Here is a 41,309-nt window from a genome sequence, read left to right on the forward strand (position 1 = left end):
TGAGAACGGCGGAGCAATATTCGACCACGGTAGCGGCGGGATAGTCCTGCTGCGGGCGGCGTAAAAGTCGTCCACCTTGAAGCCTTTCTGCCGAGTCAGGGAGGTGTGGGGATCTACAGCGTGGAACTTTATCTTCAGGTCCGTCTGGCTTGCGCGGATGGCATGAGCCAACGGGCGGCGGCGAAGCGTTTCAATGTGTCGCGCGAAACGGTACGCAAGATGCTGTCGTTTTCATCGCCGCCGGGTTACCGGCGCCAGTCCGTACCGCAGCGCCCGAAGCTGGACGGGTTTGTGGCGATCATTGATGGATGGCTTGAGGGTGACCGCAGTGTCCCGCGCAAGCAACGCCATACGGCGAAGCGGGTATTCGACCGTTTGCGCACCGAGCATGGTTTCACCGGCGGCTATACGATCATCAAGGATTACATCCGGGAGCGCGAACAGCGCAGCCGGGAGATGTTCGTGCCGCTGGCGCACCCTGCGGGAGATGCGCAGGCCGATTTCGGGGAAGCGCTGGTGGAGATCGGCGGGGTGGAGCAGAAGGCCTACTTCTTCGCGCTCGATCTGCCGCACAGTGATGCCTGCTATGTGCGGGCCTATCCGGCGGCGGTGGCGGAGGCCTGGGTGGACGGACACGTGCATGCCTTCGCGTTTTTCGGCGCGGTACCGCGCTCGATCGTCTATGACAACGATCGCTGCCTTGTGACGAAGATCCTGCCCGACGGCACGCGGCAGCGTGCCACGCTGTTCAGCGCTTTCCTGTCACATTACGTGATCCGCGACCGCTATGCTCGCCCGGGCAAGGGGAACGAGAAAGGCAATGTGGAGGGGCTGGTAGGCTATTGCCGGCGCAACTTCATGGTGCCGATCCCGAAGTTCCCGACCTGGGAGGCGTTCAACCTGTGGCTGGAGGAGCAATGCCGCAAGCGCCAGCAGGACAAGGTGCGCGGGCAGAGCGAGACGATCGGTGAGCGGCTGCAGCGCGATCTCGCGGCCATGCAGCCTCTGCCCGCTACACCCTTCGAGGCCTGCGATCAGAAAGGCGGGAGGGTCTCCTCGCAATCCCTGGTGCGCTACAGGACCAACGATTATTCGGTTCCGGTGGCCTGGGGCCATCAGGAGGTCTGGATCAGGGCCTATGTCGATGAGGTGGTGATCGGCTGCCGCAGCGAAGTCATCGCCCGTCATCCTCGTTGCTATGCCCGCGAGGAGGTTGTCTTCGACCCGCTCCATTATCTCCCGCTGATCGAGCAGAAGATCAACGCATTCGACCAGGCTGCGCCTTTGCAGGGCTGGGACCTGCCCGAAGCGTTCACGACACTGCAGCGGTTGATGGAAGGGCGCATGCACAAACATGGCAGGCGCGAATATGTGCAGGTACTGCGCCTGCTGGAAACGTTCACCCTCGCCGATCTCCAGGCGGCGGTCGAACAGGCCATCGATCTTGGCGCCATCGGCTTCGATGCCGTCAAGCACCTCGTCCTGTGCCGGATCGAACGCGTACCGCCCAGGCTGGACCTGGACGTCTATCCCTTCCTGCCACGCACCACGGTCGAGAAGACCTTTGCCAGAGCCTATCTGAGCCTGCTCTCCGACCGGCAGGAGGCCGCATGAGCGATCAGGCCCCGGAGATCCTTCTCGCTCACCATCTCAAGGCGCTCAAGCTGCCTACGTGCCTGCGTGAGCATCACAAGCTCGCGCGGCAATGTGCCGCTGAAGGCGTCGATCATATCCGCTTCCTCGCCCGCCTCGTCGAGATGGAAATGATCGACAGGGAGCGTCGCATGGTCGAGCGGCGCATCAAGGCCGCGCGCTTCCCCGCCGTCAAAAGCCTCGACAGCTTCGACTTCGCCGCCATCCCCAGGCTCAACAAGATGCAGGTGCTCGAGATGGCGCGCTGCGAGTGGATCGAGCGGCGTGAGAACGCCATCGCTCTGGGGCCATCAGGCACCGGAAAGACGCACGTAGCGTTGGGGCTCGGACTGGCAGCATGCCAGAAAGGACTGTCGGTGGGCTTCACCACCGCGGCAGCGCTGGTCAGCGAAATGATGGAGGCCCGCGACGAGCGCCGTCTTCTGCGCTTCCAGAAGCAGATGGCCGGATACAAGCTGCTCATCATCGACGAACTGGGCTTTGTGCCGCTCTCCAAGACCGGCGCCGAACTGTTGTTCGAGCTGATCTCCCAGCGTTACGAACGCGGCTCCACCTTCATCACCAGCAACCTGCCCTTCGACGAATGGACCGAAACCTTCGGATCTGAGCGTCTCACAGGCGCGCTCCTCGATCGCCTGACCCATCACGTCAGCATCCTCGAGATGAACGGCGAAAGCTATCGCCTCGCGCACAGCCGGGCCCGCAAGGCCAAAACCAGACCCTGAAAATTACACCAATGCCGGGGGGAGTGGCCCTCGGGCTACGCCCTCACGCCACTCCCCCCGGCATGTAACACGATGGCCTGGTTTTACGCCGCCGAATGGCCGACTTTTGCTCCGCCGTTGACACGTCGGCTTTCACCTCGGAAAACGTCTTGTCGATAGTATAGCTGGCGCCCTCGTCAAGATCGCTATTGACTGTGCGAGCCTTGCCCGGTTCAAAACTGATCACGGTCACTTTGCCACCAGCGTCCTCGACAGCTTGCTTGGGCTTCGAGAATTCTGGTTCTTCCGTCCCTCGGGGTGCAATCAGAATGGCAACCGATTTGCCTTCCAAAGTCATAATTTATTTCCTATTCCGTCGAAGACTAAGGTCAGGTGCCCGGCTTGAGCACGACCTTCGTCCAGCCTGCATCGCGCTCGTCGAAATGCTTGTAGGCGTCTGGTGCCTGATCGAGCGGCAGTCGGTGCGAGATGATTTTGGCAGGATTGGCCCGGCCTTGCTCGATAAGCTTCATCAGTCGCCGGTTGTAGTGCTTTACATTGCACTGGCCGGTGCCAATCTTCTGGCCCTTGAACCAGAAGTTGCCGAAGTCGAACGCCATCTTGCCTTCCTTCTGGAGATCGTCGGGCGCGTTCGGGTCTTCCGGAATGAACACGCCGACGACGCCGATTCCGCCGGTGGCCTTCGTGCTTTTGACGAGGCAGTTCATCGTGTAATTGCTGCGCTCCTTGCCGTGGCGATCGCAACACTGATACCCGACCGCCTCGACCCCCCGGTCGGTCCCGAGGCCGCCAGTCGCGTCAAGGATCTGCTGGGCGGGATCGCCCTTGCGCATATCGATCGGAATAGCGCCCATCGCCTCGGCCAGTTTCAGACGGTCATCGTGAGAATCGACGACAAAGATCTGAGAGGCGCCGCGGATTTCGGCCGAGTGCGCGGCCATTAGACCGACCGGACCGGCGCCGTAGATCGCAATGCTTTCGCCAGGCAGGAAACCCGACAGTTCGACGCCATGCCAACCGGTGGGGAAGATGTCGGAGAGCATGACATAGTCATCCTCCTTCTCCTCAGCGTCCTCAGGCAGCTTCAGACAATTGAAGTCCGCATAAGGAACGCGCATCAACTCGGCCTGACCACCTTGCCACGGACCCATCTCGGCAAAGCCATACGCTGCGCCGGCGGTTCCAGGGTTGGTCGTGAGGCAAAAACCCGTCAAACCGCGTTCGCAATTTTCGCAGAAACCGCAACCGACGTTAAACGGCATGCACACGCGATCGCCCTTCTTGATACGATCTACGGCAGCGCCAACTTCGATGACCTCGCCAAGGTTTTCGTGACCGAAGACCCGGCCCTTTTCGAAGCTGGTACGGCCCTCATACATGTGAAGGTCCGACCCGCAGATATTGGTCGTGGTCAGCCGGATGATAACATCGGTCTGCTTTTCAATCTTGGGATCATCGATGGTACTGACAGAAACATCTTTGGGCCCGTTGTACACGACAGCTTTCACGGATCCTTTCCTTTCGCAGCTCTTCTCAACGCGTCATCAAATCGAGACCTTGCTGATGATCCGGTCCATCGCAGCGGCGGAGGACATCGCACCCTTCCAAGTGATCTCAGTTTCCTGAACCTTGTGCTACCTGAGAGGTTCCTTCCCGTGGGCTATCCTGGGATCGATTCACGGCGGTTTTCTGAATAACTGGGCCAGAATGGCCGAATAACGCTCTAAACGGAGGCGACCCGCGCCGCGCGGGAGGCGCGCCCGCCGCCGTCGACTGAACCGCCTTCGACTAAGCGGGCACCGCCGCGCCCAGCTCCGCGCTCCAAGGCTCAGCCGCGCGCGAACGCCTGCGCCGCTGCCTCGGCCACGCTCTCGTCCTCCTTGCCGGTGCCGCCCGACACGCCCACCGCGCCGATCACCGTCTCGCCCTCCTTGATCGGCACGCCCCCGGCGAAGATCATCACCTTGCCGTCGTTGGAGGCATGGATGCCGTAGAAGTCGGCGCCCGGCTGGGCGAGCTTCGCCAGCGCCTTGGTCTCGACGTCGAACGCGCGCGCCGCCCACGCCTTGCCGATCGCGATGTCGACGCTGCCGCGCCACGAATCGTCCATCCGCGCGAACGCTAGGAGGCAGCCGCCCGCGTCCACCACCGCGATGTTCATCGGGTTGCCTGTCCGCTCGGCCTCCGCGATCCCCAAATCGATGATCGTCCGCGCGTCGTTCAGGTCGAGCGTCTGGGTGGTGCGCATGGAGTATCTCCGTGGCCGGTTCGGGGAAAGCCGCTCAACGCACGCCGCCGCGCCCGGGCCCCCCACGCGGGCGATGAGAGCGACGCGCTAGGGTGCCGACCGCTCGGCTATTTCGCGGCCAGCAGGGTGAACTTGTGAATCTGCGGCGGTTCAGAAAACAGTTCTTCTGCCTTGTCCATCAGTGCGGCGGCAACCTTGCCGTCAAGATGGGCCTGCCGATCCTCCTCCGTGTCGAACGTATCGAAGATCGCGTACGCACCGGGACCTTCCTCGATCGCATACCAGGTCAGAGTGCCCGGCTCAGCTTGAACGAGCGGCAATGCCGAGGTCAGGAAATCGGCGACATCGCGCTCTTTTCCGGGCTTGGCCTTCAGTGGTACATACAGGGCAAGTTTGGGCATAAATCACTCCTCAAGTTGAACGCTCAGCTATTCTTCGGCAAAGTAACGGACGAGCGGGCCGGTACGTTCCCCACGAGGCGGAGCACACGCGGCCCCGCCTCCTCGTCGAAATCAGAACTCCTGTGCAGTCGGCCTGATGACGATCGCGTTGACATCGACGTCATCAGGTTGTTCGACAGCGAACGCGATAGCACGCGCCACCGATGCCGCCGGGATGGCCTGCTTGTAGAAGTCCAGCACCGTCTCGGCGGCCGCGCCAGAGGTCGTGAACTTCAAATCGCTTTCGACAGCTCCAGGCTCGATTGACGTGACCCGGACCTTTTCCCCCACCTCGTGGCGCAAGCCCTCGCTGATCGCGCTGACGGCGAACTTGGTGCCGGAATAGACCGTGCCGCCCGGTGCGAAGACCTTGATGCCCGCAACCGAGCTTAAGTTGATGATGTGACCGCTGCCCTGCTCGAGAAAACCGGGAAGGGCCGCCGCGATGCCGTAGAGCGTACCCTTCAGATTGACGTCGATCATCTGGTCCCACTCGTCGGTGTTGACCTCGGCCATCGGACGGATCGGCATCAGCCCGGCGTTGTTGATCAGCACGTCGAGGCGGCCGAAGTCGGCAATGATTGCGGCGACGACGGACTGGACCGCCGATTTGTCGGTGACGTCGAGCGCATAGGCGCGTGCCGTTCCGCCCGTTGCGGCAATGTCCGCGACGACCTCGTCGAGCCTGTCCTTGCGCCGCGCGGCGATGGCCACTTTGGCGCCGCGGTCAGCGAGAAGACGCGCAGTTTCCGCGCCGATGCCGCTGCTGCCGCCGGTAATGAGAATTACCTTGCCTTCGATACCTTTGGTCATGATTGTATTCCTTCAAGTCAGTTGTTGATTTTTCGCCGGATCGCGGTCCCGCGCGAGCCCGCCCGGCCTGATGGGTTCACCGCGAGCGCAACAGGACGGGAGCGGCGCCGACCTTGATGCGGAGCAGCTCGTAGGGCTTGCGGCGCAGGTCCCGCCCGCCGTGGAAGCCGGGCTGGCGGTGGAGCTGGTTGGCGGTGAAGTAGAGGTAGCCGTCGGTGCCGATCGATAGCGTGTCGGGCCAGCTGATGCGCGGGTCGCTGACCACCGTCGTCCAGCGGCCCTGGTCGAGCACGCGGATCGCGTTGTTCTCGTAATCGCCGGCGAACACGCGGTCCTTGTCGTCCTCGGCTATCCCGTCCGAGGCGCCTTTGCGCCCCAGGCTGCGGACCGCGCGGCCTAACGCCTCCTCGGACACCGCGGGATCGCGCAGCATCGCCGTGGGCACCGCGTGCAGCGTGCGGCCCGACAGTGGCCCGTAATACAGCAGGCTGCCGTCGGCGCTGAGCGCAATCGCGTCGCTTGCGATCGTGACCGGCGTCGCGGGGCCGTCGGCCGGGCGGTTCATGAGCACCGCGCCGTCGACGACCGGGGTGAAGCCGGGCTCGGGATTGGTCGTCGCATGGTTCGACAGGCGCCGGATCGCACGCCCGCTGGCGATATCGACGACGATGATGCCGCCGACGCCGTCGTTGCTGCTGTCGGTGATGTAGGCGACGCCCTCGGCGCCCTGACGCAGATCGAAGCGCACATCGTTGAGGTAGGTCGTGGGCAGCACCACGCTGGGCGGCAGGACGATCGTCTTCACCACCCGGTTGGTCGCAAGATCGATCGCCACCAGCTTTGCACCGCCGGCCCGTGGTTGAGAGAATTTGGGCGCCGCCGTGTCGAGCACCCACAGGCGATCGGCGCCGTCTGCCACCACGCTCTGCACCGAGATGAAATGCCCCGCCGGGTCGGCCGGATCGGGCCGGTTGGTCGCGGCGTCGGGATAAGGCACCGCCTTGCCGTCGACCAGCTCGGCAACCGTGAACGGCGCGTTGTCGCCCCATTGCGGGAAGTTGACGAAGATGCGCCCGTTGGGGGCGACGGTCACGCCAGTCGGCATCGCGCCATCGAAGGTCGCGACCTGTTCGATCCGGGGCGCGGATGCACCCTCCCGGGTCGTCGCGCAGGCGGCAAGCGAGAGGGCAGCGCCAGCGGCCAGAAGCAGTTTGACGGAGATTTTCATGGCGTCATTTCCTTGAGAATGCGGCCCACTTCGTGAGGCTCGGACCGGAAATATTGCGGGGGCGCCTTGACCGATGCACCAAGCGCGGCGGCGGCGTGCCAGGGCCAACGCGGATCCCACAGCGCAGCGCGGGCAATCGCTATGGCGTCGGCATGCCCGTCTTCTAGGATGCGCTCCGCCTGGTGCGGATCGGTGATCAAGCCGACAGCGATTACAGGCATAGCGACCGCGTCCTTGACCGTGCGGGCCAGCGGTACCTGATAGCCGGGGCCGACCGGGATCTGCTGGCGCGGGTCGAGCCCGCCGCCGGAGACGTGGATCGCCGCGCAACCGCGCCGCTTCAGTTCCTGCGCAAACCTTGCGGTTTCTTCCGCTGTCCAGCCGCCTTCAACCCAGTCAGTCCCGGAAACGCGAACGGTCACCGGGCGGTCGGCCGGAAACGATTCGCGCACGGCATCGAACACTTCCAGCGGGAACCGCATCCGGTTGTCGAGGCTGCCGCCGTATTCGTCGCCGCGCCGGTTGGAGATCGGCGAAAGAAACTCGTGAAGCAGATAGCCATGCGCGGCGTGGATCTGGACGGCTTCGATGCCGAGCCTGCCGGCGCGCCGGGCGGCATCCGCGAACGCCTCCCGGATGCGGGCAAGCCCTGACTTGTCCAGTTCGACAGGGGGATGGTCGTCCGGAGCGAAGGGAATGGCGCTGGGTGCCACGGTCTGCCAGCCATTCTCCGTATCGGGGGGAAGCTGCGCTCCGCCGTGCCACGGCTTGGCGCTGCTCGCCTTGCGGCCGGCATGGGCCAGCTGGATGACGAGCGGCATGTCCGACCACTGACGGACGCTTTCTAGCACGCTTCGCATCGCCGCTTCGGTACGGTCATCGTACAGGCCGACGTCACCGTAGGTGATGCGACCTTCGGGGCTGACAGCGGTCGCCTCTATCGTCAGCGCGCCCGCGCCCGACAGCGCCAACTGGCCGAGATGCATCCGGTGCCAATCGGTCATCGCGCCGTCCTCGGCAGAATACTGGCACATCGGCGCGATAACGATGCGGTTGGCAAGCCGCAGCCCCGCGACCTCGAGCGGTTCGAACAGGCGCGCCATCACCATGCGCCCGTGTTGGGCATGGAGGCCCAGGGTTCGGCCGGGGCCATGTGTTCGCCTTTTTGGAGCAGTTCGATCGAGATCCCGTCCGGCGAGCGGACGAACGCCATGTATCCGTCGCGCGGGGGGCGATTGATCGTCACGCCGCCCGCTTGCAGCCGCGCGCACGTCTCGTAGATGTCGTCGACCCCGTAGGCGAGATGGCCGAAGTTTCTGCCCCCCGTGTAAGTCTCGGTAGCGCTGCCGTCCTCGGGCGGCCAGTTGTACGTCAGTTCGACCTCGGCATCGCCCTGCTCGCCGTCGCCGCGGAAATCCTCGTCGGCGGCAAGGTAGATCAGCGTGTAACGCCCGGCCTGGTTCTCCATGCGCCGGGTCTCCTTAAGACCCAGCAGCGTGAAGAACCGGATCGCTGCCTCGGGATCGGCGACGCGCAGCATGGTGTGGAGATAGCGCATGATCAGGCGACCTTGTCCTTGAGGGCTTCCATCACGAGCTCTGCGGTGAGGGTAGCGCTGGCGGGGTTCTGGCCGGTCACCAGATTGCCGTCGCGCAGGGCGAAGGGGGCAAAATCGGGGCCGCCCTCGTGCTTGCCGCCGAGTTCCTTGAGACGCGTTTCGAGGAGGAACGGCACCGCCTGATCGAGACCGACCGCGCGTTCCTCGCTGTCCGTGAAGCCCGCGACACGGCGGCCGGCGACGAAGGGCGTGCCATCGGCCTTCTTCGCCGAGACCAGCCCTGCCGGTCCATGGCAGACGGCGGCGACGATCTTGCCTTCGCGGTCGAAGCGTTCGACCAGGCGGGCCAGTTCGTCACTGACGGGGTAATCGAACATGGTGCCGTGGCCGCCCGGCAGGAACAGCGCGTCGTAGCCGGCGGGATCGATGCTTGTGAATACAAGGGTGCTGGCAACCTCGCCCTTCAGGGCCTCGTCCTTCAGATAGCGCTCGACCGAAGCGTCGTTCTCGCCGTCGGCGTTGACGCTACGCTGGTCGACGGGGATGGCGCCACCCTTGATCGAGGCCAGCGTAACCTCGGCGCCCGCATCGCGGAACGCGTAGTACGGGGTGGTAAGTTCCTCGAGCCAGACGCCCGTCGGTTCGGTGCCGGGAGTCATGCGGTCGGCGGAGGTGGCCACCATGAGAATGCGGGTCATCGTCAGTTGTCCTTTTCTAGTGATGTCGGAAACACGAGCAAACGCACCCGCCGGCGCCGCGCCCGCCACCAGGACAGCGGTGAGGGCTTGGAGCAATTGGCGGCGATTTTGCTTCGATCGTTCCTTTCGGCGGCTTAGATACGCAGGGAACGGCATCATGAAATCCAGCGGGAATGGCGGACGGCCATAAATCCGGTTATGGAACCGGAATGTCCCTCCTGCAGTTGCGCACCTTCGTCGAAGTCTACCGCCGTCGTTCACTGAGCGAGGCGGCCCGGGCAATCGGCATCACCCAACCGGCTGCGTCGCAGCACATCGCATCGCTCGAGGCGCAATTGGGCCGTCCCTTGTTCGATCGCCATTCGCGGGGTGTTCGACCAACAGCGATTGCCGACGATCTCGCGGCTTCGATCGGAAGCAGCCTCGACACGGCGGAATCGGCACTGGCCAGCGCGCGGGCCCGATCGTCGCGCATCTCGGGCACGGTCCACATCGCCGCGCCGTCGGACCTACTGGGAGAGATGATCGCGCCCCGACTGGCGCCGCTGCTGGATGCGGGGCTAGACCTGCGCCTGCATATCGGCGGGCGCGAGGCGCTCTATGCCTTGCTGCTCGAAGACAAGGTGCACCTAGCCGTCACCGCCTCGCAGCCCGAAGATCCGCGGTTGGCCTTTCATCCGCTGGGCGAAGAGCACCTGCGCGCCGTAGCCTCGCCCGCCGTTGCCATGCGGATTGCCGAATTGCCGCTTGCCGACGGGCTCAACCGGACGGCCCACCTCGCGTACGACCTCGACCGACCGCTGCTGCGTACCTGGCTCCATGCAAACCAGATCGAGCTGACGAGCCAGCCCGCGTTGACCGCGCCCGATCTGAGGGTGCTACGGTCGGGATTGTGCGCGGGTCTCGGCTGGACGGTGATGCCTGGCTATCTCACCCGCAGCGAACGCGCTGCCTGCACGCTGATCGAGATACCTGCCCCGGTCACGGTGCCGCGCAACGCTTACTACCTCGTCTGGGCACGCTCATCGCTGCGACACCCGCGCGTGGCCATGGCTCGGGACGCCCTGATTGCTGCACTCCGAAAATAATGGTGGCCACGCCTGTTGGGCCGTGAGCGCAATGTCGGGTCTGAACCAGTTGAGCGCTGGCGAAACGAATGGCGGCTTTCGGGATCGTCGGCTACAAGGCCGAACGTCCGAATTTAGGGCGCATTGCTGCTAGACGGTTTCACGGCGACCGAGCGGCAGGTTTTGGCAGAAGCTGTCGTTGAAAGCGCGACCGGCGAACGACGCATCTTGGTCGACACCCGCCGGAATAGCGGACGGTCTGCTGCTGGGGAGCGAAAGCCCGGCGCTGAATGGCGACAAAGGGTCGACAGCGGAGATGGCCGCTTTTCACCCCAAGCCGGTTGTTTCACGCGAGTAAGACGGGACCTGTCATGCCGGGAAAGGGCGTTGAGTTATCCTTTGATCACTCGCCAGGGGACGAGCGCCATGGAAGGCGTCCAGCAAGGTTCCAAGCTCGCAACAAAATCATCAGCCCACTCGCCCGGACTGCCCGGTTTGAGCCAGCCTTCATAGCGCGATCGCGTCAGGTAGCCGCCAATCTCAAATGAAACTTTATCCGCGTGCAGCACTATCTGGGGCGCCTGGGCGGCCTCGCCGAGCACAGCTGAGAACCTGAGGTCTTGGCCGCTCCTGAGGTGCGCCATGGCAGTGGGGCATTTGCGAATGTCTGCTTCACGCCACTCTAGTCCCGCCTTATCGAGTAGAGGAAGAAGGGCGTCATCGCTTTGTGGCTTGGACTGTGCGATCATGGCAAATAGCCGCTGCCCCCGGGCCCGTGGTCTTGGTGGTTTCCCTTCGTAGGGTGAACGGACCATTCGGGCAGTTAAGCGCTCACCGCATGTTCGGCGTGCCTCGCCTCGGTCGTCAGCGGTGCAGCCTTTGTGAACGGCGACCGCGTAAACCGGATAACCGTAGTCGTCTCCCAGGTAACGAACTGACATCGCCAGTTCGAACCCTTCGGGAAAGAACCGCGCGGGATCGAATGCGAGTGTGCGAGTTCGTTCCTGAAAATCGTATGTCCGCGAAGCGTTCTGCGCGGCCAAGGGGGCTACAATCCCGAGGGTGAGCGCAGCGGCGATGCAGGCATATCGGATCATGCGCAAACTTTCATAGGGCGTGTCAGGCTGCGTAGCTACCTCTACTGCGGGTTCGAATATCGCCTCACTCCTCAAACCTGACAATTCGATTTTTGGCGTCATTCCGTTTCGGCCGGTCCGCTCCCGTCCTGCCGGGAAACAAAATTTTCTCGAACAGATCGAGCATTGAACCCGGAATGGGAAAGCGGACGGGCTGCTCCTGGGAAAGGCAAATCGGCGTCTGAACGGGAAGAATGGGTCGGAGAAGAACGAAGCGATAATGTTTCCCCCGTTTCAGAACGTCTTCCCGAGTGAAATGGGCTATCCGGCAATCGGATAGCGCATCGCAACATTGCATCGCTCGTATCGCGATCCATAACGGGCCATGATCTCTGCGTCGTGGCGAAAGCCCAATTTTTCGTAGAGATGGACCGCGGCCGAACAACGAGCATTGGTGAGCAGGTACAACGGATCGCCCTTCATCGATTGAGCCCGCTCGATCAGCGCCGCCAGCAGGAATTCACCAGCCTTCAGCCCACGCGCGCTTGACCGCACTCCCATCTTCGTCAACTCAAGCCCGCCATCATGGGACGGCTGCAACGCCCCCGCACCCACGATGCCAAGGCCCCGAGCCTCGACGAACAGTATCGTACCTCCGGCATCGATGATGTGTTTGCGGGGATTGTCTAAAACCAGTTGGTCCGCCGCCTCGAGATGGAACATTTCATTGATCCACTCGGCATTGATGTCGGCGAAATGATGGGCAAGCGAGTCGGTATATTCGCGGACCACCAGGATCGGCTGGCTGGACTGGGCCGCCAACACTTCGAGCGGGGTTTCCGCCAGCGCCGTTTCCAACATTGTGATCTGCGCCATGAAGGCATCGGCGTCCTTGCCGAGCAGCGCGCGAACCGCATCCTCGACTGGTGGCCAGACATGGACCCTAGCCCTTGCCAGAACCGCCGCGCCCTCCGGGGTCAGCGAAATAGTGCGCTGTCGCTGGTCTTCGCCCTGCTCGGAGCGAACCAGGCCCAGTTCTACCAATTGGCCGACTGAGCGGGTCACACCTGGCTGGCTGATTCCTACGGCCTGCACCAACTGGCCGATCGTCTGTGCGTCGCCGTCCAGCGCTGCCAGAAAGGCCATGTGGGCGGGCTGCACAGGTAGGCCGGCATCTGCCGTAACACGCGCCGCCCCAGCCTGCATTCGCTCACCGAGCCGCTTCAGCCGGCTGCCCAGAAAGCCGATGCCTCCCTCACGAATAACGTCCATACCCGATCTCCATAACGTGATATATATCCTGTTATGTAAAAGGATCTGTTTCGTCAACCGGCTGCGGCGAGCCTCATCACGTGCAACTCTGCTAGTGCGCGATGAAAAACCGGTCCGTCCGCATGCGGGTGCGTGAAATTCGCGGTTGAACGGCATTGAAGGGTCGGCTTTGCCAAGCGCCGGTCGTCGAAGTCCCTGCCCCGGTCCGATTTGCGTTTCCGTTCCCGGGATTAGAATATCGCTGTCGAACTGCAACGATGGGCGCAACGCTACCGTCGTGCATCACGGTTCGATTGTCGCTATCATTTCTTCAAACCGGGCCAAGTACAATTTTGCATTGGCTGAAATAATTAGCCGCTCTTGCTCGCCCGATAAAAAATGCGCGACGCACCCTGTATCGATTTCATGGATCGATCTTAAGGCAGCATCTAAAGCGCTGATTGAAATGTGCCAACGCTGCCCCCCTGATCTGCTCCAAGGAGGAAATGCACTAGAAGCGGATCTGCTGCCAGATACCGACATAATCGCTGCTCTTACCCCCGCCGGCCTTGAACGCCTCGCTCGCGATCCAGCGGGTAAAGAAGAAGCGGTAGCTAAGATTTTTCGTGACGATCCAGTCGGCCTGGAAATTATAGCCGGTCCCCACATAGGACGACCCGACCGGCCGCACGCCGGGATAGTTGGTTGGCCCGGCATAGGTCGCGTCCTCCTTCGTTTCGCGCCAGAAAAATTCCGGTCCCGCGACCAGCGTCAGCGCCTTGGCCGGCTTGACGGTCAGGTTCGGATAGAGATCGATGATGTTGGAGAAATTGAGATAGCCCGCGTCGCCGAACAGGGGCAGGCGCGGCGCAGGCGGCGCGAAGGTGCCCAGGGTGCCGTTATTGGGCTTGCCGTCGCCGCTGAACGCATCGAAGCGGAGACCGACGCGCGGGCGCAGCGGCGTCGTGGGCGGCAGACTGTAGCCCAGATCACTGTTGAAGCCCCAGGCGCGGATGCGATCGCCGGCGAAATGGCCCGTCTGGAACGTCCCTTCCGCATCATAGTCCCAGGCGCCGCTCTTGCCGCCGATGCGCATGCCCCAGCTTTCACGATGTTCCTCGCCTGTCAGCAGGGCGAATTTCGCGACCTTGTTGAAGACGTCATAATGATAGACGTCGATTTGGGTGTCGGGCAGCAGCAGTCCCTTGGCGGCGGAGACTGTCACGCCGTTGAAATGGCGATCAGGATTGGCCTTGTCGTCGAAGGAGCCGGCTAGCAACTGCATCGGCCGCACCGCGAAAGCGTCGATCCGCAGGCGGTTCTTGAGGATGAAGGTGCCCCGCACACCCTGATAGGTGAAGCGCACATTGGTCCCATCGCGCAACCCCACCAGCTTGCCATTGCCCAGCGGCATTTCAAACCGGCCCGGCCGCAGCGTGAAAAGCGCCTGATCGCCGAGCGGCACGGTGATGTCCGCGAATATCTGCTGAAATTCCAGCTTGTCGCGATTGGGCGGCGTAGCCGTTGTCGCGTCATATTCCTTGTTGTGGCCAAGTTCACTGAAGATGCGCAGAAAGGGCGTCACGCGCAATTCCGTGACGAGCCGCAGCCGCTGGCCTAGATTGTGGTTGGCGTCATTTGCGCTGGCGCCCAGATTCTGGTGCGTCCAGCTCTGATAATAATAGCGCATCTCTCCGCCGATCGAGAGGCGAATATCCGGATCGGAGATCGGCAGGTTGCGCAGGCGTTCCAGCGGATTGTCACGGCGATAGGCAGGGTCGGCCGCAATGCCCCAATCCTCGGTCCATCGCAGGCTCTGCGGCACACCCGATGTCGCCGGAATGCCACCGGGCACCGGTTCGGGCACCGGCGGTGCGGCGGGTACCGGTGCAGGGCCGAACTGGGCGAACGCACTGCAGGGCACTGTCACGCAGAGCAGCGATACCGCCGCCATCAGCGCACGGCGATCTTGATAAGACATGGCAATAGTCTCCCGATCCCGGCTGGCCGCAGCCGGGTCTTGATGGTTCCGACTTGGATCAACCGCTCGTGCGGCGCGGTTCAGGCGATGGCGCTTTCGCGATAGTTAAGGGTCAGCAGGATGATCCCGGCGATCAGCGTGCCGCAGGCGAGCATCAGGGCAACCGGCCCCAGCGACCAGCCGGCCGTGAACAGCAGGCCGGCGAGCACCGGCCCAAGTGCAGCGCCAGCCCGCCCTATCCCGATCACCAGCCCGGTTCCGCCCGCGCGCAGCCGCGCCGGGAAGGATTGGGCGATCACCGCATAGAGCCCCGCCGTCGCGCCATTGGTGAAGACGCCGCCGATACACGCCATGATCGACAATTCGGACAGGGTGCGCGGCCATGCGCCAAAGACGCAAATCGCTACCGCGCCACCGAACATGGCAATCGCCACCAGCCGACGCACGCTGAACCGCTGGCTGAGCAGGCTGATGCCGAGCGATCCCAGCATTCCGCCAACATTGGCCCACACCAACACGCCGCCCGCCGCCCCAGCGGCGAAGCCCATGTCGACGATAATCTTGGGAATCCACTTCACGAAGAAGTAGAAGCTCAGCATGTGGCCGAAATAGACCAGGGTCAGCAGGATGGTGAGCGCGCGGACGTCCGGGTTGAAGAGTTGGGCGATGCCCGGTCCCGCCACTTGCGGATCGGGCGGGGGCAATTCCGCCAAGGGTGCGCGCCCCTGCCGCACCATGGTGCGGTTGATCCGTTCCAGCGCATTCGCCGGCCGCCTGTGCAACAGGAAGGCGATGGTTTCCGGCACCAGCCGCAACACCAGCGGAATGAAGCAGAGCGTCACGAGCGCGCCGAACTCGAAGACCGACTGCCACCGCCCGGTCCATGCCAGCAATAGCGAGGCGATGCTGCCGCCCACGATCGCGCCGACCGGATAGCCCCCGGCCATGATCGCCACTGCCAGGTTGCGACGGCGGGCATTGGAACATTCCGCGACGATCGCGCCCGTGGCTGCCAGCATGCCGCCAATGCCTAGCCCGGTGAACAGGCGGAACAGCGAGAGCATCATGACATTACCGGCGATCGACGCCAGCCCCATGCCGCTGCCCATGATGACGAGACAGGTCAGGATCGTGGGACGACGTCCAATCCGGTCGGCCAGATTGCCGAGCAGAAAGGCGCCGATACCCATGCCGATCAGTTCCATCGACAGCACGACACCCAGCGCCGCCCGGGTAATGCCCCAGTCATGCGCGATGCCGGGCGAGGCAAAACTGATCGAAAGGACATCGAAACCGTCGAGCGCATTGAGCGCCGTCGCGGTCGCGACCGTGAGCACCTGACGATAGTGCATCGGCTCGCGCGCGATGATCGCGCGGGGGTCTTCCATATATTTTCTCCTCTCCGAGGCCGCGCTACCCGTTGGCCCCGGACTGTTTTGTTTTGGATTGCGATAGTCTTCAGTTGCCGGCTGGCGCAGCGACCCCGTAGCTGACCTGCTGATTGCGGGTCTTCTGAAACTCTTCGAGCGATTGCCCGCGCATTGCGGCATAGATCGCCGGATTGGGCACACCGCTCAACGCGGCCAGCTTTTCCAAGAGGAAGAAGATGGCGCCATAGTGAATAAGCCCGCGCCAGTCACGGTTGCGTATCAGGCGACGCTCCTCGTCGCTAAGATCGGCGGCGGCCAATGTCCCATCCTCGTCGGCCCGGAATGTGGCACGATGGCCGGCATCGATGAGCGAGTGGAGGAACTTGTTGACCTTCCAGCCGCGCGCACTGCGATCGAGCGTATAGGGATAAGTCCCCTCCAGTCGGCTGATACCCGCCAACTGCGAACCCATCATATGGAGATGATGCGCCGCATCGCTTTCTGTCATCGGCGCGGCCTCATTCTCGTAAATGGCGGTCGCGATCGCGCACATGGACGGCAGATAATAGCTCTGGTGGATCTTGCGCACGCTCGCCGAGAGCGCGCCGCGCATCACCAGCCACATGATTACTTCGGAGCCCTCCATCCCGCCGAGCCGGGCATAATCGGCATGGGTCAGGCGGGTCAAAGCTATCGGGTCCTTCTCCAGCAGATCGAGAAACTCCGCGTCCCAAGGTGTGTTGTTGAAACCACAGCGCTCCCCGTGGACCTGATGCGACAAGCCGCCAGTGGCGACGATCGCAACCTTAATATCCTCAGGATAGCTTTCGATCGCACGGCGCAGCGCCTGCCCCAGCTTGTAACAGCGCAGCGCAGACGGGATCGGGAATTGCAGCACGCCCACCTGCAGCGGCACGATCTTTGTTGGCCAACGCTGCCCGTCATTCTCCATGAGCACGGACAGTGGCGAGAAAATGCCATGGTCCAGCCCCTTGTTGCGGAAGGTGCTCATATCGAACTCGTCCGTCATCAGCGACTGGACGATATGGCGGGAGAGCGCCGCATGGCCGCCGATCGCAGGCATCGGGCGCGGGCCTCCGCCCTCGTCTGCCACCCGATAGCTATCATCCACCCCGAGGCAGAAGGCAGAATAATGGTCAAAGAAGAAAGAGGTGATGTGATCATTATAGATCATCAGCAGCACGTCGGGCCGCTTATCTTCGAGCCATGTGCGGATCGGGAGATAGGCGTCAAAGATCGGCTTCCAGGCCGGATCCTCCTGCTTGTTGGCGTCAAGCGCGAAGCCGATGGTCGGCGTATGCGAACTGGCGATCGCGCCGATAATGGTGGCCATGTCTAGTCCTGTCGAAATCTGATCAAAATGCGGAGGCGCCGGCCGTTGCGGAGAGGCCAGCGCCGATCGTCTCAGCCCTGTTCAGCCATGGCGAGACGATACATGACACGTCGCGCCATCAGGCCGGGCTTGTCGGGCGCGAAACTCAGGTCGAACTGTTCCTCGCCATCGGTGCGGACCACTTCGTTGATCCATTCCAGCGCTTCCACATCCTCCGAATAGGCCTGGGTGTGGGCTTCCAGCATGAACCGGTCGATGGCGGCATCACCGGGCAGATAGTCGCGCGAGTTGAACCACCAATAATGGATGGAGTCGTTCGTTTCCGGCGTGAAGACATGGGTAATGTTGTAGCGATAGAGGCTGGGTTCACCCGGATCGGGATCAACCACGCTGACGCGGGCATACGCAGTGTGCAGCGCAGGGGACACGAAACGTGCTTCCGACGTGCGGTCGACCAGCTTGTGCATGATGTTGGCGGGCTTGCCATAAACGCCCGGCGGCGGCGCGTTGCGCAACTCGCGACGGATCACGACCTGGTTATTCTCGGTCGAGGCGGTGAGCTTGGACCGGGCATATTCCGGCGTTCCGACCGTATCGGGATGCAGGAACGGGAAATGGGTCTGGTCGATCAGATTTTCATGCATCGCGACATAGTCGGACTTGATGTGGAAATCGCCCGAGACGGTCCCCCAAGCCGGATCGCTGAGCCAGAAAGTATCGGGAATCAGCGCTTCGTCAGCCAGGTCCGGGGACCCCATCCAGATCCAGGTCAGCGGCCCGCGATCGACGATCGGGAAGGTCTTGACCGACGCGGTCGCAGGCACATGCGGCAGCGCGGGCATGTGCGCGCAGACGCCGTCCGAACCGAATTCCATGCCATGATAGCCGCACACAAGTCGGTCGCCGACCAACTTGCCGCGCGCCAGCGGAAAGGAACGGTGCGGGCAGCGATTGCGCATCGCGACAGGATCGCCGTTCTCGGTTCGATAGAGCACCACGTCGACGCCCAGGAATTTGCGGGCTAGCGGCGTGCGACAAATCTCGCTCGCGCGGCCAGCGGCATACCAGCAGTTGCGGATCAAAGGCGTGCGGTTGTTCGCGAAGGAGCCTGCGTCATGTGGCGCCATGGCGGCGAAGATGTCATGTTCTTTCTGCTGCGGCGATGCGGTCGTGACCATGGTGCCTGTCCTTTCCCTGCAATGTCAGATGTCGAGTTCCAGCACGCGGCCAGTGATGCGCGAGCAGCAGATCGTCACCTGCCGCCCGGCCTCATGGTCCGCGTCGCTGAAGAAATGGTCGCGATGATCAAGCACGCCGTCGCAGCCGATAACGTCGGTGGTGCACAGGCCGCATTCGCCCCGGCGGCAGTCGGCAAAGGTTTCGAGCCCGGCCGCTTCCAGCGCGTCGAGGATCGTCGTGCCGGCGCCGACCGGGATGGTCGCGCCGTCCTTCAGCTTCACATCGAAGGCGGTATCCTCCGGCTTATGCGCGGCGTTGAAAACCTCGAAGCGGATGCGCGCGGGGTCCCAGCCGCGCCGCGCGGCGGCGGCGACCAGGGCATCGATCATGGCGGGCGGGCCGCAGACATAGGCCTGCGTGCCTTGAGGCTGCGCAGCGAGCAGTCTGTCCAGATCCGGCAGGCCGGCCGTGCGAGACTCGTGCAGCGTCAACCGATTGCCGCACAGCGCCTCCAGTTCATCGGCATAAGCCATGGCAGCGCGATCCATGCCGGCGTAGAAGGCGGAGAAATTTTCGTGCCGGGTCAGCAGCGACCGGGCCATGGCGAAGATCGGTGTGATGCCGATGCCGCCCGCGACCAGCAGGTGATGCGGCCGATGGCGTGACAGGCGGAAGGCGTTGAGCGGACGCGAAACCCGGACCTGCGATCCGACGATCAAATTGTCATGAATGAAGGCGGAGCCGCGCGCGCGATCCTCCCGCTGCACGGCGATGCGCCAGAAGGGTTCGGATGGCTGATCGGGCGACAGCGGGCCGACCACCGAATAATGGCGCAGGAAACGTCCCTGCGCGCCACCAAAGCGCATCTCGACATGGCTGCCGGCCTCGGCCAGCGGCAAGGCAACACCATTGGCCGCACCAATGAGAAATTCCGATATCCTGTCCGTCAGATGACGCCGTCCCACGATGACGGCATCCAGATATTTATCCTGCATGACCTCTCCCATGCGCAGGCGAGCCAGATCGCATCGCCATAGCTAGTGCATCGCATACATCTAACGTCCGGGCCGGCAGTCGGGTTATGCAATTTGCAAAACTATCCTTGCAGAATAGGTATAATGGTGAAAATGACCGGAAACCCATGGCAAGCGACCGCCCCACCCTACCCATCAAGCAGTTGCGCACGATCGTCGCGATCGCCGAGCAGGCGAGCCTGGCGCGCGCTAGTCAGCAGCTCAACCTCAGTCAGAGCAGCCTGTCGCGGCAAGTGGCGGAAGCCGAGCGGCATCTGGGCCATAGGCTGTTCCAGCGCGGCTGGAACGGGACCGAGCCGACATCGGCCGGCGCCATCGTGATCGCCCATGCGCGGCGCATGATGACGGCGATCACAGCAGCGCAGAGAGAACTGCAACCGCCCGGGACGCGCGGCACCGACCTTGGCTATCATCTGAACTGGTTCCTGCTTGATGCCGTCGATGCCGTATGCACGAGCGGCAGCGCTTCGGGCGCCGCCGCGCGACTTGGCATATCGCAGCCGACGATCAGTCGGACGCTGGCCCAGGCGAATGCAGCCGTCGGCCATGCTCTCTTCACCCGCAATGCGGCGGGCATGGAGGCAACGCCCTCCGCCGCAATCCTGCGTCGGCTGCGCGACCAGTTGCGCCATGATGCCGACCGCATCCCCGAAATGCTGGGCGCGCTTACCGGCGAGATGACCGGGCGCATCGCTGTCGGCCTGCTTCCCTTTTCCGAGCAGGACGTCATCGTCCAAGTGTTCGCGCACATACTGCGCGATCATCCGCATGTCCGGTTGCAGGGCGTGACCGGCAGCTACGCAGCCCTGACAGACGCGTTGCGGCGCGGGGAAATCGACTTCATCATCGGGCCGTTGCGTGGGGGCGACGCGTCCGCCACGCTCGCCGAACGGCCGCTCCTCGACGAATATCTGACGATCGTCGCGCATCCCGGCCATGCCCTGGCCCAAGGCCCGGTCAGCCTGGAACAACTGGTCGATCATAGCTGGATCGTTGGCCCGCACGGCACCCCGACACGGCAATATTTCGAGGCGGTGCTGCTGGAACATGGCATGACGCCGCCGCTCCAGATTTGCGAGATGGTGACCTTTCCGCTCGCCGAGCGGATGGTGCTGGAAAGCGATGCGATCGGCCTGCTGACCTACTCGGCGCGGCAGCGGCGAGCACTGAGGACGCGGCTGGCCGTAATCCAATCCGATTTCCCCGATGCCAAACGGCAGATCGGGGTCATATCGCTGAAACGCCATGCGCCGTCTGAGCCGCAGGCACTGTTCCTGAAAAAACTGACCGCGACACTGGCACAATCGACCTGATGGGCGGCGCCCCGCGGCGTGCAGATCGCGAGGCGCCAAGACTTTCACCTGAAAGGCGGTCGTCTTATTCCTGATTTTTCGCGAACGCCGCGTCGAAGCGGGCACCAGGCAAATCCCACAGCAGCGAGCGGACAAAGCCGACCGCTTCCTTCGCGCCATGCAACCTGTCCATGCCGGCATCTTCCCACTCGATCGAGATCGGCCCAGCATAGCCAATCGCGCGCAGCGCCCGGAAACTATCCTCCCATGGCACATCGCCATGGCCGGTCGACACGAAGTCCCAGCCCCGGCGCGGATCGCCCCAGGGCAGATGCGACCCCATCACACCGGCGCGACCATTGCGCGGACGCAGCCGCGTATCCTTGCAATCGACATGATAGATGCGGTCCTGAAAGTCCCAGATGAACCCTACCGGATCGATATTCTGCCACATCATGTGCGAGGGGTCCCAGTTGAACCCGAATGCCTTGCGATGGCCCAATGCCTCCAGCGTCCGCACACTGGACCAATAATCATAGGCGATTTCGCCCGGATGCACTTCATGCGCGTAGCGCACGCCCTCGCCGTCGAAGACATCGAGGATCGGGTTCCAGCGGTTCCCGAAATCCTCGAACCCTGCCTCGATCACCGCATCGGGCACCGGCGGGAACATCGCGACATAGGGCCAGATTTTCGACCCGGTAAAGCCTACCACCGTATCGACGTCCAGCCTGCGCGCGACCTTGGCGGTCAGCTTCATCTCCTCGGCGGCCCGCTGGCGCACGCCTTCGGCGTCGCCATCGCCCCATACTTTCGGGCGCACGATCGCCTGATGACGGAAGTCGATCGGATCATCGCAAATCGCCTGTCCGGTCAGATGATTGGAGATGGCGTAGAGTTTCAGGCCATGGCGATCGAGGATTGCGCGCCGATCGGCGAGATATGCGTCATCCTCCGCCGCGCGCCATATGTCGAGATGCTCCCCCGAACAGGCGACTTCCAGCCCGTCATAGCCCCATTCGGCGGCCAGGCGGGCGACCTCTTCCAAAGCCAGATCGACCCACTGGCCGGTGAACAGCGTGACGGGAAGCGCGGCTTTCGACATGATGATACTCCTTCTCGTCCGTCAGTTCTGCGGTTCGGCAGGCACATCGACCCATGCGCCACTTTGCGCCGACGCGATGACTGCATCGATGATCCGCGCCGATCGCAGGCCGTCGGCGAAGGTCGGCAGGCCCGCCGGCCCTTCGCCGCGGACGGCGGCATAGCTGTCCGCCACGAAATTCTCGAAACATTGGGCATAACCCTGCGCATGGCCGGACGGCAGACTGGAGAGGCGACGGGCATCGGTCGCCCCCTGCCCCGGACTGCGCTGCAGGATTACGATCGAGTCCTCACTGCCCAGCCAGACTGTCTCGGGCGTTTCCTGATCGAACACGGCCGATTTGCTGGCGCCGTCAAACTCGAACCAAAGCCGGTTCTTGCGACCCGCCGACACCTGCGAGATCACCGCACTGCCCAGTACGCCGCGTTGGGTGCGGAAGAGGATCGTGGCGGCATCCTCGGTATCGACCTTGGCCAGCGGCCCCGCGGCGTCGCCACCGGAAAAGCTGCGCTGCGAAGCGGCCGGGCGTTCCGGCACGGTGATGGTCATGGCCGCCATGACCGACACGATCCGTTCACCCGTCACGAACTCCATGAGGTCGCACCAGTGCGATCCGATATCGGCAAACGCTCGCGAAGGACCGCCCGCGCCCGAATCCACGCGCCAACTCGTCGCCTGTGGCGAGAGCAGCCAGTCCTGCAGATAGCTGCCGTGCAGAAGCTGCCACGCGCCGAACTCCCCAGCCTCACGCCGCGCGCGGATTTCGCGTATCAGGGGGTGGAAGCGGTAAACGAAGGGCACGGCCGCGACCCTGCCTGCATCGGCGGCCAGCGCGTGCAGGCGCAGCGCCTCCTGCGTGTCCACGGCCAGCGGCTTTTCGCAGATCACATGCGCGCCGGCGGCGACTGCCGCCTCGACATGGGCGGCATGCAGATTGTTGGGGCTGCAGACATGGACCATGTCCAGCTCGAGCGCAGCGAGATCATCGAGTGAGCCGATCGCCTGCACGCCCCATTTGGTAGCGGCCTCGGCCGAACGCTCGGGCGAGGATGCCATCACGCCGACGAGCTCCGCGCCGGCGAGCAGGGCAGCGCGCCGGTGGACTTCGCCGATCATGCCGGCGCCCAGGATCGCGACTCGAGGGGGCTGGCCGGAAACGGTGGTCATCCAATGTCTCCTGCAGACTGTTGCGCTCCATCGAGTTCGACGAAGGCGATAAAGGCGGGATCGGGCAGCGCGAAATCCGTCAGCGGCGACAGATCACCCGTCGTCGCATCGACGCCGTAGGCCCGCACGAGATGCGCCGGGCGATCGGCTACCAGCAGAAACGTGCCCGACGGATCGAAGGCGAAACTGCGCGCGGCGAGTCCCGGATGGATCGACGGCGCGAGCGGCACGGCGCCGCGCCGGCTGAGTTTCTCTCCGTCGAAGGCGAACCAGGCAAGACTGTCCTCGCCGCGATTGTTGACATAGATGCAGCCGCTCCGCCGATGGATGCGGACATCGGCGGGTTCGTTGACACGGCCGGGGTCGCTTGCGACCGTCGACATCCGATCGACCAGCGTGAAAGCCCCCGTCTCCGCATCGAAGCGCAAGGCTGCCAGTTCCGACGCGAACTCCAGCGTGGCGAAGGCGTGTCCGCCCGTCGCGTCGAAGGCGATATGGCGCGGCCCGGTTTCCGGGGCCATCTGCAAGGTCGCGGCCGGCTCCAGCCTGTCGCCGAAGCGGAAACTGTGGATACGGTCGGTACCCTTGTCGCAGACGATGACATGGTGGCCCGACGGATCGATCACCGCGCAATGAGCGTGGGGACTGGCCTGCGCATGGCCGCCATTTTGTGGCGAGAAATTAGGATCCTGACCATGGCCATCGAAGACATGGACATCGCGCAGCGCGCCGATGCGTCCGTCCACCTCCAGCCCATAGAGCAGCAGGGTGGAATCGTCATAGACATAGTCCGTGCCCCAACCGCCATCGGGCAGGCGCACGACCTTCTCGACATGCTGAAAGTCGCCATGATTGGCGCAGACCAGCGATCGGCTGCCCGCATGATAGTCGAGGAAGGTCGGGCGTGGCCCCGGCGCATTCTGACTGTTCAGAAAGCGCAGGGCACCGTCGCCCTCTACCACAAAAGCATGGACGGCGGCGGGCGGATCGACCGGGCCGCGCCCATCTGTCTTGCGCTCGTCCACGGCATAAAGCGTCCGCGTCTCCGGCGCATAGACCAGATAGCCCGCCTCCTTCGGCTCCTCGACCCGCGACAGCAGGCGCAGGTCGCTGCCATCCGCCGCGACGGCGAGCGCATAGACGCCTCCGCCCGTGGCGCCGGGTGCGCAGCCATAGGAACCGACATAAGCGATCAGGCGGGCGGCATGGCTCATGCGATCAGGCCGCGATCAGGCGGTTCAGCATTTCGTGATGGCGGCGGACCTGTTCCACTTCGTCCATCATCTCCGCCCGGCTGCGGTCCTGCGAATAGCGCTGCCCTTCATATTCGGTGTTGATATAGCCGGTATAGCCGCCATCCTTCAGCGCCTTGATCGTGCCTTCATAATCGATCGCCATGTCCTGATATTCGCCGGACCGGCCGGGAATTTCCGACATATTGTTGAACTTGCCATGACAGCTGACGACATGCGGCACCAGCTGGCGCAGCGTATCGAAGGATGTGTGCGATTGCATGATCGCTTCGGCAACGACGATATAGTCGAGCTCGCTGGCCTGCGGCACGCGGGCGTCGGCGAAGGCACGCACCGCCTCGAACGGTCCCTTGAGCGCCGTAATGGCCTCGCCGCTGGTCAGGAATCGCTTGTATTCGCTGCGCAGATTGCCGGCGGTCTGCTTGGCAATATCGGCAAAGTCGAACGGCCCCTGCCCTGCGCGCAGCAGCGCGGAAAGTTCGACCGAGGCCGCGCTCGCCTCCGGCTGTGCGCCGCGCCGCTCATATTGGGCGAGCAGCACTTCGCTCGGACGGAAACCGTAAATGCCAAAGTCGGGCACGATGCCGATCGCGTTGGTGCTATGTTTTTCGGCATAGTCGATGATCTCGGTGACCTGCTGCCCTTCCAGCGCCATGGGCTGATGCACTTCCTTGCCCAGCCGCATGCCCAGCCGCTCGATCTCCGGCAACGCCTTCACCATCACGTCCAGCGGACAGGTGGAAAGCACGCGGACATTGGCAAAGCCGAGCCGATGCGCCAGCCTGATATCGTGGCGCAGCCGTTCCGCCACCTCGTCATGATCCATCACATGATCGCGGAACTGCAATACGTCGAAGGACACGTCCATGGACACAGGCACCGTGCCGTAACGCTCCATCCAATCGAACCATTGCACCACGAATGCGTCGCCTGGATCGGGGTAGCGCAGCGACATTTCGTCAACGATCTCGATCCCGTCGGCGCCGGGCAGATTTTCACTGACCTCGCGGATCTGGTCCTCCAGCGTCAGTTCCTTGAAGAAATGCGACTGCTGATAGCTGTAGAGCGAAACACCGGTCTTCATGTCAGGCCTCCGCCGTTTCGGTGAGTGTCAGATGATAGGTGATGATCTGCGGTGTCTTGTCCGATCCTGCGCCGGTGCCTGGCGTCGGCGGTTCCTTCACCCAGGCTTCGTCGGTCGGCAGATAGCCATAGGCGGCGATCACGCATTGCTGGAAACGCACGACATGCGCGCCCGCGGACAGTCCGCCGGGCGCACGGATGTGCAGGATCGCTTCGTCGTCATAGTCCCAATGTTCTCGGACGGCGGCCTTGATCTCATCAAAGCCGCGCGGCGGCTTGCCGTTCACCTCGAAACTCTGCGCCTCGCGCGGGTAGAGCGTGCCGTCGACTTCCAGAAAATAGCCGGTGTGCAGCGACAGATAGACGCCGCGATAATTGGCGATGCGCACCGCCATCTGGAAACCGACGATCTCGCCGTCGATGACGTCATTGTGCAAACTGTCGGCGCGGATCAGATAATTATCAAACATGCCTATGATCCTGTCGAAGAAGGATGGAGGGTCGTTCCGTCATGCGGGCTTCGGCTGTTCCGGTCGGTACAATGCCAACCACAGCAGGCAGGTGACGATCGCCATGCCGATCGGCCCGACCCACATGGGGGACCAGGCGGACGCACCATGGCTGGCCATAGCGGGAATGACATACGCGCCGTAGATGACGCCGGAACCGGCCGAACCGATCGCCGCGCCAAAGCCCGACACCATCAGGATCAGCCAGCCCTGCGCCTGCGCGGCAAGTTCGGCCGGGGCGATGCGGGCGATGAACATGGCGGCGACGACAATGAAATAATCGTTGCATATGCCATGCAGCGCCACCGCGCCGATCGCATAGGGCATGCCGCCCTTTGCCGCGAAAAGCAGCAGCGCAAAGCGCACGCTCCACATCAGCATGCCGAAGAACAGCGCCCATTTCATGCCGATGCGCGCCAGAACCCATGGAATGGTGCCGATGAAGACGACTTCGGAAATCGGCCCCAGCGCCAGCACGCCGGCGACATTGTCGATGCCCAGCACCGCCAGATAGGGCGACGCGAAACTGTTATAGACGCCCAGCGAGATCGAGGTGAGCAAGGTGCAGATCATCAGCACGGCAAAGGTGCGGTTGCGGAACAGCACCAACGCCTTGACGCCGATCAGGTCGCCCAGAGAGAAGCGTGCGCCTTTGGCCGGTGGTGGCGTGCGCGGCAGGGTGAAGGCGGACATGGCGGTGATTACCGCAAAGATCGCCGCGAAATAGAAAAGGCCGGTCGAAGCCGACAGGCCCAGCCAGCCGATCGCCAGTCCCGCCACGACCCAGCCGAGCGGCCCGAACAGCCGGACATAAGGGAAATGCTTCTGGTTTTCGCCCAGCAGCGTCAGCGAGATCGAATTGATGAGGCCCAGCGTCGGCTGAAAGCTGCACATATAGACGAAGATCAGCGCCAGCGTCAGCGTGGCGTTATGCAACTCTATTGCATGCGGTAGCAGCGCCAGAAGCACCGCGCCCACGGCATGGGCAATGGCCAGAACGTTGCGCGGCGCCAGATAGCGATCGCCCAGCGCCCCCAGGAACAGGGGCGACAGGATCGCCGCGATCGCGCTGATCAGATAGGCGGGGCCGATGATGCTATCGAGCCCGTTGCTCGCGAGCACCAGGCCCAGTGTCGCGAACCAGGCGCCAAAGACGATGAATTCGACCAGTGTCACCAGGCTGAGCCGCGCGAGCAGGAAAGGCACGCGCCCATCCATCTCGCCGAACCCGACCGGCCTCAATTCCGTCTGCGCGCCTGCTATGATCCCTGGCATATATTTTCTCCGTGGCGTCGTGGGATCAGGCCTGTCTTGCCGACAACAGCCTGGCGACGCGCGCACTCGCCCGCAGGCTGAGCGCCATGATGGTCAGCGTCGTCCCGCTGGTACCGCCGGTCGTGAAGCTGCTCGCGTCCGTCACGAACAGGTTCGGCGCATCCCAGACCTGATTATCTCCGTTCAGCACCGACGTCGCCGGGTCGCTGCCCATACGCGCGCCGCCGCTTTCGTGGATCGCCGCGCCCATCGCCATGCTCTTGGTAAAGTTCATCCGCACCAGCATCCGGCTGAACCAGTCGGCATCGGGGAAGATCCCGCGCCCATGCTCCTCCAGCCCCAGCCCGTTGCCGACAAATTCCGTTTCCAGCCCCGCATTTTCGGCCATCTCGAAGATCGCCTTCGATTGGGCGCGCAGCACTTTGACATCATTGTCGCCCATCTTGCAGCGGATATGCGGGATGGGGATGCCCCATCTGTCCTTGCGCGATCGGTGCAGGCTGATGCGGTTGTCGGCATTGGGCAGCATTTCGCCAAAGCCCATGATGCCGAACTTGGCGGCATTGCCCTCGGGCGAGAACAGGCGGCCGATCGTCCCCTGATAGCCATAGCCACGCAGGAAATCACCATTGGTCTGCGACAGGACATTTTCCCAACGCGGGATATAGACGCCGCCGCCCACGCCGTAGAAGGGATCGGCCGGCACCGTGTCATCGGCTTCCCAACCGGTCCGCCCCGGCACCGTGCCCATGATCATGGACGGCATCTGGTCCATGAAATAGCGACCCAGCATATCGTTGTTATTGCCGACGCCGTTAGGATGCTTGCCACCTGCGGAATTCAGCAGCAGGCGCACGGACTCGATCGCGGATGCACAGACCATGACGGCGCCCGCGCGCACGGTTTCGACCTGCTTGCTGCGGGCATCGACAAATTCGACGCCGGTCGCCGCGCCCGTCGCCGGATCGGTCAGGATGCGGCGAGCGATCGCTTCCGAACGGATCGTGAGCTTTCCCGTCTCCTGTGCCTTCAGGATCGGCACCGGCACGCGCTTGATATTGGGCGGCATATAGCGCCAGGAGGTCGCTTTGCGCCCCGGCCAATGCTGCTCGGTCGCTTGCTTGAAGTCGCGCTCGGCCGCCGTCAGCTTTGACGGGCCGGCATAGTGACCGTCGGGGATGCTCGGCACGCCCTCCGGGCAGCCGCGCACGCCCAGCGTCTCCTCGACGCGGGCATAGTAAGAGGCAAGATCGGCATAGGCGATCGGCCAGTTTTCGCCAAAGCCGTCACGGTTCGCCGCCTTGAAGTCGCCGTCGGACCAGCGCATCAGCACGCGGCCAAACGTATGCAGCCGGCCGCCCAGTTGCTTGCCCCGGATCCAGAGAAAAGGTGCATCCTTGTCGGTGCTATAAGGGTGATCGCTGTCCTTGACGAACAGATGGCGCTGCTGCTGCGCATAGAGCGCGACGCGCGACTGGAGCGGCTGCCCCGTCACCGACGCCCGGATGCGAGCCCAAAGCTGAACGCCCTTTTCCTTGGGGCCGGAAAGGTTGATGGGAAAATCATCAGTAGTGATCGTCCGGCCCGCTTCCAGCAGCAGAACATCAAGCCCCTGTTCGGTGAGGCCCATCGCGGCGAAGCTGCCGGCCGCGCCGGAACCCACAACGATCACATCAAACTGCCTGTCCATCGGGTCGTTCAATTCCAGTAGCAAGAGAGAGACGCCCACCGGCATGACCTGCGGGCGCCCGAGGGAGAGGCCGTGACCCCGATCAGAATTTGAAGCCCGCCCGAACGCCATATTGGCGCGGATCGGACAGGGTGAAGGACTGGAGTTCGTAGACGCCCAGCAATCGCTTATTTTCCAGGTTCTTGGCGTAGGCCTGCACGTACCAGCGGTCTTCCGGCGCGAAATAGCCAAGCTGCAGATCGGTGCGGGTATAGCTGCCCTGCTTGATCTGGTTCGCGGTGTTGTTGTCCGTCACCACATAGGAGCTGGAGAATTTGAGTGCCGCGCTGCCGGAAACCCGCCCGCCATTGGCCAACCGGAAGTCCTGTGTCACGCCGATGCGCCCAGTCCATTTGGGCGAACGATCGAGCGGCGTGCCCTTGAAATTGATCGTCGGATCGCTCTCCAGCGGGCGGAAGTCGCCATAGGTCGCGTCCAGATAGGCGAGCGAATAGTCGATCTTCGTGCCGGAGCCGACACGATAATTGCCCTCCAGCTCGATGCCCTTGACCTTCGCCTTGGGCACGTTGAGCGTGACCGCGCCACCGGTGGTCTTGACCAGGCCGAGTTGTAGATCCTGATAGTCGTAATAGAAGCCCGTCAGGCTGAAATAGAGCGCACGGTCGAGCGCCGTACCCTTGATGCCGCCTTCGTAGGAGATGATCGATTCCGGCTTGTAATAGAAGGGCACCGAGCTGAGGTCGGCCGGGCTGCCGTCGTTGAAGCCACCCGCCTTGTAGCCCGACGTCACGCTGGCATAGGCCAGGATGGACGCGCTGATTTCGCCTTCGACGCTGCCCTTCCAGGTCCAGCGCGATCCGGAAATGCCACCGCCCGGATAATGGCCGTCATAGTTGGACGGGAAGGTCAGATCGAGTGCGTTCAGCGTGAAATATTGCGTGCCCGTGCGATCCTTGCTGTCCTTGGTGTAGCGTAGCCCCCCGGTCACACGAACGCCCGGCGTTACTTCGTAGGTGGCCTGCCCGAAGCCGGCATAGGATTTGGCCGAGGCATTGAGGTCGTAGCTGAGCGTGAAGCCCTGGTTCACGAAGTCCAGGATCGGTGCCGTGTAGGTCTTCTCATGGAAATAATAAGCGCCCACGACCCAGGACAACGGGCCGCTACCCTGCGAGGCGAGGCGCAGTTCGTGCGAATCCTGCTGGTGATTCTGGTAAGAGATGAAATCACCATTGGGCACGCCCGCATCCGCCGGGATATCGTTGCGGCTCGCCCGTTCCCGCCAGGTCGACTTGCGCCATCCGAATAGATAGGTCAGCTTGGCAAAGCCGAGGTCCGAATTGAGTTCGGCGGTGACGCCGCCTGAATTGAAGCGGCTATAGGTGTCGACGCCCGGATTCTGGTAGCGCAGGCTGTGATCGTCATTCTGGGCGACAGCGCGCTCCACGGCAATGCGAGCCTGACCATTGGTGTGCGACTGCTCATAATCGCCCGACACAAAAAGTGTGGTCGCGCTGCCAATGTCGAACAGCAGGCCGGCGCGCAGGCCGAAATCATTCTGGTCGTCCAGCTTGCCATGACCGTCATGGGTCTCGGTGAAACCGTCATGATTATTGTAGGCGCCTGCCAGGCGGAAGGCGATGCTGTCGGTGATCGGGGCATTGACCATGCCGTTCAGGCGGACGGTGTCGTAATTGCCATATTCGATCGATCCCGACCCCTCGAACCTCTGAGTCGGACGGTTGGTGATGACGTTGATGACGCCGGCGGTGGCGTTGCGGCCATAAAGCGTACCCTGCGGCCCGCGCAGCACCTCGACCCGGCTGACGTCGAACATGGTCAGCGTCTGCTCGGTCGGGCGGGCAATATTCACGCCATCCAGATTATAGGCGGTCGACGGGTCGCCCTTTTCCGAAAAGTCCGAGCTGGCGACGCCGCGAATGGCAAAACCCGCCGGCCCGAGCTGGACGTTTGGAATGACGTTCTGCAGGTCCTTTGCGCTGGTGACGCCTTCTGACATCAGCTTCTCGCCACCGACGGCGGCAATGGCGACGGGCGCCTTGCTGAGCGCCTGGTCGCGGCGCAGCGCGGTAACGACGATCTCGGCCGTGTCCGGTGCAGCATCATTAGTAGCCTGTGGCACAGCCGCGCTATCCAGCGCCGAAGCCGGCGCAGCCTGAAGCGCGGCGAAACTTAGGGCGATCGCCGAACTGGTAAAGTGGAACGCTCTCATGACTTCCTCCCGAAGAATCATTTATAAACCGAACGCTTATACTCGCCATCAGCTTGAGCTGCGCCGGACGGCCGCAAAAAGCGCCGAACAGCGAGATTTATCAACTTGAAAAATGTTCGGATTTCGATCGTTTCATGCTGCAGCGCACATGAAAAGGCGGTTAATCCAGGTATAACGCTGCCAGTTCCGCGATGATAACCCTGTACCGCAGCGCGTTATCCCGAACGATTATAATGCATTTATTGGATATTTGATCACATCCCGTACAATCATCCTTGACGATCCATCGAGTCCAACACATCATGCGCTCATGACCGCCCCCTCCAGCAAGCGCAGCGCGCGCGCCGATCGCAGCGGCAATGTGCAGGAAGTGTTGAATTTCCTGCGCGCGACCGGCCCGTCGAGCCAGGCGACGATCTCGCGCGCGACAGGATTATCGCGCGCGACCGTCAATCATATCGTCCAGGCCCTGCGCGATCAGGGCGCTGTCCAATATGAATGGAAGAACAAGCGCGAAGCGCTGGTCTGTCTGGCCTCTACGAAGGAATCGATCGTCACGGTCACCGTGACCGAAAGCGCGGTGCACGCCATCCTGTTCGACTTCAGCGTTCAGGAACGGACCGACCTGCTTTCGACCCATCTGCCAGAATATCACGATGCAGCCCCCACCCCGTCCATGGCGCTGGACCTCATACACCGGCTCGCGTCGATCGCCCGGCAGCGCGGTGCACCGCTGGTCGGCGCGGCCATAGCCATCATGGGCCCGATCGACCGAACGACGGGTGCGATCGCGCCCTGGGCCTGGCAGCGCCTACCCCATTGGAAACAGGTCGAAATCCAGAAATATTTCGTCAAGAACCTACGCATCCCGGTCATCGTCGACAATGACGCCAATCTGGCGGCGCTGGCCGAATGGTCCTGGGGCGCGGGCAGAGGATGCAGCGACTTCCTCAACATCACCTGCGCGCAGGGTATTGGCGGCGGCTTCGTCATCAATGGCGCAATCTATCATGGCGGCACCGGGCTTGCCGGAGAGATCGGCCATATGGTGATAGAGGATGCCGGCGACCTGTGCTTCTGCGGCAGCCGGGGCTGCCTTACCAGCCTGGCGACCGAACGCGCGATCCTGAATGCCCTTCCCCATCAGACTGTACCCAAGCGCTCGCTGGAGGAGGTGATCCACAGCGCTCAGCACGGCGATGCCGCCTGCCAGCGCGTCCTGTCCGAAACCGGGCTGCGGCTTGGCAAGGCGCTGGCGACGGTGGTCCGGGTGATGGGGCCGCGCGTGATCGCGATAGGTGGCGTGTTGGGTCATGCCGGTGACATCGTCATGGGCGGATTGCGCGCCTCTTCGGAGATCATCAATCTGAAGGCGGTGGGCGCGGGTACGGAATTCCGCGTAGCTGAGATTGCCGATAACGCCACCGAACTCGGCGCGCTAGCCGCGATCTTCAAAGAGATCGACATGGGCATCAACAGCCTGTCGCCCTGGATGCTACGGCCAGCCGATCCAGGCGTAGCGGAGCCATCGCGCACGGTGGCATGAGGCGACTGAGGCGCGGGCGACATCGTCGCCCGCGCGGCACGCCTTACAGTTCGCCCCAGACCTGCGTGGCGACATCTACCAGCAGCTCCAGCTTCCGCTTCTCATCGTCCTCGCTGAGCGCATTGCCCGCCTCGGTCGACGCGAAGCCGCACTGCGGACTGATGCAGAGCTGATCGACATCGATGTAGTTAGACGCCTCATCGATGCGGCGTAGTATCTGTTCACGATCCTCCAGCGCGGCCACCTTGCTGGACACCAGACCCAGCACCACGCGACGGCCCTTCGGCACGAAACGCAGCGGCTCGAACCCGCCGGCACGGTTCGTGTCATATTCCAGGAACAGGCCATCGACCTCCAGCCCGCTGAACACGGCTTCCGCGACTGCTTCATAGCCGCCTTCGGCCATCCACATGCTGCGATGATTACCACGGCAGGTGTGCACCGTCACCGCCATGCCCTCGGGCCGATTTGCGACCATCGAATTGACGATGCGGGTATAGAGCGTGGGCAGATCATCGGGATTTTCGCCATCAGCGCGGACCCGTTCGCGTACATTCTCGTCGCATATGGTGGCAAAGGACACGTCGTCCATCTGCAGATAGGTGCAGCCGGCAGCCGCCAGATCCGCCACTTCCTGCTGATAGGCGTTTGCAAGGTCCGACCAGAATTCGTCCATATCGGGATAGGCGGTAGCGTCCACCACGGATCGGCCGCCGCGCATATGGATATAGGTGGCAGACGGGATGGTGAATTTGGCGGTACGGCTGGTGTTCGCCTGCAGAAAGTCGAAATGGTCGACCATGATCGGTTTGGGGCGCGTGATCTTGCCGGTAACGCGCAGCATCGAGGAGGTGGAGGCCACCTGCCCATCGGCGCTCTTGAAACTGACCGCATAGCCCTCGCCCGTCGCGTCGATGCCCTCGAAGCCGGTCAGGAAGTCGAGATGCCAGGCGGTGCGGCGAAACTCGCCGTCCGTCACGCTCTGAAGGCCGGCCGATTCCTGTAGCGCGATGACATCCCGGATCGCCCTGTCCTCGACTGCGGCGAGCGCGCTGCGATCGATCTCCCCGGCCTGCCAGCGCGCGCGCGCCTCGCGCAGGGCTTGGGGCCGAAGGAGACTGCCGACATGATCGGCGCGGAAAGGAGGACGGGAGGACGGCATGCTTGTCTCGCTTCTGTCTGGATTCGCCTCGGGCAGATGCAGCACCGGCACACGGAACATCGCCGCCTGCCGACGGCCAAAGCCGTCGACATGCCCATCATCAATTTAGGATACGTTACGTAGAAAAATCCAGAATTTTTCCGACAATTATCGCAGTTCAGGATCCCAAAAATACGATATCAGACATTCGCGGGCTTGCGGCGACGCCTCGGCTCCGGCTTTTGAGGTGTATCAGCGCTCGGCGCCTGCTCCGCCTTGCGGCGTTCGAACATGCTCACCCGCTGATGATTGGCATGTTCACGAAACAGCATTTCCGCACGCACGCCGTCGCCCTTGCGAACCGCGTCGACGATCGCGTGGTGAAAGCCATGCGCCCGATGCAGCATGGTGAAAGCGTGGCGCAATCCCACCTGGTCGAAGACAATCACCGACGGCGCGACGAAAGGAACATTGTTCAGCCGCTCGATGAACATCGACAATATGGGCGACTGGCAGCCATCGATCATCAACTGATGGAAGCGCTCGTTCATCCGGCCATATTGCAGTTCATCCTCGCGATCGAGATGATGCTTCTCAAAGATCGCGTCGCCCTCCGACAGGCACGCGTCCAACTGCCGCAAGAGATCGAGATCGGCGCCGCGCTCGGCAATCGCGCGCGCGGCCCAGCCTTCCAGCGTCGCGCGCAAATCCAGCGCTTCGTAGATCTCCCGCTCGCTGAACGCGCTGACCACATAGCCGCGCTTGCCCACTGGACTGAGGAACCCCTCGGCGGCCAGCAGCGGCAAAATGTTGCGGACCGGCGTGCGCGACACGCCCAGCCGCTCGGCAAGCCCCGCCTCGGTCAGCCGTTCGCCCGGCGCAAACTCTTCGCGCAGGATCATTTCCTTGAGAGTATTTTCCAGCGTCGTGTTGCTCATGCGATGGACCAGAGCGGGATTATCGGGCCGCTGTCAACGCCGCAGGCATGCGCCCCTCCCTCCGCCTCAGCCGGCCGCGCCCGGCATGTCATGTACCGGGACGATGCTGGGTACAACCAGATGCAGGAACAGGGTCGCTGCCAGATAAGCGACCGAGGCCACCGCGAACATTGGCCAATAGCCATGCCCGTTGGTCAGCGACCACCCGGCAAACTCGATCATGCCCATGCCGCTGAGATTGCCGGCAACCGAACTGAGCGCTGTCACCGTGCCGACGCGCTGCAGAGGGATGATATCGGCTGTGACGCCAAAGATGTTGGTGACGAAGCCATTATGCGCGAACAGCGCAACGCCGATGATCGCCGCCGCCGCCCAGGGGCTGCCAATGAACAGCGCCAGCGGCAGCGGCAGGATCAGCACGGCGAAGCACAGCATCGACAATTTGCGCGCCGCGTTGAAAGACAGGCCCTTGCGCAGAAACATAGGGAAAAGGCCGCCACTTGCCAGCGCGCCCAGCGCCGCCATCGCATAGGTCAACGCCACGGGCCCGCCGATCTGCGCCTGGCTCAGGCCGAACACCTTGCTGAACAGGTCCGGAATCCAGAACAGCAGGAACCACCAGACCATGTCGGCCATCGCTTTCGATCCCGTAATCGCCCAGGTGCGCCGGTCGGAAAAGAGCGCAGCCCAGTCTACGCCGGCCTTCGCAGGCGCAACGGAAACCGCTCTGGGGGCACGCAGATGGCGGGTGCCGACCACCCACAGAAAAACCCAGATGACGCCAAGGCCACCGGTCAACAGAAAGGCTGACTGCCAGCCGAACAGCACGGCGACGGGCGGGATCACCAGCGGTGTCATGATTGCGCCGATGCTGGGTGCCGTCGTGATGATGCCAAGGCCGAAGGAGCGCTCGCGCAACGGCAGATATTGCGCCGTTGCCTTGACCGTCGCCGGGCCGGAGACCGATTCGCCCAGCGCCAGCGTCACCCGCGCCAGAACGAATTGCGTGACCGTCGCCGCGGCGGCATGCGCCATGCCGGCAAGGCTCCAGATCGCGACCGCCCAGCCATAGGCGATCCGCACACCGAAGCGATCGACCAGCCAACCGGAAAAAAGGACGGACGTCGCCATTGCGAGGCTGAAAGCGGACCCCAGATGCGCAAAATCCTCGTCGCTCCAATGAAAGGTTGCCTCCAGCGTCGGCTTGAGAAGCGCCAGAACCTGGCGGTCGACATAGCTGAGGACGGTGCCGAAAAAGACGAGCGCAATTAATAGATAGCGTCGGCGCGCCTGGCTCGCAGCGCTGTTATCGTCTCCCATCACCCGCTCCTCATTATTTGTCCAAGGACCTCATGGATAGCTACGGACCCATATCCTTTCGCATGCCGGGCTAGGAGAAGCACCCTTACTCGTCAATATTTTGTATCCCATTCAAGGCGGTTTATGCGATAATTTAACATTAATCGGCAGATTTCAGACAATTCGGGATACAAATCGTTGACGGCGCGGCCTGCTCTGACCTAGCGAACACCCCATTGAAAAGGGCGACCCATCGCTCATCAGGGAGAGGTTCTGAGTCATGAAGGCATTTCGCACATTTCACGCCGTCAGCCTGCTGGCGCTCGCTGCTGCCATGCCGCTTACCGCGCATGCGCAGGACAGCGCACCCGCCGCACAGCAAGATGACGGAGTCGGACTGGCCGATATCGTCGTGACCGCCGAAAAGCGCGAAGCGAACGTCCAGAGAACGGCGATCGCCATCGACGTCGTGACCTCGGACAAGCTTGCCAAGAATGGCGTTGCCAACATGGAATCGCTCCAAGCGGTCGCGCCGGGCGTACAGTTCGGCCAGTCGGGCGCGAATACGATCGTCACCGTGCGCGGCGTATCTGGCCGCGACACCTCGGAAATTGGCGATCCCGCCGTCGCGATCAACATGGACGGCATTTTCCTGCAGCGCCCGGCCGGTATGAACGCCGCCTTCTTCGACCTTGATCGGATCGAAGTTCTGCGCGGTCCGCAGGGCACGCTTTATGGCCGCAACGCGACCGGCGGCGTTATCAACGTCATCTCCAAACGTCCGCAGCTCGACGACTTTGGTGGCTATGCGGCGGTTGATGCCGGCAACTACAACACGATCAACATCGAAGGCGCGGTCAATGTGCCCCTGTCGGACAAGCTGGCGATCCGCGCGTCGGGCATCAGTCGCGACCATGAAGGCTATCGCAGCGTGGGCAATGGCCGTCGTGGCGATGACGAAAATTCGCGCGGCGGCCGCTTGCAATTGTTGTTCAAGCCGACCAGCAATTTGAGCGTGCTGCTGTCGGGCGGCTATCTCAAGCAGACCGGCTTCGGCCCGGTGCAGGCGGGCTATCCCACGACCCGCCCAACCCCGCCGACCGATCCGGACGAAGTGTCCAACGTCCCGCTCAACTTCGACAATGACTATAATCTGACGCGCAAGACCGCATCGGCACAGGTCGATTATGATTTCGGTCCCGCCAAGCTGACCTATCTGTTCGGCTATGTCGGCGTCGACAAGGACCAGACCTTCGACAATGATGGTACCGCCACGAAGTCATATGTCTTCCACGCCGGCGAATTTTCTGACGACTATAGCCATGAGCTGCGTCTGTCATCGAACAATGATGGTCCCTTCACCTGGCAGACGGGCCTCTATTATTACAAGCAGGATCTCGAGGTCCGCTCGCAAAATTACGTCAACCCCAATGGCGATATCGTCCTGCTGCGCGACTATCATTATGATGTCGGCGTCAAGTCCAAGGCGGCGTTCGGTCAGGTCTCCTATGCCTTTACTGACCAGTTGAAAGCCAGCGCCGGTATCCGCTGGTCACAGGACACCAAGACCCGCACCGGCTATGCCCTTAACGGCCCCAGCCTGGTCAACCCGCCGGTCACCCAGCCGGTGCTGAACTATGCGCCGACCGATGACCGTTCGCGCGACAGTGACGTCTCCTACCATATCGGGCTGGATTATCAGGCGACCTCGCGCAACCTGATCTACGCGAAGGTCGATAAGGGCTACAAATCTGGCGGCTTCACCTCGATCAACGCCTATGGCCCGGAAACCGTGATCGCCTATGAGATCGGATCAAAGAACCGCCTTCTGGACAACAGCCTGCAGCTGAATCTGACCGGCTTCCTGTATGATTATAGCGACCAGCAGGTTAGCCAGACCACGACCCAGGGCGTGCAGGTGCTGAACGCGGGTAGTTCCCGCGTGAAGGGCCTAGAAGCGCAGATCGAATGGAAGGCGAGCAACAGTGACTCGGTCGATCTATCGATCAACTGGTTGCACGCTCGATTCAAGACGTTCGAGGTCAACACCGGCGGTGTCAATGTCGACCTCGCCGGCAACCGCCTGATCCAGGCGCCCGACTGGGCGCTGTCAGGCGGCTATGAACATATGTTCGACCTGCCCAATGGCGGCAACATCACGCCGCGCGTCCAGGCGACCTGGCGCTCCAAATCCTATCTGACCTTCTACAATAATCCGAACGACCGTCAGAAGGCCTATGAGACCGTCGACGCCAGCCTGACCTACACGGCACCGAATGGCGCGTGGAGCCTGCAGGCCTATGGTCGCAACCTCACCAACTCGGTGATCCTGACCGGCGCCAGCATCGGCTCCTTCACCGGCACCAACTTCTACCAGTTCGCAGCGCCCCGAACCTATGGCGTGCGCCTGCAGGGAAAGTTCTAAGAGCCCCTCCCTATCGGCCCGCAACATCTGCACCTGTCGCGGGCCGGTATTTTTCTTCTTTACCGCTTGAGCGTCCAGACACGCATCGCCCGAGGACCAAGCAAGAACGACCGATGCGATCTTTGCGGCAATGGATGATAGCTGCAGCGGCACTGACGGACTTCCCTGCCTGAACCATCCCCACTTCCGGTGTTGATTTCCACTGAGAAGTGACCCGGGTAGGGCGTAAATTTCCACTGAGAATTGACCCATGTTGAACTCGTCCCTGGCTTTGACAAGCGAGGGTATATGGAGTGTTGGACATGGCGTTATTGAGCGTTATCCGGCGCTGGCATTTTCGCGATCATCTACCGATCCGGGAGATAGCGCGGCGCACCGGACTATCACGCAACACGATCCGCAAATATTTGCGGTCCGAGACGATCGATCCGCGGTTCAAGGTGCCTGATCGACCAAGCAAACTGGACCCATTTGCTGAGCATCTGGCGGCCTGGCTGCGGCGCGATATGGGCCGATCGCGCAAGCAGAAGCGCACGATCAAGCAGTTTCACGCCGATTTGGTGAGCCTGGGTTATGAAGGATCCTACAACCGGGTTGCCGCTTTTGCTCGGGACTGGCGCGAAGATTATCGGCGCCAGCAACAGATTGGCGGGCGTGGGACATTCGTGCCCCTGTCGTTCGCGCCGGGGGAAGCTTTCCAGTTTGATTGGAGTGAGGACTGGGCAATCATCGCCGGGGTTCGGACCAAGCTGCAGGTCGCGCATTTCAAGCTCAGTTACAGCCGGGCATTCATCGTGCGCGCCTACCTGCTGCAAACCCATGAGATGCTGTTCGACGCCCATAATCACGCCTTCCGCGTGCTGGGCGGCGTGCCGCGCCGGGGTATCTATGACAATATGCGCACGGCCGTCGACAAGGTCGGGCGTGGCAAGGAACGCACCGTCAACGCACGCTTCCTGACGATGGTCAGCCACTATCTGTTCGAAGCTGAGTTCTGTAACCCGGCTGCGGGATGGGAAAAGGGGCAGGTCGAGAAGAATGTCCAGGATGCGCGGCACCGTCTGTGGCAACCCACGCCGCAGGTCGAAAGCCTTGATGCGCTGAACCTGTGGCTGGAGGAGCGCTGCAAGGCGTTATGGGAGGACATCCCTCACGGGATCGAACCCGGATCGGTTGCCAATGCCTGGGCCGATGAATCTGAGTGTCTGATGGTTGCGGGCAGGCCCTTCGATGGTTTTGTGGAATATCGCAAACGGGTATCGCCGACGTGCCTCATCCACTTTGAGCGCAATCGCTACAGCGTACCGGCCTCTTTCGCCAATCGCACTGTCAGCCTGCGCGTCTATCCTGATCGCTTCCAGGTCGTCGCCGAGGGGCAGCCAATCTGCGCACATCAGCGCATCATCAACCGCTCTCACGACGGTCCAGGTCATACGGTTTATGACTGGCGCCATTATCTGGCGGTCGTGCAGCGCAAGCCCGGCGCCCTGCGCAACGGTGCGCCCTTCCTTGAGCTACCCGATGCGTTCCAGCGTCTGCAGCGACATCTGTTGCGCAATCCCGGCGGCGACAGGGAAATGGTCGAAATACTGGCGCTGGTTCTTCATCATGATGAGCAACTGGTGCTGACGGCGGTCACCATGGCGCTGGAGGCTGGCGTTCCGACCAAGACCCATATCCTCAATCTGCTCTATAGGCTGGTCGACGGAAAACCGATCTCCACGCCGCCGGTGACGGCGCCCCAGGCGCTCAAGCTGGTCAGCGAACCGATGGCCAATGTCGAACGCTATGATGATCTGCGCAAGGAGAAGCGTCATGCGTCATGACCCTGCCAGCGGCGCCATCGTCGTCATGCTCCGCAGCCTCAAGATGCATGGCATGGCGCAGGCCGTCACCGATCTCATGGAACAGGGATCTCCAGCGTTCGAAGCCGCCATCCCGATCCTCTCCCAGTTACTCAAAGCCGAGACAGCAGAACGGGAGGTTCGGTCTGTGGCCTATCAGCTCAAGATCGCGCGCTTCCCTGTCTATCGCGATCTGGCCGGCTTCGACTTTACCAGTAGCGAGGTCAATGAAGCTCTGGTGCGTCAGTTGCATCGCTGCGACTTCATCGACATCGCCGACAATATCGTGCTGGTCGGCGGTCCTGGCACCGGCAAGAGCCATGTGGCAACGGCGCTGGGCATCCAGGCCATCGAACATCATCGAAAGCGCGTCCGCTTCTTCTCGACGGTCGAACTGGTCAATGCGCTCGAGCAGGAAAAAGCACAGGGCAAGGCCGGTCAGATCGCCAATCGCCTCCTGCACTCCGATCTCGTTATCCTGGATGAGCTTGGATATCTGCCGTTCAGTGCTTCAGGTGGCGCGCTGCTCTTCCACCTGCTGAGCAAACTCTACGAGCGCACCAGCGTCATCATCACCACAAACCTGAGCTTCAGCGAATGGGCCACCGTGTTCGGCGACGCCAAAATGACCACGGCGCTCCTCGATCGGCTTACCCATCACTGCCACATCCTGGAGACCGGCAACGATAGCTTCCGCTTCAAAAACAGCTCTGCCAAGCAGGCCAGAACCCAAAAGAGAAAACCACGGGTTGACCCACCCGTGACACCCGAAACATAATCCGCAGACGGGTCACTTCTCGATGGAAAACCCGGGTCACTTCTCAGTGGAAATCAACA

35 protein-coding genes are annotated in these 41,309 nt (G+C 62.5%); 8 read left to right on the top strand and 27 right to left on the bottom strand.

What is annotated here, in order from left to right:
* Window positions 1-120: 120 nt before the first annotated feature.
* A complete protein-coding gene (gene istA, locus RLDS_RS37665) occupies window positions 121-1,614 on the top strand; it encodes an IS21 family transposase (protein ID WP_011950768.1) in 1,494 nt (497 codons plus the stop codon).
* The gene (gene istB / locus RLDS_RS37670) at window positions 1,611-2,378 is read left to right on the top strand and encodes an IS21-like element ISSsp5 family helper ATPase IstB (protein ID WP_007686288.1); all 768 of its coding nucleotides are present in this window, start codon (window positions 1,611-1,613) and stop codon (window positions 2,376-2,378) included. The genes istA (RLDS_RS37665) and istB (RLDS_RS37670) overlap by 4 nt, the downstream gene beginning before the upstream one ends.
* Window positions 2,379-2,421: 43 nt before the next feature.
* On the opposite strand, the gene RLDS_RS37675 is transcribed toward istB (RLDS_RS37670), so the two are convergent.
* The 9 genes from RLDS_RS37675 to RLDS_RS37715 form a co-directional block, all read right to left on the bottom strand.
* Window positions 2,422-2,715 carry a DJ-1/PfpI family protein gene (locus RLDS_RS37675; RefSeq protein WP_021225593.1) on the bottom strand — a complete coding sequence of 98 codons (294 nt, stop codon included), beginning with the start codon at window positions 2,713-2,715 and terminating at the stop codon, window positions 2,422-2,424.
* A gap of 31 nt (window positions 2,716-2,746) precedes the next feature.
* Complete coding sequence (locus RLDS_RS37680) at window positions 2,747-3,886, bottom strand: glutathione-independent formaldehyde dehydrogenase (RefSeq protein WP_021225594.1); 1,140 nt, start codon at window positions 3,884-3,886, stop codon at window positions 2,747-2,749.
* Between the two features lie 320 nt (window positions 3,887-4,206).
* The gene (locus RLDS_RS37685; protein ID WP_021225595.1) at window positions 4,207-4,626 is read right to left on the bottom strand and encodes a GlcG/HbpS family heme-binding protein; all 420 of its coding nucleotides are present in this window, start codon (window positions 4,624-4,626) and stop codon (window positions 4,207-4,209) included.
* A gap of 107 nt (window positions 4,627-4,733) precedes the next feature.
* Window positions 4,734-5,027: a putative quinol monooxygenase gene (locus RLDS_RS37690; RefSeq protein WP_009823882.1), complete on the bottom strand. Its 294-nt coding sequence runs from the start codon at window positions 5,025-5,027 to the stop codon at window positions 4,734-4,736.
* A gap of 111 nt (window positions 5,028-5,138) precedes the next feature.
* Window positions 5,139-5,879: an SDR family oxidoreductase gene (locus RLDS_RS37695; protein WP_021225596.1), complete on the bottom strand. Its 741-nt coding sequence runs from the start codon at window positions 5,877-5,879 to the stop codon at window positions 5,139-5,141.
* Window positions 5,880-5,955: 76 nt separating this feature from the next.
* Window positions 5,956-7,107, bottom strand: a complete 1,152-nt coding sequence (locus RLDS_RS37700; protein ID WP_009823880.1) for an L-dopachrome tautomerase-related protein — start codon at window positions 7,105-7,107, stop codon at window positions 5,956-5,958.
* Window positions 7,104-8,210 (bottom strand): NADH:flavin oxidoreductase/NADH oxidase, encoded by a 1,107-nt coding sequence (locus RLDS_RS37705; protein ID WP_152528027.1) that lies wholly within the window; start codon window positions 8,208-8,210, stop codon window positions 7,104-7,106. Before RLDS_RS37705 ends, RLDS_RS37700 begins: the two co-directional genes overlap by 4 nt.
* Entirely contained in the window at window positions 8,210-8,668 is a 459-nt protein-coding gene (locus RLDS_RS37710) for a VOC family protein (protein ID WP_031297871.1), read from the bottom strand. Before RLDS_RS37710 ends, RLDS_RS37705 begins: the two co-directional genes overlap by 1 nt.
* On the bottom strand, window positions 8,668-9,363 hold the full coding sequence (locus tag RLDS_RS37715; protein ID WP_009823877.1) for a type 1 glutamine amidotransferase domain-containing protein: 696 nt from the start codon (window positions 9,361-9,363) through the stop codon (window positions 8,668-8,670). Before RLDS_RS37715 ends, RLDS_RS37710 begins: the two co-directional genes overlap by 1 nt.
* A 209-nt stretch (window positions 9,364-9,572) precedes the next feature.
* Here RLDS_RS37715 and RLDS_RS37720 point away from each other — a divergent pair, with 209 nt between their 5' ends.
* Window positions 9,573-10,451 carry a LysR family transcriptional regulator gene (locus RLDS_RS37720; protein ID WP_031297874.1) on the top strand — a complete coding sequence of 293 codons (879 nt, stop codon included), beginning with the start codon at window positions 9,573-9,575 and terminating at the stop codon, window positions 10,449-10,451.
* A 371-nt stretch (window positions 10,452-10,822) separates the two neighbouring features.
* Here the strand turns inward: RLDS_RS37720 and RLDS_RS37725 are convergent, their stop codons facing one another.
* The 7 genes from RLDS_RS37725 to RLDS_RS37755 form a co-directional block, all read right to left on the bottom strand.
* Window positions 10,823-11,629: a hypothetical protein gene (locus tag RLDS_RS37725; protein ID WP_031297876.1), complete on the bottom strand. Its 807-nt coding sequence runs from the start codon at window positions 11,627-11,629 to the stop codon at window positions 10,823-10,825.
* 198 nt (window positions 11,630-11,827) lie between these two features.
* On the bottom strand, window positions 11,828-12,934 hold the full coding sequence (locus RLDS_RS37730) for a bifunctional helix-turn-helix transcriptional regulator/GNAT family N-acetyltransferase (protein WP_236616836.1): 1,107 nt from the start codon (window positions 12,932-12,934) through the stop codon (window positions 11,828-11,830).
* Window positions 12,935-13,268: 334 nt separating this feature from the next.
* Window positions 13,269-14,738 carry an alginate export family protein gene (locus RLDS_RS37735; RefSeq protein ID WP_021225601.1) on the bottom strand — a complete coding sequence of 490 codons (1,470 nt, stop codon included), beginning with the start codon at window positions 14,736-14,738 and terminating at the stop codon, window positions 13,269-13,271.
* Between the two features lie 80 nt (window positions 14,739-14,818).
* A complete protein-coding gene (locus tag RLDS_RS37740) occupies window positions 14,819-16,126 on the bottom strand; it encodes an MFS transporter (RefSeq protein ID WP_021225602.1) in 1,308 nt (435 codons plus the stop codon).
* A 70-nt stretch (window positions 16,127-16,196) separates the two neighbouring features.
* Window positions 16,197-17,462 carry a gallate dioxygenase gene (locus tag RLDS_RS37745; protein ID WP_021225603.1) on the bottom strand — a complete coding sequence of 422 codons (1,266 nt, stop codon included), beginning with the start codon at window positions 17,460-17,462 and terminating at the stop codon, window positions 16,197-16,199.
* Window positions 17,463-17,533: 71 nt separating this feature from the next.
* Entirely contained in the window at window positions 17,534-18,640 is a 1,107-nt protein-coding gene (locus RLDS_RS37750; RefSeq protein ID WP_021225604.1) for a Rieske 2Fe-2S domain-containing protein, read from the bottom strand.
* 24 nt (window positions 18,641-18,664) lie between these two features.
* Window positions 18,665-19,636 carry a PDR/VanB family oxidoreductase gene (locus RLDS_RS37755; protein ID WP_021225605.1) on the bottom strand — a complete coding sequence of 324 codons (972 nt, stop codon included), beginning with the start codon at window positions 19,634-19,636 and terminating at the stop codon, window positions 18,665-18,667.
* 146 nt (window positions 19,637-19,782) lie between these two features.
* Here RLDS_RS37755 and RLDS_RS37760 point away from each other — a divergent pair, with 146 nt between their 5' ends.
* Window positions 19,783-20,988, top strand: coding sequence for a LysR substrate-binding domain-containing protein (locus tag RLDS_RS37760; protein ID WP_021225606.1), 1,206 nt, complete (start codon window positions 19,783-19,785; stop codon window positions 20,986-20,988).
* A gap of 64 nt (window positions 20,989-21,052) precedes the next feature.
* Here RLDS_RS37760 and RLDS_RS37765 read toward each other — a convergent pair whose 3' ends face one another.
* From RLDS_RS37765 to RLDS_RS37800, 8 genes are all read right to left on the bottom strand, one after another.
* The gene (locus tag RLDS_RS37765; RefSeq protein ID WP_021225607.1) at window positions 21,053-22,072 is read right to left on the bottom strand and encodes a sugar phosphate isomerase/epimerase family protein; all 1,020 of its coding nucleotides are present in this window, start codon (window positions 22,070-22,072) and stop codon (window positions 21,053-21,055) included.
* 21 nt (window positions 22,073-22,093) lie between these two features.
* Window positions 22,094-23,239 carry a Gfo/Idh/MocA family protein gene (locus tag RLDS_RS37770; protein ID WP_021225608.1) on the bottom strand — a complete coding sequence of 382 codons (1,146 nt, stop codon included), beginning with the start codon at window positions 23,237-23,239 and terminating at the stop codon, window positions 22,094-22,096.
* Entirely contained in the window at window positions 23,236-24,453 is a 1,218-nt protein-coding gene (locus RLDS_RS37775) for a lactonase family protein (RefSeq protein ID WP_021225609.1), read from the bottom strand. The genes RLDS_RS37770 and RLDS_RS37775 overlap by 4 nt, the downstream gene beginning before the upstream one ends.
* Window positions 24,454-24,457: 4 nt before the next feature.
* Window positions 24,458-25,576, bottom strand: coding sequence for a xylose isomerase (locus tag RLDS_RS37780; protein ID WP_021225610.1), 1,119 nt, complete (start codon window positions 25,574-25,576; stop codon window positions 24,458-24,460).
* A gap of 1 nt (window position 25,577) precedes the next feature.
* Window positions 25,578-26,045, bottom strand: a complete 468-nt coding sequence (locus RLDS_RS37785; RefSeq protein WP_021225611.1) for a C-glycoside deglycosidase beta subunit domain-containing protein — start codon at window positions 26,043-26,045, stop codon at window positions 25,578-25,580.
* Between the two features lie 39 nt (window positions 26,046-26,084).
* On the bottom strand, window positions 26,085-27,359 hold the full coding sequence (locus RLDS_RS37790; RefSeq protein WP_021225612.1) for an MFS transporter: 1,275 nt from the start codon (window positions 27,357-27,359) through the stop codon (window positions 26,085-26,087).
* Window positions 27,360-27,384: 25 nt separating this feature from the next.
* The gene (locus RLDS_RS37795; RefSeq protein ID WP_021225613.1) at window positions 27,385-29,049 is read right to left on the bottom strand and encodes a GMC oxidoreductase; all 1,665 of its coding nucleotides are present in this window, start codon (window positions 29,047-29,049) and stop codon (window positions 27,385-27,387) included.
* An 82-nt stretch (window positions 29,050-29,131) separates the two neighbouring features.
* Window positions 29,132-31,279, bottom strand: coding sequence for a TonB-dependent receptor (locus RLDS_RS37800; RefSeq protein WP_021225614.1), 2,148 nt, complete (start codon window positions 31,277-31,279; stop codon window positions 29,132-29,134).
* 310 nt (window positions 31,280-31,589) lie between these two features.
* On the opposite strand from RLDS_RS37800, the gene RLDS_RS37805 reads away from it, so the two are divergent.
* On the top strand, window positions 31,590-32,825 hold the full coding sequence (locus tag RLDS_RS37805; protein ID WP_021225615.1) for an ROK family transcriptional regulator: 1,236 nt from the start codon (window positions 31,590-31,592) through the stop codon (window positions 32,823-32,825).
* Window positions 32,826-32,868: 43 nt separating this feature from the next.
* Here the strand turns inward: RLDS_RS37805 and RLDS_RS37810 are convergent, their stop codons facing one another.
* From RLDS_RS37810 to RLDS_RS37820, 3 genes are all read right to left on the bottom strand, one after another.
* Window positions 32,869-33,987, bottom strand: a complete 1,119-nt coding sequence (locus RLDS_RS37810; RefSeq protein ID WP_031297887.1) for a 5-methyltetrahydropteroyltriglutamate--homocysteine S-methyltransferase — start codon at window positions 33,985-33,987, stop codon at window positions 32,869-32,871.
* A 179-nt stretch (window positions 33,988-34,166) separates the two neighbouring features.
* Window positions 34,167-34,904, bottom strand: a complete 738-nt coding sequence (locus RLDS_RS37815; RefSeq protein ID WP_021225617.1) for a GntR family transcriptional regulator — start codon at window positions 34,902-34,904, stop codon at window positions 34,167-34,169.
* Window positions 34,905-34,970: 66 nt separating this feature from the next.
* Window positions 34,971-36,224, bottom strand: a complete 1,254-nt coding sequence (locus tag RLDS_RS37820; RefSeq protein WP_021225618.1) for an MFS transporter — start codon at window positions 36,222-36,224, stop codon at window positions 34,971-34,973.
* A 259-nt stretch (window positions 36,225-36,483) separates the two neighbouring features.
* On the opposite strand from RLDS_RS37820, the gene RLDS_RS37825 reads away from it, so the two are divergent.
* The 3 genes from RLDS_RS37825 to istB (RLDS_RS37835) all read left to right on the top strand — a co-directional run bounded on the left by RLDS_RS37825 (window position 36,484) and on the right by istB (RLDS_RS37835) (window position 41,250).
* Window positions 36,484-38,628 (top strand): TonB-dependent receptor, encoded by a 2,145-nt coding sequence (locus RLDS_RS37825; RefSeq protein ID WP_021225619.1) that lies wholly within the window; start codon window positions 36,484-36,486, stop codon window positions 38,626-38,628.
* Window positions 38,629-38,930: 302 nt separating this feature from the next.
* Window positions 38,931-40,454, top strand: a complete 1,524-nt coding sequence (gene istA / locus RLDS_RS37830) for an IS21 family transposase (protein ID WP_009823850.1) — start codon at window positions 38,931-38,933, stop codon at window positions 40,452-40,454.
* On the top strand, window positions 40,444-41,250 hold the full coding sequence (gene istB / locus RLDS_RS37835) for an IS21-like element helper ATPase IstB (RefSeq protein WP_009821099.1): 807 nt from the start codon (window positions 40,444-40,446) through the stop codon (window positions 41,248-41,250). The genes istA (RLDS_RS37830) and istB (RLDS_RS37835) overlap by 11 nt, the downstream gene beginning before the upstream one ends.
* The last annotated feature ends 59 nt before the right edge of the window (window positions 41,251-41,309 follow it).

Origin of the sequence: Sphingobium lactosutens DS20 (genome assembly GCF_000445105.1) — a bacterium.
GTDB lineage: Bacteria > Pseudomonadota > Alphaproteobacteria > Sphingomonadales > Sphingomonadaceae > Sphingobium > Sphingobium lactosutens.

Coding starts and splice junctions, on each gene's coding strand:
- RLDS_RS37725 (WP_031297876.1), bottom strand. CDS start 11,629: ATGACGCCAAAAATCGAATTGTCAGGTTTGAGGAGTGAGGCGATATTC.
- RLDS_RS37705 (WP_152528027.1), bottom strand. CDS start 8,210: ATGGCGCGCCTGTTCGAACCGCTCGAGGTCGCGGGGCTGCGGCTTGCC.
- RLDS_RS37770 (WP_021225608.1), bottom strand. CDS start 23,239: ATGACCACCGTTTCCGGCCAGCCCCCTCGAGTCGCGATCCTGGGCGCC.
- RLDS_RS37730 (WP_236616836.1), bottom strand. CDS start 12,934: ATGCCGTTCAACCGCGAATTTCACGCACCCGCATGCGGACGGACCGGT.
- RLDS_RS37805 (WP_021225615.1), top strand. CDS start 31,590: ATGACCGCCCCCTCCAGCAAGCGCAGCGCGCGCGCCGATCGCAGCGGC.
- RLDS_RS37675 (WP_021225593.1), bottom strand. CDS start 2,715: ATGACTTTGGAAGGCAAATCGGTTGCCATTCTGATTGCACCCCGAGGG.
- RLDS_RS37810 (WP_031297887.1), bottom strand. CDS start 33,987: ATGCCGTCCTCCCGTCCTCCTTTCCGCGCCGATCATGTCGGCAGTCTC.
- RLDS_RS37775 (WP_021225609.1), bottom strand. CDS start 24,453: ATGAGCCATGCCGCCCGCCTGATCGCTTATGTCGGTTCCTATGGCTGC.
- istB (WP_007686288.1), top strand. CDS start 1,611: ATGAGCGATCAGGCCCCGGAGATCCTTCTCGCTCACCATCTCAAGGCG.
- RLDS_RS37715 (WP_009823877.1), bottom strand. CDS start 9,363: ATGACCCGCATTCTCATGGTGGCCACCTCCGCCGACCGCATGACTCCC.
- RLDS_RS37800 (WP_021225614.1), bottom strand. CDS start 31,279: ATGAGAGCGTTCCACTTTACCAGTTCGGCGATCGCCCTAAGTTTCGCC.
- RLDS_RS37815 (WP_021225617.1), bottom strand. CDS start 34,904: ATGAGCAACACGACGCTGGAAAATACTCTCAAGGAAATGATCCTGCGC.
- RLDS_RS37735 (WP_021225601.1), bottom strand. CDS start 14,738: ATGTCTTATCAAGATCGCCGTGCGCTGATGGCGGCGGTATCGCTGCTC.
- RLDS_RS37685 (WP_021225595.1), bottom strand. CDS start 4,626: ATGCGCACCACCCAGACGCTCGACCTGAACGACGCGCGGACGATCATC.
- RLDS_RS37795 (WP_021225613.1), bottom strand. CDS start 29,049: ATGGACAGGCAGTTTGATGTGATCGTTGTGGGTTCCGGCGCGGCCGGC.
- RLDS_RS37790 (WP_021225612.1), bottom strand. CDS start 27,359: ATGCCAGGGATCATAGCAGGCGCGCAGACGGAATTGAGGCCGGTCGGG.
- RLDS_RS37750 (WP_021225604.1), bottom strand. CDS start 18,640: ATGGTCACGACCGCATCGCCGCAGCAGAAAGAACATGACATCTTCGCC.
- istB (WP_009821099.1), top strand. CDS start 40,444: ATGCGTCATGACCCTGCCAGCGGCGCCATCGTCGTCATGCTCCGCAGC.
- RLDS_RS37820 (WP_021225618.1), bottom strand. CDS start 36,224: ATGGGAGACGATAACAGCGCTGCGAGCCAGGCGCGCCGACGCTATCTA.
- RLDS_RS37780 (WP_021225610.1), bottom strand. CDS start 25,576: ATGAAGACCGGTGTTTCGCTCTACAGCTATCAGCAGTCGCATTTCTTC.
- istA (WP_009823850.1), top strand. CDS start 38,931: ATGGCGTTATTGAGCGTTATCCGGCGCTGGCATTTTCGCGATCATCTA.
- RLDS_RS37720 (WP_031297874.1), top strand. CDS start 9,573: ATGTCCCTCCTGCAGTTGCGCACCTTCGTCGAAGTCTACCGCCGTCGT.
- RLDS_RS37765 (WP_021225607.1), bottom strand. CDS start 22,072: ATGTCGAAAGCCGCGCTTCCCGTCACGCTGTTCACCGGCCAGTGGGTC.
- RLDS_RS37700 (WP_009823880.1), bottom strand. CDS start 7,107: ATGAAAATCTCCGTCAAACTGCTTCTGGCCGCTGGCGCTGCCCTCTCG.
- RLDS_RS37755 (WP_021225605.1), bottom strand. CDS start 19,636: ATGCAGGATAAATATCTGGATGCCGTCATCGTGGGACGGCGTCATCTG.
- RLDS_RS37690 (WP_009823882.1), bottom strand. CDS start 5,027: ATGCCCAAACTTGCCCTGTATGTACCACTGAAGGCCAAGCCCGGAAAA.
- RLDS_RS37760 (WP_021225606.1), top strand. CDS start 19,783: ATGGCAAGCGACCGCCCCACCCTACCCATCAAGCAGTTGCGCACGATC.
- RLDS_RS37745 (WP_021225603.1), bottom strand. CDS start 17,462: ATGGCCACCATTATCGGCGCGATCGCCAGTTCGCATACGCCGACCATC.
- RLDS_RS37825 (WP_021225619.1), top strand. CDS start 36,484: ATGAAGGCATTTCGCACATTTCACGCCGTCAGCCTGCTGGCGCTCGCT.
- RLDS_RS37785 (WP_021225611.1), bottom strand. CDS start 26,045: ATGTTTGATAATTATCTGATCCGCGCCGACAGTTTGCACAATGACGTC.
- RLDS_RS37740 (WP_021225602.1), bottom strand. CDS start 16,126: ATGGAAGACCCCCGCGCGATCATCGCGCGCGAGCCGATGCACTATCGT.
- RLDS_RS37695 (WP_021225596.1), bottom strand. CDS start 5,879: ATGACCAAAGGTATCGAAGGCAAGGTAATTCTCATTACCGGCGGCAGC.